The 57671-nt window shown below is 62.4% G+C and carries 49 protein-coding genes (1 of these 49 running past the window's edge); 30 read left to right on the top strand and 19 right to left on the bottom strand.

Going from position 1 to position 57671, the window contains the following annotated elements; all coding sequences use genetic code 11:
• Both AC19YY_RS20575 and AC19YY_RS20570 read right to left on the bottom strand, forming a co-directional pair.
• Positions 1 to 615 carry the 5' portion of an alpha/beta hydrolase family protein gene (locus tag AC19YY_RS20575; RefSeq protein WP_169952457.1) on the bottom strand. 423 nt of this gene lie to the left of the window's left edge, so the window shows 615 of its 1038 coding nt (coding positions 1–615); the start codon lies at positions 613 to 615; its stop codon lies beyond the left edge, outside the window.
• A gap of 181 nt (positions 616 to 796) precedes the next feature.
• Positions 797 to 1408 (bottom strand): FMN-dependent NADH-azoreductase, encoded by a 612-nt coding sequence (locus AC19YY_RS20570; RefSeq protein ID WP_169952460.1) that lies wholly within the window; start codon positions 1406 to 1408, stop codon positions 797 to 799.
• Between the two features lie 126 nt (positions 1409 to 1534).
• Between AC19YY_RS20570 and AC19YY_RS20565 the strand changes: the two genes are divergently transcribed.
• A complete protein-coding gene (locus AC19YY_RS20565; RefSeq protein ID WP_170041490.1) occupies positions 1535 to 2443 on the top strand; it encodes a LysR substrate-binding domain-containing protein in 909 nt (302 codons plus the stop codon).
• Positions 2444 to 2454: 11 nt separating this feature from the next.
• Positions 2455 to 2805, top strand: a complete 351-nt coding sequence (locus AC19YY_RS20560; RefSeq protein ID WP_057440098.1) for an MmcQ/YjbR family DNA-binding protein — start codon at positions 2455 to 2457, stop codon at positions 2803 to 2805.
• Positions 2806 to 2895: 90 nt separating this feature from the next.
• On the opposite strand, the gene AC19YY_RS20555 is transcribed toward AC19YY_RS20560, so the two are convergent.
• Both AC19YY_RS20555 and AC19YY_RS20550 read right to left on the bottom strand, forming a co-directional pair.
• Entirely contained in the window at positions 2896 to 3279 is a 384-nt protein-coding gene (locus AC19YY_RS20555) for a DUF1294 domain-containing protein (protein ID WP_169952859.1), read from the bottom strand.
• Positions 3279 to 4109, bottom strand: a complete 831-nt coding sequence (locus AC19YY_RS20550; RefSeq protein WP_500604760.1) for an undecaprenyl-diphosphate phosphatase — start codon at positions 4107 to 4109, stop codon at positions 3279 to 3281. The genes AC19YY_RS20555 and AC19YY_RS20550 overlap by 1 nt, the downstream gene beginning before the upstream one ends.
• A gap of 250 nt (positions 4110 to 4359) precedes the next feature.
• On the opposite strand from AC19YY_RS20550, the gene AC19YY_RS20545 reads away from it, so the two are divergent.
• The 3 genes from AC19YY_RS20545 to AC19YY_RS20535 all read left to right on the top strand — a co-directional run bounded on the left by AC19YY_RS20545 (position 4360) and on the right by AC19YY_RS20535 (position 7183).
• On the top strand, positions 4360 to 5994 hold the full coding sequence (locus tag AC19YY_RS20545) for a methyl-accepting chemotaxis protein (protein WP_170041491.1): 1635 nt from the start codon (positions 4360 to 4362) through the stop codon (positions 5992 to 5994).
• 104 nt (positions 5995 to 6098) lie between these two features.
• The gene (gene pnuC / locus AC19YY_RS20540; RefSeq protein ID WP_169952469.1) at positions 6099 to 6662 is read left to right on the top strand and encodes a nicotinamide riboside transporter PnuC; all 564 of its coding nucleotides are present in this window, start codon (positions 6099 to 6101) and stop codon (positions 6660 to 6662) included.
• Positions 6659 to 7183: an AAA family ATPase gene (locus AC19YY_RS20535; protein WP_170041626.1), complete on the top strand. Its 525-nt coding sequence runs from the start codon at positions 6659 to 6661 to the stop codon at positions 7181 to 7183. The genes pnuC and AC19YY_RS20535 overlap by 4 nt, the downstream gene beginning before the upstream one ends.
• A 5-nt stretch (positions 7184 to 7188) precedes the next feature.
• Here the strand turns inward: AC19YY_RS20535 and pvdQ are convergent, their stop codons facing one another.
• Positions 7189 to 9477 (bottom strand): bifunctional acylase PvdQ, encoded by a 2289-nt coding sequence (pvdQ, locus tag AC19YY_RS20530; RefSeq protein WP_500604759.1) that lies wholly within the window; start codon positions 9475 to 9477, stop codon positions 7189 to 7191.
• A gap of 252 nt (positions 9478 to 9729) precedes the next feature.
• Here pvdQ and AC19YY_RS20525 point away from each other — a divergent pair, with 252 nt between their 5' ends.
• Positions 9730 to 10110: a fe2+ zn2+ uptake regulation protein gene (locus AC19YY_RS20525; RefSeq protein ID WP_169952473.1), complete on the top strand. Its 381-nt coding sequence runs from the start codon at positions 9730 to 9732 to the stop codon at positions 10108 to 10110.
• Between the two features lies 1 nt (position 10111).
• Here the strand turns inward: AC19YY_RS20525 and AC19YY_RS20520 are convergent, their stop codons facing one another.
• A complete protein-coding gene (locus AC19YY_RS20520) occupies positions 10112 to 10306 on the bottom strand; it encodes a hypothetical protein (RefSeq protein WP_057440092.1) in 195 nt (64 codons plus the stop codon).
• Between the two features lie 266 nt (positions 10307 to 10572).
• On the opposite strand from AC19YY_RS20520, the gene AC19YY_RS20515 reads away from it, so the two are divergent.
• A complete protein-coding gene (locus tag AC19YY_RS20515; RefSeq protein ID WP_500604758.1) occupies positions 10573 to 14106 on the top strand; it encodes a membrane-targeted effector domain-containing toxin in 3534 nt (1177 codons plus the stop codon).
• Positions 14107 to 14172: 66 nt separating this feature from the next.
• Here AC19YY_RS20515 and AC19YY_RS20510 read toward each other — a convergent pair whose 3' ends face one another.
• From AC19YY_RS20510 to AC19YY_RS20490, 5 genes are read right to left on the bottom strand one after another with little or no spacing between them, the layout of a single operon-like run.
• A complete protein-coding gene (locus tag AC19YY_RS20510; protein ID WP_169952477.1) occupies positions 14173 to 14946 on the bottom strand; it encodes an enoyl-CoA hydratase in 774 nt (257 codons plus the stop codon).
• A gap of 14 nt (positions 14947 to 14960) precedes the next feature.
• Positions 14961 to 16088, bottom strand: a complete 1128-nt coding sequence (locus AC19YY_RS20505) for an acyl-CoA dehydrogenase (protein ID WP_432755688.1) — start codon at positions 16086 to 16088, stop codon at positions 14961 to 14963.
• A 9-nt stretch (positions 16089 to 16097) separates the two neighbouring features.
• Positions 16098 to 17291, bottom strand: a complete 1194-nt coding sequence (locus AC19YY_RS20500; protein WP_500604757.1) for an acetyl-CoA C-acyltransferase — start codon at positions 17289 to 17291, stop codon at positions 16098 to 16100.
• 12 nt (positions 17292 to 17303) lie between these two features.
• Complete coding sequence (locus tag AC19YY_RS20495; RefSeq protein ID WP_500604756.1) at positions 17304 to 18071, bottom strand: SDR family NAD(P)-dependent oxidoreductase; 768 nt, start codon at positions 18069 to 18071, stop codon at positions 17304 to 17306.
• Positions 18072 to 18092: 21 nt separating this feature from the next.
• Positions 18093 to 19745, bottom strand: a complete 1653-nt coding sequence (locus AC19YY_RS20490; protein ID WP_500604755.1) for an AMP-binding protein — start codon at positions 19743 to 19745, stop codon at positions 18093 to 18095.
• 255 nt (positions 19746 to 20000) lie between these two features.
• Here AC19YY_RS20490 and AC19YY_RS20485 point away from each other — a divergent pair, with 255 nt between their 5' ends.
• The 4 genes from AC19YY_RS20485 (at position 20001) to AC19YY_RS20470 (ending at position 25340) form a co-directional block, all read left to right on the top strand.
• Complete coding sequence (locus AC19YY_RS20485; protein ID WP_170041497.1) at positions 20001 to 20894, top strand: bestrophin family protein; 894 nt, start codon at positions 20001 to 20003, stop codon at positions 20892 to 20894.
• A 75-nt stretch (positions 20895 to 20969) separates the two neighbouring features.
• Positions 20970 to 22028, top strand: coding sequence for a tetratricopeptide repeat protein (locus AC19YY_RS20480; RefSeq protein WP_169952487.1), 1059 nt, complete (start codon positions 20970 to 20972; stop codon positions 22026 to 22028).
• A 142-nt stretch (positions 22029 to 22170) separates the two neighbouring features.
• The gene (locus AC19YY_RS20475; RefSeq protein ID WP_169952490.1) at positions 22171 to 23673 is read left to right on the top strand and encodes an ATPase domain-containing protein; all 1503 of its coding nucleotides are present in this window, start codon (positions 22171 to 22173) and stop codon (positions 23671 to 23673) included.
• On the top strand, positions 23670 to 25340 hold the full coding sequence (locus AC19YY_RS20470) for a response regulator (RefSeq protein ID WP_169952493.1): 1671 nt from the start codon (positions 23670 to 23672) through the stop codon (positions 25338 to 25340). Before AC19YY_RS20475 ends, AC19YY_RS20470 begins: the two co-directional genes overlap by 4 nt.
• A gap of 73 nt (positions 25341 to 25413) precedes the next feature.
• On the opposite strand, the gene AC19YY_RS20465 is transcribed toward AC19YY_RS20470, so the two are convergent.
• The 5 genes from AC19YY_RS20465 to AC19YY_RS20445 form a co-directional block, all read right to left on the bottom strand.
• Positions 25414 to 25791, bottom strand: a complete 378-nt coding sequence (locus AC19YY_RS20465; protein WP_029290496.1) for a response regulator — start codon at positions 25789 to 25791, stop codon at positions 25414 to 25416.
• Between the two features lie 78 nt (positions 25792 to 25869).
• Positions 25870 to 27063, bottom strand: a complete 1194-nt coding sequence (locus AC19YY_RS20460; RefSeq protein ID WP_169952496.1) for a hybrid sensor histidine kinase/response regulator — start codon at positions 27061 to 27063, stop codon at positions 25870 to 25872.
• Positions 27057 to 27662 carry a chemotaxis protein CheB gene (locus tag AC19YY_RS20455; RefSeq protein WP_169952498.1) on the bottom strand — a complete coding sequence of 202 codons (606 nt, stop codon included), beginning with the start codon at positions 27660 to 27662 and terminating at the stop codon, positions 27057 to 27059. Before AC19YY_RS20455 ends, AC19YY_RS20460 begins: the two co-directional genes overlap by 7 nt.
• Positions 27659 to 28474, bottom strand: coding sequence for a CheR family methyltransferase (locus AC19YY_RS20450; protein WP_170057407.1), 816 nt, complete (start codon positions 28472 to 28474; stop codon positions 27659 to 27661). The genes AC19YY_RS20455 and AC19YY_RS20450 overlap by 4 nt, the downstream gene beginning before the upstream one ends.
• A 15-nt stretch (positions 28475 to 28489) precedes the next feature.
• Positions 28490 to 31990, bottom strand: coding sequence for a response regulator (locus AC19YY_RS20445; protein ID WP_500604754.1), 3501 nt, complete (start codon positions 31988 to 31990; stop codon positions 28490 to 28492).
• A 207-nt stretch (positions 31991 to 32197) separates the two neighbouring features.
• Between AC19YY_RS20445 and AC19YY_RS20440 the strand changes: the two genes are divergently transcribed.
• From AC19YY_RS20440 to AC19YY_RS20365, 16 genes are all read left to right on the top strand, one after another.
• Positions 32198 to 32554 (top strand): response regulator, encoded by a 357-nt coding sequence (locus AC19YY_RS20440; RefSeq protein ID WP_169952505.1) that lies wholly within the window; start codon positions 32198 to 32200, stop codon positions 32552 to 32554.
• A 224-nt stretch (positions 32555 to 32778) separates the two neighbouring features.
• A complete protein-coding gene (locus tag AC19YY_RS20435) occupies positions 32779 to 33540 on the top strand; it encodes a hypothetical protein (protein WP_169952507.1) in 762 nt (253 codons plus the stop codon).
• Positions 33541 to 33549: 9 nt separating this feature from the next.
• Positions 33550 to 35007, top strand: a complete 1458-nt coding sequence (locus AC19YY_RS20430; protein WP_169952509.1) for a DUF1254 domain-containing protein — start codon at positions 33550 to 33552, stop codon at positions 35005 to 35007.
• 25 nt (positions 35008 to 35032) lie between these two features.
• The gene (locus AC19YY_RS20425) at positions 35033 to 36433 is read left to right on the top strand and encodes a DUF1254 domain-containing protein (RefSeq protein ID WP_169952511.1); all 1401 of its coding nucleotides are present in this window, start codon (positions 35033 to 35035) and stop codon (positions 36431 to 36433) included.
• Between the two features lie 45 nt (positions 36434 to 36478).
• Positions 36479 to 37384 (top strand): transporter, encoded by a 906-nt coding sequence (locus AC19YY_RS20420; RefSeq protein WP_169952514.1) that lies wholly within the window; start codon positions 36479 to 36481, stop codon positions 37382 to 37384.
• Between the two features lie 20 nt (positions 37385 to 37404).
• Entirely contained in the window at positions 37405 to 38136 is a 732-nt protein-coding gene (locus AC19YY_RS20415; protein WP_169952516.1) for a DUF2092 domain-containing protein, read from the top strand.
• The gene (locus AC19YY_RS20410) at positions 38133 to 38642 is read left to right on the top strand and encodes a hypothetical protein (protein WP_500604753.1); all 510 of its coding nucleotides are present in this window, start codon (positions 38133 to 38135) and stop codon (positions 38640 to 38642) included. The genes AC19YY_RS20415 and AC19YY_RS20410 overlap by 4 nt, the downstream gene beginning before the upstream one ends.
• A gap of 24 nt (positions 38643 to 38666) precedes the next feature.
• Positions 38667 to 39641: an AAA family ATPase gene (locus AC19YY_RS20405; protein ID WP_169952518.1), complete on the top strand. Its 975-nt coding sequence runs from the start codon at positions 38667 to 38669 to the stop codon at positions 39639 to 39641.
• Positions 39638 to 40561, top strand: a complete 924-nt coding sequence (locus tag AC19YY_RS20400; protein ID WP_169952519.1) for a DUF58 domain-containing protein — start codon at positions 39638 to 39640, stop codon at positions 40559 to 40561. Before AC19YY_RS20405 ends, AC19YY_RS20400 begins: the two co-directional genes overlap by 4 nt.
• The gene (locus tag AC19YY_RS20395; protein ID WP_169952520.1) at positions 40558 to 41028 is read left to right on the top strand and encodes a DUF4381 domain-containing protein; all 471 of its coding nucleotides are present in this window, start codon (positions 40558 to 40560) and stop codon (positions 41026 to 41028) included. The genes AC19YY_RS20400 and AC19YY_RS20395 overlap by 4 nt, the downstream gene beginning before the upstream one ends.
• Positions 41015 to 42016: a vWA domain-containing protein gene (locus AC19YY_RS20390; RefSeq protein ID WP_169952521.1), complete on the top strand. Its 1002-nt coding sequence runs from the start codon at positions 41015 to 41017 to the stop codon at positions 42014 to 42016. Before AC19YY_RS20395 ends, AC19YY_RS20390 begins: the two co-directional genes overlap by 14 nt.
• Positions 41997 to 43508: a vWA domain-containing protein gene (locus AC19YY_RS20385; RefSeq protein ID WP_500604752.1), complete on the top strand. Its 1512-nt coding sequence runs from the start codon at positions 41997 to 41999 to the stop codon at positions 43506 to 43508. The genes AC19YY_RS20390 and AC19YY_RS20385 overlap by 20 nt, the downstream gene beginning before the upstream one ends.
• Positions 43501 to 44556 (top strand): hypothetical protein, encoded by a 1056-nt coding sequence (locus tag AC19YY_RS20380; protein WP_500604751.1) that lies wholly within the window; start codon positions 43501 to 43503, stop codon positions 44554 to 44556. The genes AC19YY_RS20385 and AC19YY_RS20380 overlap by 8 nt, the downstream gene beginning before the upstream one ends.
• Entirely contained in the window at positions 44553 to 45554 is a 1002-nt protein-coding gene (locus tag AC19YY_RS20375; RefSeq protein WP_500604750.1) for an HAD family hydrolase, read from the top strand. Before AC19YY_RS20380 ends, AC19YY_RS20375 begins: the two co-directional genes overlap by 4 nt.
• 75 nt (positions 45555 to 45629) lie before the next feature.
• Positions 45630 to 47216 (top strand): arylsulfatase, encoded by a 1587-nt coding sequence (locus AC19YY_RS20370; protein WP_169952525.1) that lies wholly within the window; start codon positions 45630 to 45632, stop codon positions 47214 to 47216.
• A gap of 180 nt (positions 47217 to 47396) precedes the next feature.
• On the top strand, positions 47397 to 49886 hold the full coding sequence (locus AC19YY_RS20365) for a spermidine synthase (RefSeq protein ID WP_500604749.1): 2490 nt from the start codon (positions 47397 to 47399) through the stop codon (positions 49884 to 49886).
• A gap of 206 nt (positions 49887 to 50092) precedes the next feature.
• On the opposite strand, the gene AC19YY_RS20360 is transcribed toward AC19YY_RS20365, so the two are convergent.
• Positions 50093 to 50764 (bottom strand): DUF3313 domain-containing protein, encoded by a 672-nt coding sequence (locus AC19YY_RS20360; protein WP_500604748.1) that lies wholly within the window; start codon positions 50762 to 50764, stop codon positions 50093 to 50095.
• Between the two features lie 193 nt (positions 50765 to 50957).
• Here AC19YY_RS20360 and AC19YY_RS20355 point away from each other — a divergent pair, with 193 nt between their 5' ends.
• Positions 50958 to 53258: a tetratricopeptide repeat protein gene (locus tag AC19YY_RS20355; RefSeq protein ID WP_500604747.1), complete on the top strand. Its 2301-nt coding sequence runs from the start codon at positions 50958 to 50960 to the stop codon at positions 53256 to 53258.
• Here the strand turns inward: AC19YY_RS20355 and AC19YY_RS20350 are convergent.
• Positions 53230 to 53757, bottom strand: coding sequence for a DUF934 domain-containing protein (locus AC19YY_RS20350; protein WP_500604746.1), 528 nt, complete (start codon positions 53755 to 53757; stop codon positions 53230 to 53232). The two genes, AC19YY_RS20355 and AC19YY_RS20350, sit on opposite strands and share 29 nt — an antisense overlap.
• Positions 53754 to 55424: a nitrite reductase NirA gene (nirA, locus tag AC19YY_RS20345; RefSeq protein WP_500604745.1), complete on the bottom strand. Its 1671-nt coding sequence runs from the start codon at positions 55422 to 55424 to the stop codon at positions 53754 to 53756. Before nirA ends, AC19YY_RS20350 begins: the two co-directional genes overlap by 4 nt.
• Positions 55425 to 55663: 239 nt before the next feature.
• Between nirA and ccoN the strand changes: the two genes are divergently transcribed.
• Positions 55664 to 57091 carry a cytochrome-c oxidase, cbb3-type subunit I gene (gene ccoN, locus AC19YY_RS20340; protein ID WP_500604744.1) on the top strand — a complete coding sequence of 476 codons (1428 nt, stop codon included), beginning with the start codon at positions 55664 to 55666 and terminating at the stop codon, positions 57089 to 57091.
• Complete coding sequence (locus AC19YY_RS20335) at positions 57091 to 57312, top strand: cbb3-type cytochrome c oxidase subunit 3 (protein WP_169952532.1); 222 nt, start codon at positions 57091 to 57093, stop codon at positions 57310 to 57312. Before ccoN ends, AC19YY_RS20335 begins: the two co-directional genes overlap by 1 nt.
• Positions 57313 to 57671 lie beyond the last annotated feature (359 nt).

Below are 57671 nucleotides of genomic sequence, written 5' to 3'. Positions count from 1 at the left end.
CTTGGTCGTGCAAGCGTCACGGTCTTCGGGGCGTTCCATGCAATAGCGGCGCAAACGCTCGAAATCCGGCTTGGCCCCGGCCAGGATCAGCGCCGTCTCGCCGCCTGCCGAATAGCCGATCACGCCCACCTGGTCGACATTGACGAACGGCGACAGCATTGGGTCGCCCAAGGTGGCGCTAATCGCTGCCGAAATCTGGATCGGGCGGCCATACAGGTTGCTCAAGGTGCCCAGGCGGCTGTGGTCCTTGTAGTTGTCGCCAGGATGCAGCACCGCCACCACCACAAATCCCTTGCGCGCCAGCGACGTCGCCAAATCGTGCAAGGCCAGGGGTGTGCCGGTGTTGCCATGGGACAACATCAGCAGCGGGAAACGGCCAATGGCGACCTTGGCATCCTCGGTGGCGGCGACGCGATAGGCGCCCACCTGGCTGATATGTTCGCGGCCGGTGGACGGATAAAAGGCGATGGCTTTCATCGGCTGCGAATCCAGCGGGTCGAGAAAGCTCATGCGGTGATAGCCCACGCTCCAATGGGGGTGCGGGGCCACGGCGGCGTGCACTGGAACGAGGCCGCCGAACAGGGAAACCAGCAAGACTGCACAAAGACGCATCATGGGGATGTCCACCTGTGCTGCGTGACGCCTGCGAGTGGGCGGTATGGCCCTGTGTTGCATAACCTGCGCCAGATTCGCCCACCCAAAACAAAAAACTCCGTAATCCGCTGGTTTTCAGGCCAGCAGAATACAGAGTTTAGGCGCCTCGAATCAGATTGATAGCGAGCCGCGGTGAAATCTCCTACGCAGCGACGAACAGTTGCTCGCTGATCTGCGCATTGGCGTCGTTCAGCGCCTTGCTGCGTGCTTCGTCACCATAGGCCAGGCCGTGGGCACGTACGAACTCAACGTCGGTAATGCCGAAGAAGCCCAGCAGCACCTTCAAGTAGTCCTCGTGCGCCACACCGGTCGGCTGACCCACATGCAGGCCACCGGCGGTGGAGACCACGATGACTTTCTTGTTGCCGCACAAGCCTTGCGGGCCGGCTTCGGTGTAGCGGAACGTCTGGCCGGCAACAGCAATGCGGTCGATCCAGGCCTTGAGTTGGGTGGGGATGGTGAAGTTGTACATCGGCGCGGCGATGACCACCGCGTCGGCCGCCAGGAACTCGGCCAGGGTCGAGGCGCTCAGGTCGGCTTCGTGCTTCTGCACCGCATCACGCAGTTCGGCAGCGGTGCCCAGGGCGCCCAGGGTGATCCCGGAAAAATGGTTGATCCCTTCGCTGGCCAAGTCGCGGTAGGTGACTTCCACACCCGGCTCGGCCGCTTGCCAGGCCTTGACCACTTCGCGGCTCAACTGACGGGATACCGAGTTGTCGCCGAGGATGCTGGAATCGATATGCAAGAGTTTCATGTGGGATCTCCAAGTGAGGACCGCCACCGGGCGATCTGATGGAGAGAATCCTACAGATCAATCCAATAGCCGATTAGCCGGTTAAAATGCGATAGTTCGTCCCACTGACAGGACAATAGGCCCAACATGCAAGACCTCAATGACCTCTACTATTTCGCCAAGGTGGTGGAAGCCGGTGGCTTCGCGGCCGCTGGCCGGCTGCTGGGGATCCCCAAGTCGCGGCTGTCACGGCGCATTGCCGAACTGGAGGAACGCCTCGGCGCCCGCCTGTTGCAGCGCACCACCCGGCAACTGACCCTGACCGCCGTCGGCGAACGCTACCTGGGGCATTGCCAGGCGATGCTGCTGGAAGCGGAAATGGCCGACGAAGCCGTGGCCAACATGTCCAGCGAGCCCCGTGGCCGCCTGCGCGTCAGTTGCCCGGTGGGCCTGGCCCACGAAATCCTGCCGACGGTGGTGGCGCAATTTCTCGCAGCCCACCCGCTGGTGCAATTGGAGATGATGCTGATCAATCGCCGCGTCGACCTGGTAGCCGAGGGCGTGGACGTGGCCCTGCGCGTGCGCGAACTGGGGGACGAAGACCCGCTGCTGGTGACCCGCCGCCTGCGTCAGGCGCAGACGGCCATGGTCGCCAGCCCCGAGTTTGTGCGTGGCCATCAGATCAACACCCCGGCCGACCTCAAGCACCTGCCGGTATTGGGCGCCCTGGAAGCCGACCGCATGGTCCACCTGCGCATGCTCGACCCTGCCGGCAATGCCACCGACCTGGCCATGGAAGCACGCCTGGGCATCGACGACTTCCTGGTGCGCAAGGCCAGCGCCCTCGCCGGCCTGGGCTTCACCGTGCTGCCGATGATGTATTGCGAGCAGGAGTTGGAAACCGGCCAACTGGTGCAATTGCTACCCGAATGGTCACTGCCTGGCGGCTGGCTGCAAGCGGTGTACCCGCACCGACGCGGCGTATCCCCAGCGGTGCGCGCCTGGATCGACTTTTTGGCCCACGCCTTCAACAATTGCGGAGATCGCCTGCTATGAACACCCGGATCATGACCGAAGACGACGTCGCCCAGTTCTGCCTGGGCCTGCCCGGTGCGCGCGAGGATTACAAATGGGGTGGAGTGCGGGTGTTCTCGATTGCCGGCAACAAGATGTTCGCGTTGCAGAACCTGCGGGGTGACTCCCTGGCGTTCAAGGTCGACAAGGAGCTGTTCCTCGGCCACGTGGACCGCCCGGGCATCCACCCGGCGCCGTACCTGGCACGCGCGCAGTGGATCATCATGCAACTGCCCTACCCGCTGGGCGGCGAGGAGTTGCGCGGTTTGCTGCAGCGCTCCCACCAGTTGGTGGTGAGCAAACTGCCCAAGCGTACGCAGATCGGCCTGAGGCTGGACGAGTAAGCCAGTCCAGGTCGTCTTGCACACAACTTGATCATCGAGACATGCACATACCCCTGTGGGAGCGCAGCTTCGCTCCCAAGCCCCACACAGCTAGAAGACCGCCAGCAGCGTGCCACCCAGAAACAACTGATCGATCCAGAACACCTGGTGCAGCACCACGATCAACCAGAACACCACCTGATACGACACCTTGCGCGTCTTGTGGCGAAACACCTGCTGTGCCACCAACGCACCGGGCCAGCCACCGGCCAGCTCCATCGCGTGCAGGATCTTTTCCGGGGTGCGCCAGCTGTCGCTCTGGGCCTTGCGCTTGTCGCTCCAGTACAAGCAAAACGTCACCACACTGACCAGCCCATAGGCCGCCAGCGGGATCAGCGACACCCCGCGATACGCCAGCAGTGCCGCGCCAAACAACGGCACGGCACACAACAGCACAAACACCAGGGCCTTGAAGCGCGGATGCTGGATGGTCATCACGCCTTGGCCGCCGCCCAGTCAATCCAGCCGAACTGCCAGGTGGCCAGGATCAGCAAGCCGAACCCAATGCGGTACCAGGCAAACACTGCGTAGCTGTGGCTGGCGATGAACTTGAGCAGACCGCGCACCGCAATCATCGCGAAGATGAACGAGACCACAAAGCCGAGCGCGAACACCGGCAGGTCCGCAGGCTGGAACAGCTCACGGTACTTGTAGCCCGAATACACCGCCGCGCCGACCATGGTTGGCATTGCCAGGAAGAACGAGAACTCGGTCGCCGTCTTGCGCGACAGGCCGAACAGCAGGCCGCCGATGATGGTCGAACCGGAACGCGACGTGCCCGGAATCATCGCCAGGCACTGGGCAAAGCCGACTTTCAAGGCGTCTTTCCAGGTGATGTCATCGACGGTTTCGGCATGGATGACATGCTCGCGGCGCTCGGCCCACAACATGATCACCCCACCGATCACCAGCGCAGTGGCCACGGTGATCGGGTTGAACAGGTATTCGTGGATCAGGTCGGCAAAAATCACCCCCAGCACCACCGCCGGAAGGAAGGCGATCAGCAGGTTGATGGTAAAGCGCTGGGCGTTGCGCTGGGTCGGCAGGCCGGTCACCACGTCAAGGATCTTGCGCCGGAACTCCCAGACCACCGCCAGGATGGCGCCCAGTTGAATGATGATGTTGAACGCCATGGCGCGTTCGCCACCGAAGTCGAGCAAATCGGCGACGATAATCTGGTGCCCGGTACTGGAGATCGGCAAGAACTCCGTCAGCCCTTCGACAATGCCAAGTATCAGTGCCTGAAAGGCGGTCCAAAGATCCATTATTCCCCCAAAAGGTCATGCGACGGCATGCCTCGTTGATATTTTCTAGGTGTTCACTAACGATGAGCACGCTGCAAGGCCGCGCGCAGGATCAAGGCTGAACTGCAAAAATTCTGTGAAAAATCAGGCAGCACTCAGGTTTTTTGATTCCGGGCCGAAAGCCTATCAGACAAGCCCGGATTTCGCTTCGCGTTATCACTGGCTGATCAACGCAGCACCGAAAATTATAAGAACGCGGAGTGACAAGACTATGAATAGTTTGCGCAATATGTCGATCAGCCGGCGCCTCTGGATGATCCTGATAGTCGCCGTGTTGATGTTGCTGACCCTGGGTTTGCTGATGCTCAAGCAGATCCACGACGACCTCTACCAGGCCAAGAGCCAGCAGACCCAGCATGTGGTACAGACCGCCAGCGGGATTCTGAATTTTTATCACAGCCTCGAAACCACCGGCGTACTGACCCGCGAAGCCGCGCAGAAGCAAGCCCTGAGCGTGGTGCGTGGGCTGCGCTATGACCAGGATGACTATTTCTGGATCAATGACCTGACGCCGGTGATGATCATGCACCCGGCCAACCCCAAGCTTGACGGCCAGAACCTCTCGGCCATCCGTGATCCGGACGGCTTTGCGGTGTTCAACGAATTCGTCACCCTGGCCAAGGCCAAGGGCGCCGGCATGGTCGATTACCGTTGGCCGAAACCTGGCGCGGCTGAGCCCGTGGCCAAGACCTCTTATATCCAGTTGTTCGAACCCTGGGGCTGGATCATCGGCTCCGGCGTCTATGTAGATGATGTGCAGGCACAGTTCCGTGGCCAGGTGTGGGAAGCCTCGCTGATCGGCCTGGGCATTGCGCTGATCATGGCCCTGCTGGTGGTGCTGATTGCCCGCAGCATCGTGCGCCCGCTGCAAGAAGCGGTGCATGCCATGGCCAACATCGCCAGCGGTGAAAGCGACCTGACCCGCAGCCTCGACACCCATGGCCAGGACGAGGTCACGCAACTGTCGCGGCACTTCAACACCTTCACTGCCAAGCTGCGCCAGGTGGTCAGCCAGTTGCAGGTGTGCGCCAATGCCCTGGGCCAGTCGTCCGCCGAACTGGGCAGCAACGCCAGCCAGGCCCATGACCGCAGCCAGCAGCAGTCCCAGCAGATGGAGTTGGTGGCCACCGCTATTAACGAAGTGACCTACGGCGTGCAGGACGTGGCCAAGAATGCCGAACACGCCGCCAGCGAAATGCGCGATGCCCAGACCCAGGCCGAACAGGGCCAGGTCAATATCGACGGCAGCCTGCAACAGATCGACGCGCTGTCCGGCACCATCAGCCAGGCGGTGGAAGTGATCCGCACCCTGTCCACCGAAAGCACGCAGATTGGCGGGGTGCTGGAGGTGATTCGCTCGATTGCCGACCAGACCAACCTGCTGGCCCTCAACGCCGCCATCGAAGCCGCCCGCGCTGGCGAACAGGGCCGTGGTTTTGCGGTGGTTGCCGATGAGGTGCGCCTGCTGGCCCAGCGTACGCAAAAGTCCACCGCCGAAATCCAGAGCATGATCGAACGCCTGCAAGGGCATTCCGAAGCAGCAGTCAAGGTGATCAGCGACAGCCACCAGGCCTCGCAACTGACCATCGAACAAGCCGGCCAGGCGGGCGCCAGCCTGAATGCCATCGGCCAGGCCCTGCGCAACCTCAACGGCCTCAACGCCTCGATTGCCAGCGCAACCCTGCAACAGGCCCATGTGGTGGAAGACATCAACCAGAACGTGACCCAGGCTGCCGGCCTGTCCCACAGCACTGCGCTGGCGGCCCAGCAGTCGAGTGTGGCCAGCGTGCACCTGAAGGACTTGAGCGAAGAGCTCAACGGCCTGCTGCGCCAGTTCAAGGTCTAACGCCCACTGTGTAGGGGCTGGTTTGCCAGCGCCTACAGGGGTTCTGCATTTGCCTGGGAGGTTGGGTACAATCGCCCTCCTCTTCGACTCTTCCAAGGAATCCCATGTCCGGGCTTGAACTGTTTGCCGCCGCGCTGGGGGTGATTGCCGTCTGGCTGACGGTCAAGCAGAACCCATGGTGCTGGCCGATCGGCCTGGTCATGGTGCTGCTGTACACCTGGGTGTTCTTCGAAGTGAAGCTGTATTCGGACATGCTGCTGCAAGTGGTCTACGCCGGCCTGCAAGTCTACGGTTGGTGGCAGTGGACCCGCGCCGGCGAGGTCAAGCAAGGGCGCCAGGTCACCCGTCTTGGCGGCCAGGCCATCCTCCTGAGCCTGACCATTGGCGCCGTGGGCAGCCTGCTGCTGGGCGCCGCCATGGCCCACTGGACCGATGCCGCGCAACCCTGGCTGGATGCCGCCCTGACCGGTTTCAGCCTGGTGGCGCAGATGTGGATGGCGCAAAAACGCGTGCAATGCTGGGCGCTGTGGATTGTGGTCGATGTGATTTTTGTCGGCCTGTTTGTCTACAAAGGGCTGTACCTGACAGCCGCGCTCTACGCCTTGTTCACCGTGATTGCCGTGCAAGGCTGGCGCGAATGGCGCGCCGACCCGGCGTTGCGCACATGAAGGTGCTGGTGATGGCAGGCCCCGAGTCCAGCGGTAAGAGCTGGCTGGCCGAGCAGCTGCAAGCGCATTTCGGCGCGGTGCTGGTGGGCGAATATGTGCGCTATTTCATCGACCATTACCAGCGTGACACGACCCTGGCCGACATCCCGGACATCGCCCGTGGCCAACTGGCCTGGGAAGATGCCGGCCGCGCCCGGCAGCCGCAACTGTTGATCCTCGACACCCACTTGCTGACCAACAAGCTCTGGAGCCTGACCCTGTTTGGCGATGCCCCGGCATGGCTCGATGAGGCGCTGCTGGCCCGCCACTACGACCTGCACCTGCTGCTGTCGCCCGAAGGCATTGGCTGGACCGCCGATGGCCAGCGCTGCCAGCCAGACCTGGCAGACCGCCAGGCCTTCTTCCAGGCCAGCCGCGACTGGCTGGAGCAGCATCACCAGCCCTTCAAGGTGATTGGCGGGGATTGGCAGGCGCGGCATGACCAGGCCTTTGCCGCCGTGACGCGCCTGCTCGCCGACTAAATCCCCTACTCGTGGATCACCTGCCGTTGATACTGCGGATCAGCCTTGATCTGCTGCTCGGTAAACGGCAACGGGCTGAGCTTTTTCGCGGAGAACGCCTGGGTCTGATCCTTGAAGTGGGGCGACGCCGGATCGCTGGACAGCGAGAACGCCAACACGCCTTCGGCCTTGGGCCCCTGGTCGTCGAAAGTGACAATCTGCAAGTAACTGCTGCCGCTGACCACCTCGCGCTTGCCATCTGCCCTCGGCACGCTTTGCATGGCGTTGTAGATGCCCAGCTCCTGCGGCCCACCATGCATCGGCGTGCTGCCGGAAACCTGGATATCGCCCCAGCGCGCGCCCTCCTGCAAGCCCGACTCGCTCACTTGGGCGATTGACGCCAGCATCGCCTCACGCAATGCCTTGGCCACCTGCGGCTGTTCGAGGAGCAAGCCGCGTGGGGTGGTTTGCGCGTGATCCGGGTCGAACGCAACGCGCCACACATCCGGCACTTGCTGCATGTGCTCCATGACCTGGATGAAATGCACCAGGCCCAGGCCGCTGTCGAGATTGGCTTTCTGGTCCCAGTCCTTGAGGCGGGTGCACAGGGGTTTCAGGGGTTCATCCGTCTGTTGCGCGCAGAACTTGAGCAAATCCGGCATCACCTGGCCGGCCAGGTACACCTGGTTGTCCAGCACCATATGTTGCAGGTCAGCGATGGTGATCGGCTGTTTGTCCAGGTCCTGCAAGCGCTGCAAGGCAAAACGCGAACGGGCGCCCAGGGCTATGTGATCCTGGCTGATCACCGGCGAGAAGCCGGCCAGCGGCGCCTTGGGGTTGGCCATCCAGGCCGAATCATTGGAGTGCTGTACGTAATCCCGGCGTTCCAGCTGCGGCAGTTGATCAGCGGCGAAGATCCCCGGCTGCGCCGCGCGCGGGTCGATATCCCAGGCGCAGGCACTGTGGGCACCGTCGAGCATGATCATTTGCAGGCCAGCACGCGGGTCGCTGCATTGCTCAAGTTTTTTTGCACTGACGTTCGGTACCACCGACAGATTCATATACAGGCTCTGCCCCTGATCGTCCGCTGCCAGGGTGTTGACCCAGGGAATGCCTTGCAGGCGGTGTACCGAGGCTTGCAAGTCCTTGAGGCTGCGGGCCTGGTTCATCGCGTACCACTGTTGCAGTACGCGGTCATTACCCAGGTTGGCATCACGCAGGCTGAAAGCGTATTGCCCGTTCCAGTCGAGCTTGCCCGGCCATTGCACCACCGGCCCGAACTGCGAACTGTAGACCGTTTGGGTGTGGGGCTCGGCGCCCTTGACCTGCACGGTCACCTGGGTTTTCTGCAGGGGGATCGACTTGCCGTCAAGCAAGTAGCGGGTTGGGTCCTTCGGGTCCAGGGTCAGGCGATACAGGGTGAAATGTTTGGATGTGTCCACCGTATGGGTCCAGGCCACATGCTGGTTGAAGCCGATATTGACCACCGGCAGGCCCGGCAAGGCGGCGCCCATTACATCCAACTGGCCAGGGATGGTCAGGTGCATCTGATAAAAGCGCATGCCGCCGATCCATGGAAAGTGCGGATTGGCCAATAACATGCCGCGCCCATTGAACGAGCGCTCGCCTCCCACCGCCACGGCGTTGCTGCCGCGATCCAGGGCAAAACGCTGCTGCTTCAAGGTGGCGACCTCAAACGCTCGCACATTGCCCTGCACCGCCACGCCTGGCTGGGGCGGTGTCGCCCCCGCCAAGGCCTCGGCAAATTGCCCCACCCCACCTTCCACCAACAACCTGCGGGTCAGCTTGACCAGGTCATTGGTAGTGATTGGCCGCACCCAGGCGCCCTGGCACTGCATCGGCCGGTCCTTTGTCCCGCGTTCTTGCAGGTAACGGTTGTACCCCGCCACATAACCTGCAAGACGCTGCTGCATCTGCGGGGTCTGAGCCTTCCAGAATGCCGTCACTGCTTCGGGCGTATTGAGCCAAGTAAAAAACACATCGCTGGTCAGGTTGTTGCGCTCTTCCAGGGTCGCCTGCTCGGCACCGAAGTAGCGAGCGCGCTGGCCATTGACCGTCACCACTTCGTTGGCCAACAGGCACAGGTTGTCCTGCGCGTAGGCATAGCCGATGCCATACCCCAGGCCTCGCTCATCGTTGGCGCGGATATGCGGGATACCAAACCCGGTGCGGCGGATATCGGCGCTCAGCGCACCCGCCTGCACGTCGCTCACCTGGCGGGCCGTCGCACACAGGCTCACCCCCAGCAACACACCCGCCACGCAAACCCTGGACAACCCGTTGGAAATAATCACGCAGACCCCATCATCAAGCCAAATTGAACGCCCAAGGCGGGGCCGACTCGCCAATGCCAGCCCATGGATAGAGACGTAGAAATCCGCAGAAATTTAGGCCGCGCGCGGCTTATTTACCGGCGCCAGGAATGTGACAGACGTGATACTGACAAAATTTATACAGGTTGGACTTCATGATTTGCGCGACTCATACGTCTTATTAACTAAGAGCACCATCATTTTCCTGATCAGGCTCTGATAAGGAGTTTTTGCATGTACAACCCGCAACTGCCCACGGACGGACATTTTATGGCACACGACGCCGCTTTCGGCGCGGATACCCAAGCCTTCGCCAAGGCAACCGAGCATCAAGGCAACCAACGCATCCGGCATCTGCTCAAGTGTTTTGGGTTGCGCACCAGCCTGATCCGGCTGAAAGTCATCGACGCCCTGCTCACGGCAGCCGACAACGGCCGCTCGCTGGGGGTACGGGGCGTGCACAGCCATTTGCTGGAACTGGGCATCCCGTTATCGTTTCTCAGTGTGCGCGAGGTGCTCAAGCGCCTGTGCAGCGAGGGCTTGATCACCCTCAACAGCGATAAAAGCTACAGCCTCCATGAAGAGGCTGTGAAGGTCCTGGATTCCGGTGCCTGACTTACAGGTTGGGCTTGACCTTGCGGCGCATGATGCCGTTGATCACCACCACAATCACTGCCACGGCAATGGCGATGTACTGGAACGTCTTCTCACTGATGGCGCCGATGTTCTGCAAATAGGACAGGCCAAACATCGTGCCGAGGACGACCAGGGAAATTAGAATCGAGTAAATCAAGCGTTGCTTCTGGGTCATGACGGGTTCCTGAAACCTGAAAGTTGTATCCACTGTTTATCGCAAGCCATGCCAAGGGCATACCCTATTTCGGGGATGACTCAGGGTGGGCGTGAATTCATGTTACAGGCGATCAGCCACTTTGGCTTGTCTTGCACCCGATCACCTGCCAGTTATCTCTGTTGACAATTCACCGTGGGATAAATCGGACCAGCTTCGCCACTTAGCCTGGGAAAACTGAAGGCCTGAATGCTTTCAGAAGTGTCGTCCCACACAGGTGAACCGCGATGCCCCCAATTGCAGTAATACCTTTCACTCCAGGTTTTGCGACAAACGGAATATCCCCTTCCCCCAGGGCGCTCCAGGCAGCGGTTGAGCCATCAACCGTCGTGCACAACACACCACCTACCCAGGCAGAAACCCGCAGCCCCGACCTGAAGCGGGCCCTTGGGGACCAGCGTAACTGGCAATCCCTGACGCAGCTTCTTGACCAGGCGGCCCAAGGCCTGGCACCCGAAGCCGACGCGCAAGCCGTGGCGTCAGCGTTGGCCGGGGTGACGTTTACCCCTGACGTCGACTCTTCGTATGTTCAGCAACAACCTTCCCGGGATACAACCACCGTCGACCTTGAACGGTTCTTGATAAAGAGCGACGTCAGACTGCCGCGTACCCGAACCGAATTGTCGGACCTGGCTAAAGCTATGACAATTCAGGCGTTGCAGCCGCCATACGGCAATTACGGTGGTGGACTGTCCTGGCCTTTACCCCTGAGCGTTTCGCAACAGCAGTCTGTCCTTACGCTCTTCACGACCAACTCGGCAGGCTTATCAGACCTCCCCTTGATAGACCATCGCGCCGGGCCGCTGGGTTATCTTGCCGACGCCGTGCCGTTGTCCGGGGCCGAACTCCAGGACCCCGGCCAGGCGCTGGAAAAACTTATCCAGTCACCCCGCGGGCAAGCGCTGGGGCAGGCAATCCAAACTCATCTTAACGGTGTCCAGACACCAAGCAGCACCCGCGACTACGTGTTGACAGCAATCAACCTGGGGCTCGATTCAGAATCCATCAGCCACCCCCAGAGAAATACAGTCGCAGGCTTTGACCTCGCCCAGGAGCAACATTGGGGCAAGTCGCCCTCCTCTATTGTCAACGCCCTGCGCAACCATCTGGTCACGACCGGCAAGGCCACCATGGCGACCGCTCAACTGGGAGCGCATCTGTTGCTGGCGCGTCTTGCACCTCAGTTCCTGGTCAAGGATATCCCTGACAAAGTGACCTATGGCAGCCATTCCTGGGCCAGCTTTCACCTGGCGGTGGCAAAGATAGAAGCCAGCACACCAGGCGTTACGCCACAGATGAGTTACGCCCAGGTCATGAGCGTCGCCGATGCCAGCGATGCATCTGTTTACGATGCAACCCAAACGGCTGTGTTAATTGACTGGGCGGTTGCCAACGGCGTTCTCGATAAAAAAGATGACAGCCTTTACAGCAGCGCTGAAATCGAACGCGCCCGCAGCGACTTCAACCAGCAACTGGATGAGCGGGCAACTGCTTCGAGCCAGCTGCGCACGCCCATACCCGACCTGAAGCAAATCGCGCTGGCCAAGCTTGAGCAACAATTTGGCAAAGGCATTCCCTTCGAAGAAAAATGTATCAAGGCTGATTATTACTTTCGCAGCGCCAAGATTCATCAGGGCACCTACTCGATGCTGGACATCGCGATGATGGACCATCACGACGTTCCCAAATGGAAAACGACGGACAGTCGCATCCCGATCGACAGCCTTAACGCGCGCGAGAAAGTCAACGTATTCGACAGTTTCAAAACAGCATTCGACGACACTATCAGAATACAAAAACAAGGCATTAAAACCGCGATAAAACACATGATTGCCCAGTTACCGTTAGCCGATCGTAAAAACCTTGAGTCGGGGGAGATCCACTTCTATCAAGAAAGGACGTATACCATCGCGACGGATTTTTTTTCGCCGCCCGCCCTCACTTCAAAAAGCAAAAAAATGCTGATCAAAGTCGGACGCGATAACCCTCCAATCGTGTATGAAGTTGATCTGGCAAAAGGTGCTATCGCCCGGGGAAAACTGTCGCTGACAGAGTTCCGTAACGCCAACAGGCTCCATAGAACAGAGGAGTTCAACGTCGGCGATGCCGAACGCCCAGCGCGGTTGGACGCAACTCCCGGCAGTGCGTTGCCGCCACAGAGTTTTTCCAGCGTCAGGACGCAGGATATCGCTGATGCGTTTGTCGAGGCCTTTGACCTGGATAACGCAGACGTGCTCAAACAGGCGCGGGGGGTCACCACCTTTGACGAGGAGCAAGCCTCGCGAGACAAGGTCAATGAATTGCTGTTGAACCTGATTCCGCTGAGATCGGCCATTGTCAACTTTCAACAGGGCAACTACGCCGACGGCGTGATGGATTTGGGGCTGGACCTGCTGGGTTTTCTGACCGCAGGCGCGGCAACGTCTGCCAGGGCAGGGAAAGTGGTATCGACGGCAACGTCCAGCACGACCAAGGCACTGGGACTGGCAAGAGCGATTGGCGTTAGCGCTATCGAGGCCCTGAACCCTCTGAGCGGCGTAGGAGACTTGCTGATGGGCACAGCGCGACTCGCCAAAACGGGCGCCAAGGGAGCAGCCCATAAGATACAAGCGCTGCGGGGCAGCGCAGACAGCTATGACTTGGTGGCCGCCAGCCAAAAATACGACGCTGCAGCAACAGGCACATTCAAGTACGCCGACCAATCCGGCGACACGCTCGCGGTGCAGCAACAGGGCAAATGGTACGCCTACGATGACGGTACCCAACAGGCCTATGGCAGCCCTCTTGAAGATTTCACCCCCTTGAACACGTTGATGCCAGTCAATCGTGATTGGCTCACCCTGCATCATCCACACTCTCGGCGCTACAACCCGCTGCAACGAATCTGGCGCAAGGTCTACCCAGCAGCCCCACCGCCACCGCCAAAAGCACTACCCAGCGGGGATTACGCACTCAGCATGAAGGGAAAATGGCAGGGTGAGCACTTCTCAAGCCAAAATGCGTTAGTCGATACCGCGTTGAAATTTGAGAGCGATATGCATGCCTACTTCAACTCGGCAAATGCAGGCAACATCCCACCACGGCCTGCGATTCCATCTATCCCCACCCCCGTTCCATCATCAGAGGTAATCACCAAAGGATTACAAGCATCCGATGGCCTGGTGTTTGGAGAGAACCATGGAGAAAGGGCCAGCTTCCAACTCCTCTACGACAACATGGATTTATTCGTTCGGCAAAAAGTAAAAAGGGTCTATATCGAAGGCGTGGCGGATTACCCTTCAGGCATCAGGGACGACGGAATCGGCTGGCTTGGGGACACAAACCAGAAACGCACCCAACCGAACTTTGAAGAGCTTAAACGCAAGTTCGAAGAAAATGGCATAGAGGTGCTTCCTCTGGACCATGTCTATTTAACACAACGATATAACCCAACACTCTCCACAAAAGAATACAGCGTTGCTGATGCCAAGGAGCGGCTCGAACGATTCAACTATTACGCCGCACAAACCATCAAGGCAACCAGCGGCGGCGAAAAGTGGATCGCCTTGGTCGGCCGGTTCCATACAAATACCCAGTTGGGGGTGCCCGGCATGGCTGAATTGACTGGAGGCCTGAGCATCGGCATTTTTCCAAAAAAAATGACCGGTCCCAGCGATGGATTGACCAATACGTTTGTTGTGCCACCGGGCCACGTACCGGGTCCGACGACTCCGATGGGAGACCTGACAATCTCGTTTCAGGTCAGGCACCCCCAGCCTTGATCAGCATATAGATATGAAACACAGGTCCTACGCCGGACCTGTATTTCAGATGATTCTACCCACGCATTACTTGTCCTTGAACTCTGGAGTGCGCTTGGCCACGAACGCGGCCATGCCTTCCTTCTGATCCTGAGTGGCAAAGGCTGCGTGGAACACCCGGCGCTCAAAACGCACACCTTCCGAAAGGCTGACTTCAAAAGCGCGGTTCACGCTTTCCTTGACCATCATGCTGATCGGTACCGATTTGCTGGCGATCAGCGCCGCAACCTTGAGCGCCTCGTCCAGCAGTTCGTCCGCCGGCACAATCCGCGCGACGATGCCGCAACGCTCGGCCTCCACCGCATCGATAAAACGCCCGGTCAGGCACATTTCCATGGCCTTGGCCTTGCCCACCGCACGGGTCAGGCGCTGGGTGCCGCCCATGCCCGGCAGGACGCCGAGGTTGACTTCCGGCTGGCCGAACTTGGCCGTATCGCCAGCCAGGATAAAGTCGCACATCAACGCCAGTTCGCAGCCGCCACCCAGGGCAAAACCGTTGACCGCCGCGATGATCGGCTTGCGGCGGTTGGCCACACGGTCGCTGTCGCTGAACAGGTCGTCGAGGTAGATCTGCGGGTAGGTCAGCTCGGCCATTTCCTTGATATCGGCGCCAGCGGCAAAGGCTTTCTTGGAGCCGGTCAACACGATGCAGCCGATCTCGGGATTGGCTTCCAGGCTGTCCAGGGCCTGGTTCACTTCGCTGACCAATTGCGCGTTCAAGGCATTCAGCGCTTGCGGGCGATTGAGGGTAATCAGCCCGACACGGCCTTGAACGTCGAGCAAAATGGTTTCGTAACTCATCGATCCGTTCCTCTTCAAAGATTGCGCGAAATGACCATGCGCTGAATATCACTGGTGCCTTCATAAATCTGGCAGACCCGCACATCACGGTAGATCCGCTCCAGCGGGAAGTCGCTCAGGTAACCGTATCCGCCCAGGGTTTGCAAGGCGGCAGAACAGACTTTCTCAGCCATTTCCGAGGCAAACAGCTTGGCCATGGACGCCTCCACCAGCGCAGGCTTGCCGCTGTCGCGCAGGGCGGCGGCGTAGTGCACCATCTGCCGGGCCACGGCAATCTGGGTGGCCATGTCCGCCAGGCGAAACGCCACGGCCTGGTGCTCGATCAGCGGCTTGCCGAAGCTTTCCCGCTCGCGGGCGTAATCACGGGCCGCTTCAAACGCGGCGCGGGCCATGCCCACCGATTGCGAGGCAATGCCCACGCGACCGCCCTCAAGGTTAGCCAGGGCGATTTTGTAGCCTTCGCCCTCCTCGCCCAGACGGTTGGCGACCGGCACCTTCACATCCTCAAACAGAATCTGGCAGGTGTCGGATGCATGCTGGCCAAGCTTGTCCTCGACCCGCGCGACGGTGTAGCCAGGCGAGTCGGTGGGCACGATAAACGCGCTGATCCCACGCTTGCCGGCCGCAGGATCGGTCACGGCAAACACAATCACCACCCCGGCGTTCTGCCCGGAGGTGATGAACTGTTTGCAGCCATTGAGCACGTAGTGCTCGCCCTCCAGGCGCGCGCGGGTCTTCAGGCTGCTGGCATCGGACCCGGCCTGGGGCTCGGTCAGGGCAAACGCACCGAGCATCGCGCCGCTGGCCAGGGGCTTGAGGAATTGTTCTTTCTGCTGGTCATTGCCGAACTTGAGGATGGGCACGCAGCCCACCGAATTGTGCACGCTCATGATGGTCGAGCAGGCGCCATCACCGGCCGCAACCTCTTCCAGGGCCATGGCATACGCCAGGTACCCAGTGTCGCAGCCGCCCCACTGTTCCGGCACGAGCATGCCGAAAAAGCCCAGCTCGGCCATCTCAGCGATAGCCTCCCTGGGGAAGCGATGCTCGCGGTCCCACTCGGCAGCGAACGGTTTGAGCCGCTCCTGGGCGAATTGCCGGGCCGCGTCGCTGATTTGCAGTTGTTCGTCATTGGGCAACATATAGCTTCCTTAATCCAGGCACTCGACGGCCATGGCCGTGGCTTCACCGCCGCCGATGCAGATGGCGGCAACGCCGCGCTTGAGGCCCCGCTGGCGCAGCGCCGAAAGCAGGGTCACGAGGATCCGCGCACCGGATGCGCCAATCGGATGCCCCAGAGCGCACGCGCCACCGTGGACGTTGACCTTGTCGTGGGGGATTTCCAGCTTGCTCATGGTCACCAGGCTGACAACGGCAAAGGCCTCGTTGATCTCGAACAGGTCGACGTCACCCAGGCTCCAGCCGGTCTTGCTCATCAGCTTGCGAATCGCCCCCACCGGTGCCACCGGAAACAGCCCCGGCTCATCGGCAAAGGCCGCGTGGCCGTGGATCACTGCCAGGGGCTTGAGCCCGCGCTTTTGCGCTTCGGACTGGCGCATCAAAAGCAAAGCCGCCGCACCGTCGGAGATCGAGCTGGAGTTGGCCGCCGTCACCGTGCCGCCTTCGCGGAACGCCGGCTTCAAGGTGGCGATCTTATCCAGGCGCGCCTTGGGCGGCTGCTCGTCGTCAGTGATGGTCTTTTGTTCCTTGCCCACGGTGACCTGCACCGGGACGATCTCGGCGCTGAAGCGCCCGGCACTGATCGCCTGCTGCGCGCGGGTCAGCGAGGCAATGGCAAAGGCATCCTGGGCTTCGCGAGTAAAGCCATTGGCTTCGGCACAATCCTCGGCAAAGGTGCCCATCAGGCGGCCCTTGTCATAAGCGTCTTCGAGGCCATCGAGGAACATATGGTCCAGGACCCGGCCATGGCCCATGCGGTAGCCGCTGCGCGCACGGTCCAGCAGGTAAGGTGCGTTGGACATGCTCTCCATGCCGCCTGCAATCACCACCTGCACGCTGCCGGCCAGCAGCGAGTCATGGGCGAGAATCGTCGCTTGCATGCCCGAACCGCACATCTTGTTGAGGGTGGTACAACGTGTCGATTTATCCAGGCCGGCCCCCAGCGCTGCCTGGCGTGCCGGCGCCTGACCGAGACCTGCGGGCAGCACGCAACCGAACAGCACTTCATCCACGGCGTCGTGGGCGATACCGGCGCGCTCGACGGCGGCGCGAATCGCGGCGGCGCCCAGTTGCGACGCGGTCAGGCCCTTGAGTTCGCCCTGGAAGCCGCCCATGGGTGTACGTACGGCGCTGACAATAACAATCGGGTCGTGGAGCTGAGTCATGACAAATCCTCCTTACTTGGCCGCCATGCGCAAGGCACCGTCAAGACGGATCACCTCGCCATTGAGCATGCTGTTTTCAATGATGTGCCGGACCAGCGCGGCGTACTCGGCCGGCTTGCCCAGGCGTGGCGGGAACGGCACACCGGCGGCCAGGGCATCGCGAACTTCCGGGGTCATGCCGGCCATCATCGGCGTTTCAAAGATGCCCGGGGCGATGGTCATCACGCGGATGCCGAAGCGCGCCAGTTCACGGGCGGCCGGCAGGGTCAGGCTGGCAATCGCGCCCTTGGACGCCGCATACGCAGCCTGGCCGATCTGCCCGTCGAAGGCCGCCACCGAAGCAGTGTTGATGATCACGCCGCGTTCGCCGTCGGCGTCGGCCGGGGTTTCGGCAATCGCCGCTGCCGCCAGGCGCAGAAGATTGAAACTGCCGACCAGGTTGACGTTGATCACCTGGGCAAAGCTGGCCAACCCATGCGGGCCGTTCTTGCCGAGGATTTTCTCGCCACGCACCACGCCTGCGCAGTTGATCAGCCCATGCAGGCCGCCAAACGCTGCAACCGTTGCTTGTACTGCCGCTTCGGCGGCGGCTTCCTGGCTGATATCCGCCACCACGCTGCGCGCCTGCGAGCCCAGCTTTGCAGCCTGGGCCGCCACGGCGTCGGCGTTCAGGTCCACCAGCATCACCTTGGCGCCCGCCGCCACCAGCATCTGGGCAGTGGCCGCGCCGAGGCCCGAAGCGCCACCGCTGACCATAAATACCTTGTTCTCAATCTGCATCATTGTTTCCTTGAAGAGGGATCAAGCCGTGGTCGCTGCCTGGACCTTGGCGATTTCCTGGTTACGCAAAATAAACCGTTGCAGCTTGCCGCTCGGGGTCTTGGGCAGGTCGCTGACAAATTCGATTTCCCGTGGGTAGGCGTGGGCCGCCAGGCGCTTGCGCACATGCTGGCGCAGTTCCTCGGCCAACTCGGCGTCGGCGCGGTACTGGCTGTTGATCACCACGAAGGCCTTGACCAGTTCGGTGCGCTCGGCGTCCGGCTTGCCGACCACCGCGGCTTCGATCACCGCCGGGTGCTCGACCAAGGCGCTTTCCACATCGAACGGCCCCACGCGGTAGCCGGAAGTGGTGATCACATCGTCACTGCGCCCGACAAAACTGATGCTGCCATCGGGGTTCAACTCCACGGTGTCGCCGCTCAAGTAGTACTTGCCGACGAAGGCCTTGGTCTTGACCCCGTCGTAGCCTTCGAACCAGCACATGGGTGACTGCTCGCGGTCGATGGCGAGGATGCCCGGCTGGCCGGCGGGCAATTCCTGGTGGTTGTCGTCCAGCACCACGATGCGGTGCCCCGGCGAGGCAAAGCCGGCCGAGCCGACATGCACCGGGTGTTCCAGGCCGTGGTGGTTGCACAGGACCATGCCCAGTTCGGTCTGGCCGTAGTGGTCGTGGATAGTCACACCCAGGTTATCGGCAAACCAGCGGATCACTTCCGGGTTCAACGGCTCGCCAGCGCTGCTGACGATGCGCAACCGGCCCTTGATCGAGCGCGCGAACTGCTCGCCACCGGCGATCAGCAGGCGGTAGGCCGTGGGCGAGCCGGTCAGGTTGGTGATCCCGTATTTGTTGATGACCCGGCAGGTGCTTTCCAGGGTGAACGGGCCATCGTAGAAGGTGATCGGATGCCCCATGGACAGCGGCCCGGTCACGCCGAAGTAGATGCCATAGGCCCAGCCCGGATCGGCGACGTTCCAGAACGCATCTTCGGTGCGCAGGTCCACGGCGTCACGGGTGTAGCTCTGGAACGCGACCAGGGCCTTGAGCGGCACGGCCAGGGCCTTCGACGGGCCGGTGGTGCCAGAGGTGAACATCAGCAGGAACGGATCGTCTGCGCCCAGCAACACCGGTTCGCACACATTCGAATAGTTGGGCAACTCGGCCCAGAAACTGAAATCGCCGCGCACAATGCCTTCGCCCTTGGCGCCGGCCACGGTGACGATGGTCGGGCAGTCGGTGACTTCGGCCAGCTTGCTGCGGTTGACCGCGTCGGTCACCACCAGCGCCGCGCCGGAGCTGTTCAAACGGTGTTCGATGGCCTTGGGGCCGAACGCGGTGAACAGCGGCTGGTAGACCGCGCCGATGCGCCAGGTGGCAAGCACCGTCACCAGCAATTCAGCAGTGCGCGGCAACAGGCCGGCCACCTTGTCGCCACGCTTGACGCCCTGGGCCAGGAGGAAGTTGGCCAAACGCGCGGCCTGATCCTGCAACTCGCTGAAGGTGACGGTGGCGCTGCGACCATCCTTGCCCTCCCAGAACAAGGCAATGCGCCCCGGCAGCACGTGCCGGTCACAGCATTCGACGCAGGCATTGAGCCCTTGCAGGTGGCCGGCCAGTGCGGCCTCGACGGTTTGCTGGTAGTTGAACTGGGTGGTCGCAGCCAAATAATCGCGCATCGTGGCAAATCCCTGTGTCTTTTGTTGTTTTGGGGGGCGTGCTTTTGCGGGGTGAAGCTGCGCAAATAGTGGCGCCAGAGCGGCGCATGGACAATGGTCAAAGCTTTCAATGTGGCTGACTGGTTTGGCCAATGGCGCCGTGGAACAAACCGTTGCGTCATAGAGGCCAACAATCAGCCGGTCAACCCAAGCGATTGGACGCCCCGCCCACCAGCTTCTAATCTGAGGGCCTGCGCCACCGAAGAAGCCCCCTCGATGATTGTTCGCCCCAAACCCAACCTGTTCGGCATCCTGTTCTCCCTCAAGGGCTCGATTGCCAAGCGCATTGCCCTGCGCAGCCTGCTGGTCACGCTGCTGGCCTCGGTGATCGTGTTGGTGGAAACCCTGCACCCAGCCTATTTCTCCAAGGTCAACGCCACGCCGTTCACCCTGCTGGGGCTGTCGCTGTCGATCTTCATGAGTTTTCGCAACAACGCCTGCTACGACCGCTGGTGGGAAGGCCGCAAGCAATTGGGGCAGATGGTCATTGAAATCCGCTCGCTGATCCGTGAGAGCCAGGTTTTTACCCTGCCCGGCGAGCGCGAAGGCCTGTTGCGCGGCCTGTGCGGCTTTGCCCACGGCCTGGTGGCGCGCCTGCGCCTGGAAGACGAAGCCAGTGCCATCAAGCCGTGGATCAACGTGGAACCCCGCCACCCGAACCCGCCCGACCGCATCCTGCAAACCCTCGGGGCCCACTGCTCGGACGCCGCGCAACAGGGGCGGATCAGCGACTGGCGCTACACCCAGCTGGAAACCCGCCTGGTCGGCCTGAGCCAGGTACAGGCTGCCTGCGAGCGGATCAAGAGCACGCCGCTGCCCTTCCCCTACACCTTGCTGCTGCACCGCACCATCTATCTGTTCTGCATCCTCCTGCCGTTTGCCATGGCCGAGCCCCTGGGCTGGCTAACGCCGATTTTCACCGCCATTGTCAGCTACACCTTCTTTGGCCTGGATGAGATCGGCGACGATCTCGAAGACCCTTTTGGCTTCGATGAAAACGACCTGCCGTGCAATGCCATCGTGCGTACCCTGGAGCGGGAGATCCTCGCGGCTCTCGGCGAAACCACCCTGCCGGCGCCCCTGGAGCCCGTGGACTACGTGCTGACGTGACACAGGTTTGACACTCGTCGGTGTCTGACCGAAGCTGACCACTTTGCACTAGCTGCCCAGCTTTCGGACGCCTGCATGTCAAAGTCACGCCGTTACGCGATCATCGGCCTGAGCGCCCTGTTGTTTGTCGCACTGATCTTTTGGTATTTCTCCCGCACCCCCAGCGTGTCCGTCCCGCCGGCTGTTGCCCACGGTTACTCCAAGGCCCTGAAACAGGCACATAACGGCGAGCCTGGCGCCGCGCGCGTGTTGTATCAGCAACTGGGCCGGCCGGACCTCTCCGACATCCGCCGCGCCGCCCTGCACGGAGAATTGCACAACTACCCAAGCCCCCAGGCCTTGAAGCTGGCGGACAAGGACCTGAGCCACGAATCCCCCCTGGTGCGCCAGGCGGCCATCGCCAGCATCGTCGGCCTGGTGCCCAGCGGCCAGCGCACCCTGTTGCTCGGCCCATTGCTCGATGATGACGAACAAAGCGTACGGTTTGCCGCCGCCAATGCCCTGCTGGGCCTGTCGCCCGACACCCTGGGCCTGTACTTCGGCCCCTTGCAGCTGGTGCTGGATGAATATGTGAAGTACCTCAAGACCCAGCCTGAAAGCCCCGAAGGCTGGATCCAGCTGGCACGCCTGTACATTCACAGCGCCCTGCTGCCCGAGGCGCAACATGCGCTGGAACAGGCATTGCGCCTGGATCCGCAGAACCTGCCGGCAGTGGTCGCGCGCATCGAGCTGCTGGACAGACAGGGCAAGGTCGATGACTCGCGCCAGGTGCTCGCCACCCAGTTGCAAGCCCACCCCGAGTCAGCCTACCTGCAACATGCCCTGGGCATGTGGCTGCTGCACCATGGCGAGCGCGAGTACGCGCTGCTGGGCCTGTCCAAGGCGGTGGAGCTGGAACCCGACAACCAGGATTACCGCTACGACCTGGCCACCACCCTGCACGACCAGGAGGAACTGGAAGCCGCCCAGCGCCAGTTGGAAGAAATCGTCCAGCGCCACCCGGCCAACCGCAAGGCGCGGGTGCTGTTGATCAACTATTGGAAAGAAAGCGGCCAGTTGCAGAACGTGCAGGTGCTGTTGGCCCAGCTGGAGCAGCAAAACCCGGACGATCCGGCCCTGCAACAAGGCCTGTGACGCGCGCCAGGCATTGAAATCTGTGGACTGCCTTGCACAAAAACAAGAAAACGTTGAACCGCCCCACAGCCCAACGGTCAAGTGAATATGGCGCGCCTTGACCGGCGCGCCCCTCAACTTATACGTGACCCGAGGGCACTTCTTGTCTACATCCAAAGAGCTGTTCACAGCAAAGGCGGCCACCGGCATCGAAGGTCTTGATGACATTCTTGCCGGGGGGCTATCGCGTAGCCATCTGTTCCTGCTCGAAGGTGAGCCCGGCACCGGCAAGACCACCGTGGCCCTGCAGTTTCTCCAGGCCGGCGCCAAGGCCGGGGAACGATCGCTGTATATCACCCTGTCGGAAACCGAGCGCGAGCTGCGCCAGGGCGCCAAGTCCCACGGCTGGGACCTGGATGAGCACATCCATATCTTTGAACTGACCCCACCTGAAAGCCTGCTCAATGCCGAGCATCAGCAAAGCCTGCTGTACTCCTCCGACCTTGAGCTGGGCGAGGCCACCCGGCAGATCTTCGAGGTGGTAGAACGGGTCAAGCCCACCCGCGTGGTGATCGACAGCCTCTCGGAAATCCGCCTGCTGGCCCAAAGCTCGTTGCGCTATCGAAGGCAGATCCTGGCGATCAAGCACTACTTTGTGCGCTACGAAGCGACCGTGCTGCTGCTGGACGACCTGACCACCGAATCCCTGGATAAAACCGTACACAGCGTGGCCCACGGAGTGATCCGCCTGGAAGAACTGACCCCCAACTACGGCGCGGAACGACGCCGGGTACGGGTGGTGAAGTACCGTGGCCAGAAGTACCGGGGGGGCTTTCACGACTTCACCATTATGGAAGATGGCGTGCATGTGTTCCCCCGCCTGGTGGCGGCCGAGCACCGCAGCGGTTACAGCCGTCAGACCCTGACCAGCGGCATTCGCGAGATGGATGCGCTGCTCGGCGGCGGGATCGAGACCGGCTCCAGCACCCTGATCCTCGGCCCTGCCGGTACCGGCAAATCCTTGATCTCGATGATCTTCGCTGCCGCAGCAGTGGCCCGTGGCGAAAAGGCCGCGCTGTTTATCTTCGATGAAGAGCTGGGCCTGCTGTTCGACCGCATGAAAAACATGGGCATTGACCTGGCCGCCCTGCAAGCCACCGGCAACCTGCTGATCGAGCAGGTGGATGCCGCCGAGCTGTCGCCCGGCGAGTTTTCCCACCGGGTGCGGCGTTGCGTGGATGAGCGCCAGATCAAGACCGTGGTCATCGACAGCATCAACGGTTACCAGGCAGCGATGCCTGAGGAAAACGCCCTGGTGCTGCACATGCACGAGCTGTTGCTGTACCTCAACCGCCGTGGCGCAGCGACCTTCATGACCGTGGCCCAGCACGGCCTGGTCGGCGACATGCAAGCGCCGGTGGATATCACCTACCTGGCAGACACGGTGATCCTGTTGCGCTACTTCGAAGCACTGGGCAAGGTACGACGGGCAATTTCCATCATCAAGAAACGCACCGGCAGCCATGAATCGACCATCCGCGAATACCGCATCGCCAGCCGTGGCATGACCATCGGCGAACCCCTCGAAGCCTTCCAGGGCGTGCTGCGCGGAGTGCCCACCTACATGGGTGCCGGCAAGCCGCTGCTCAAGGATGAGAGCTTGTGAGTAGCCTGCCGGCCGTTTCCGAGCGCGCGATCATTCTCGCGCCCTTGGGACGGGACAGCTCGCTGGCGCTGATGATGCTCAACGAGGCAGGTTTCAGCGGTATCGCCGCCCCCAACCTGCCCATGCTCTGCGACGAACTGGAACAGGGCGCGGGCCTGCTGATCATCGCCGCCGAAGCCTTGCACGGGGTCGGGCTGGAACCGCTGCTGGACTATCTGCACCAGCAGCCAGCCTGGTCGGACCTGCCCATCGTCCTGATGACCCACCATGGCGGCACCGAACAGAACGCCTCATCCCACTTGAGCGCCAGGCTGGGCAACATCACCTTGCTGGAGCGGCCGTTTCACCCGGTGACGCTGATCAGCCTGGTGACCACCGCCCTGCGCGGGCGCCGACGGCAATACGAAGCCCGCGACCGCCTGATCGACCTGAGCCAGAGCGAACTGCGCCTGCAACGCACTCTCGAAACCCTCGAACAGCAAGTCGAAGAACGCACTGCGCAACTGCGCAGTAACGAAGAAGCCTTGCGCCAGTCACAAAAAATGGAAGCCGTGGGCCAGTTGACCGGCGGTATCGCCCACGACTTCAACAACATGCTTACCGGGATTATCGGCAGCCTCGAACTGCTGCGCCGGCGCCTGGCCCGGGGCCGCCTGGACGACCTCGACAGCCTGATCGACCTGGGCGTGACCTCGGCCAACCGCGCCGCCGGCCTGACCCACCGCCTGCTGGCGTTTTCCCGCCGCCAGTCGCTGGACTCCAAGCCGGTGGAGATCAACCAGTTGGTGACGTCCATGGGCGAATTGCTGCAACGCAGCCTCAACGAAAGCATCGTGCTGGAGATGCAATTGAGCGGGCAGCTGTGGACCGCCGAAGCCGACCCCAATCAGCTGGAAAGCGCCCTGCTCAACCTGGCGCTCAATGCCCGCGACGCCATGCCTGACGGCGGTCGACTGGTGGTCGAAACGCGCAATCGCCACCTCGATAACGTGTTCACCGCCGCCTACGGCACCCTGACCCCGGGCGACTACGTGGAGCTGAACGTCAGCGACACCGGCTGCGGCATGCCGGAAAACGTGATCAGCCGCGCCTTCGACCCGTTCTTCACCACCAAACCCATCGGCCAGGGCACCGGCCTGGGCCTGTCGATGATCTACGGGTTCGCCCGCCAGTCCCGTGGCCATGTGATCATCCACAGTGAGGTCGGCAAAGGCACCACGGTGAGCCTGTTCCTGCCCAGGTTTGTCGGTGAAGTCACTGCCGATTCCCCGCAGGACCCGGCATTGCTGCCGTTTGCCAACGCCGGCGAGTGTGTGCTGATTGTCGAGGATGACCCGGCGGTACGGGTGTTGGTGAGCCAGGTACTGAGTGAGCTGGGCTATGCCTTTGTCGAGGCGGGAGATGCCGACAGTGCGCTACCGATTATCGAATCCAGCCAGCGCATTGACCTGATGATCAGCGATGTGGGCTTGCCGGGCATGAACGGCCGCCAATTGGCGGAGATCGGCCGGCAGATCCGTCCGGACCTGAGGGTGTTGTTCATTACCGGCTATGCCGAGCACGCGGCGGTGCGCGGCGGGTTCCTGGACCCGGGCATGCAGTTGATCACCAAGCCCTTTACCTTCGACCTGTTGACGGCGAAGGTGCGGGAGATGATTCAGGCCTGACATGCGGGGGCATTTGCAAAAAACGCTCCCGCGTCGCTGCACGGTCAGGACCTGCCAGCACGCGCCTGAAGCTTCAGGCCAGCAGCCGCTGGATATGCTCATGCAGCGTATCCAGATCAAACGGCTTGGCCAGGATCGGCGCGTTACGGGTGATCGGGCTGTTGCAGTCGAGGATCTCCTGCGGGTAACCGCTGATAAAGATCACCTTCAATTCCGGCCGCAGCTTGATCGCAGGCTCAGCGATCTGCACCCCGGAAATCCCGCCAGGCAGTCGATAGTCAGTCACCATCAGGTCCAGGTGCGGCTTGGAAGCGAGGATTTCGAAAGCCTGCTCGCCGTCGATGGCCTTGAGAACCCGGTACCCAAGGCCCGCGAGGTACTCGCCCAGCACGAACATGATCGACTCGTCATCCTCGACGATCAGTACAACATCTTGCGCATCTTCACTCATGGGAAGCCTTTGTCCGGTCAATTGCTGCTGATACGACCATAGGGTCACGCAGAGGTTGCGTCGGGGTGACGATTGATTTCACGCCCCGGCCCCCAGGGGCAGGCACACACGGAACAATGCGCCCTCTCCTATCTGGCTCTCGACTTCAATCGTGCCGCCGTGGGCCGCAACGATCTGTTCGGAGATAAACAGCCCAAGGCCAAGCCCGGCCACCGCATGGTTGGCCGATACGCGCTCGAACTGCTGGAAAATCCGCTTCTGGTTGTCTTCGCTGATACCGATCCCGCGGTCCCGGACTTCCACCCTGGCCTCGCCATGTTCGGCATACACCCTTACCGCCACCGGGCTCTTGGCGCCGTAGCGCAGGGCGTTGGTCAACAGGTTGGACACCACCTGCTCGATGCGAAACTCATCCCACTTGCCCTCCACCGGCTGCGGCGCATCCAGTTGCACCGACGACTCGGCCGCCGCCACTTGCGGGGCAAAGTTCTCCAGCAGGTTACGCACCAACTGCGCCAGGTCGAACTGCCCCGGGCGGATCGACAGCTTGCCGGTGCGGATCCGCGACACATCGAGCATGTCTTCGATCAAGCGGATCAGGCTCTGGATCTGCCGTTCATCGCGATCGACCATGGCGTGCATCTTGTCCAGGGTAAAGGCAGCGGCGTTGTCCCGAGCCAGGTGCATCTTGCGCAACTGGGTCTCCAGGATCAGGCCGTTGAGGGGCGTACGCACCTCATGGGCGACGATGGACATGAAGTCATCGCGCATGCGCACCGCCTGCTCCAGCTCGGCCTGGGTCGCCTGCAGGCGGTTGAGCAACAACTCCTGCTCGCGCCGGCTTTGCTCCAGGGCTTCGACCTGCTGCTTCATGGCCTTGCTCTGGCGGTGCAGGTCGACGAATACATTGACCTTGCTCTTGACCGCGTGGATGTCCAGGGGCTTGTGCAGGAAATCCACCGCGCCACTCTCGTAGCCCTTGAAGGCGTAATTGAGCTCACGACCGGCGGCACTTACAAACACGATGGGAATGTTCTTGGTCTTTTCGGTGCCACGCATCATCTCGGCCAGTTCGAAGCCGTTCATGCCGGGCATCTGCACGTCGAGAATAGCCATGGCGAACTCATGCTCGAGCAGCAGCGACAAGGCTTCGTCCGCGCTCAATGCCTTGTAGACCTGGCGGTCCTCGCGCTTGATCAGTGCCTCAAGGGCCAGCAGGTTTTCCGGCAGATCGTCGACGATCAGCAGTTTGGCCTGGATAGTACTTAACATGGGGAAGATTCCAGGGAAGCCAGCAAAGCGCCAATCCGGCTCAAGGTAAGAATTTGGTCAGGTGCATGCAATGCCAGTGCCGCCTTGGGCATCACCGCCACCCGGGCCTCGGCAGGGTCCTGGACCACGGTGGTGCCGCCACGCAGCTTGACGTGGGCCAGGCCACGCGCGCCGTCCTGGTTGGCGCCGGTCAAAAGGATCGCCAGCAGATGCGGGCCATAGGCATCGGCGGCCGACTCGAACAGATAGTCAATGGCCGGGCGCGAGTGATGCACGCGCTCTTCCTGGCTCAAGGACAGGCTGCGGTCCTGCTCCACCGACAGGTGGTAGCCGGGGCCGGCAAAATACAGGGTGCCGGGCTGGATCATCTCCTTGTCCCGCGCCTCCACCACATGCATTGCCACGCGCCGGTCAAACACCTCGGCCAACTGGCTGCGCCGCTCATCCGGCAGGTGCAGTACGGCAATGATCGGCAGGTCGAACCCAGGCGCCAAGGCCCCGAAAATACTCAGCAACGCCTCGACCCCACCGGCGGATGCGCCAACGACAATGGCTTGGACACCCGACACACGGGCCGGGCTGGCAGTTGCTTGGTTCATGATTTGCGGTAGATCCGTTCTTGCTTGACCAAGGGTTCGAATTGCTTGCTGTAGGCGGAGAAATCCAGGGTTTCCTTACTGCCCAGCACCAGGAAGCCGCGATGACACAGCGACTCATGAAACAACCCAAACGCCCGATCCTGCAATTTTTTATTGAAATAAATCAGTACGTTACGACATGAAATTAATTGAGTTTCCGAAAATACGCTATCGGTCGCCAGGCTGTGGTCGGCGAACGTTACGTTCTCGCGCAGGGTCTTGTCGAAGATCGCGTAATCGTAGGCTGCCGTGTAGTAGTCGGCAAACGAACGCTGCCCTCCGGCCTGCTGGTAGTTGTGGGTGTAGGCACGCACGTTTTCCAGGGAAAAGATCCCCTGCTTGGCCTTCTCCAGCGAAGTGGGGTTGATATCGGTGGCGTAAATGATAGTGCGTTCCAGCAAGCCTTCCTCGCGCAGCAGGATGGCCATCGAATACACCTCCTCCCCGGTGCTGCAGCCGGCGATCCAGATCTTGATCGACGGGTAGGTCTTGAGCAGCGGCACCACTTCCTGGCGAATCGCCAAAAAGTGCGATGGGTCGCGAAACATCTCGCTGACCGGGATGGTCAGGAACTGCAGCAACTGCATGAACGCCGTGGGATCGTGTAGCACCCGCTCCTGCAAGGCCGAGATGGTCTTGCAGTCGAACTGGCGCAAGGCGTGGGCCACACGGCGCTTGACCGAAGCCCCGGAATAGTCGCGAAAGTCATAGCTGTACTTGAGGTAAATCGCCTCGATCAGCAAGCGCAGTTCAATATCAGTACTTCGATCCACTTAGTGTATTTCCACTTAAATGCGTTCCATCTTGGGCAACCACACCCGGATCAGCGAAAACAGCCGGTCCAGGTCAATTGGCTTGGCCAGGTAATCGTTGGAGCCCGCCGCGAGGCAGCGCTCCTGATCGTCCTTCATGGCCTTGGCCGTCACTGCGATGATCGGCAACTTGCGCCAGCGCGGGTCCTGGCGGATCAAGGCGGTGGCCTCGTAGCCGTCCATCTCCGGCATCATCACGTCCATCAACACCAGGTCGATATCCTCGACCTCATTGAGCCTCTCGATCGCCTCACGGCCGTTGCGGCCAATGACCACAATCGCGCCCTTGTGCTCCAGGGCGCTGGTGAGGGCGAAGATATTGCGCACATCATCATCCACCAGCAGCACCTTGCGCCCCTCGAAGACCTTGTCGCGGCTGCGGGCGGTCTTGAGCATCTTCTGTCGTTCCTGGGACAGCTGGGATTCGACTTTGTGCAGAAAGAGTGTCACTTCATCCAGCAACCGTTCCGGCGAACGGGCGCCCTTGATGATGATCGAGCGTGAATACTTGCGCAGTTCTGCCTCTTCGTCGCGGGTCAGGTTGCGCCCGGTGTACACAATCACCGGCGGGAACGAGCAGATATCCTCGGTGGCCATGCGCTTGAGCAACTCGTTGCCGAGCATGTCCGGCAGCTTGAGGTCGATGATCATGCAGTCGTACACCGTGCTGCGCAGCAGGTCCAAGGCCTCCTGGGCGAAGCCAACGGCGGTGATTTCGATGTCGTCATCACCGATCAGGCGCGCGATGCTGTCGCGCTGCAAATCATCGTCTTCCACCAGCAGGATGCGCTTGACCTTCTGCGTCAGCTTGGCCTCCAGGCGCGCAAATACGTCCTTGAGCTCTTCGCGGGTGGTGGGCTTGACCGCATAGCCGATGGCGCCCATGTGCATGGCGGCTTCCACGCGATCCTCCACGGAAATCACATGCACCGGGATATGCCGGGTCTCGGCGTGTTCCTTGAGGCGTTGCAGCACGGTGAGCCCGGAGTGGTCGGGCAGGCGCATGTCCAAGAGGATCGCGTCGGGCAGGTACTGTTGGGCGAGGTTATAGCCCTCGTCCGCACCATGGGCCACCAGGCAGTGGTAACCCAGCTCATGGGCCAGGTCGAAGAGGATGCGCGCAAAGTTCGGCTCATCTTCCACCACCAGGATGCAACGGGTAACGAACGGTGCCTGCTCGCGGTCGTCGGCAAAGCGCGGGATCAACGCTTCATCCGCCACCGGCAACGGTGAAACCCGTACCGGCGCCACAGGGGCCGGGGCGGCCACCATGGCCCGCGGCTGCTCGATAGGCGGCGCGTCTTCGTCGCGCTCCACGTACTGCTCTGGCAGCACCAGGGTAAAAATGCTGCCCTGGCCCGGCTCGCTGGTGACGTTGATGTAGCCGCCGAGCAAGGTCGCCAGGTCGCGGGAAATCGACAGCCCCAGGCCGGTGCCGCCATAGCGGCGGTTGGTGGTGCCGTCGGCCTGGCGGAAGGCTTCGAAGATGCTTTGCTGCTGGTCGGGCGCGATGCCAATGCCGGAATCGCGCACGGTAAAGGCAATGCCCTCCCCCGGCTGGCGGGAAATGGTCAGGCTGACCTGGCCCTTCTCGGTGAACTTGACCGCGTTGGACAGCAGGTTCTTGAGGATCTGTTCCAGGCGCTGGCGGTCGGTGAACAGCATCAGCGGCGCGCCGGCCTGCACTTCCACCTGGAAACCCAGCTTGCGGTCGCGGGCCATAGGCTCGAACATCCCGCGCAGGCCCTCGACCAGGCGTGCCACGCTGGTGTTCTCGGGACGCATATCGAGCTTGCCGGCCTCGACCTTGGCAATGTCCAGGATGTCATTGATCAGGTTAAGCAGGTCGTTGCCCGCCGAGTAAATCGACTCGGCAAACTTGACCTGTTCGGCACTGAGGTTTTCCTCGGAGTTTTCCGCCAGCAGCTTGGCCAGGATCAGCGAACTGTTGAGCGGCGTGCGCAGTTCATGGGACATGTTGGCGAGGAACTCGGACTTGTACTTGCTGGAGCGCTGCAACTCGTCGGCGCGGTCCTCCAGCTCGACCTGCACGCGATTGAGCTCGACGTTCTTGCGGTCCATGGCGTCGCGCTGGTCGGCAAGGATCTGGGTCTGCTCGGCCAATTGCTCGTTGGTCTGCTCCAGCTCCGCCTGCTGGGTTTCCAGGTGCGCCTGGGATTCCTTGAGAATGCGCGACTGCTCTTCGAGTTCCTCGTTGGCGGTCTTGAGCTCTTCTTGCTGCACTTGCAACTCTTCGTTGAGCTGCTGGGTCTCGGCCAGCACTTCCTGCAAGCGCTGGCGATAGCGCGCCGCCTCGATGGAGGTGCCGATATTGCCCGCGATCAGCTCCAGCAGCTCCACATCGCGGTCGTCCAGGGGGCGCAAGAAGCCCAGCTCGATCACCCCATTGACCCGGTCATCATCACTGGTCGGCACCACCAGCACGCTACGCGGCGCGCCATCACCCAGGCCCGAGCTGACCTTGAAGTAATCCACCGGCACATCGTCCAGGCGAATCACACGGTGCTGCTGTGCGGCCTGGCCGACGATCCCCTCATCGCGGTAGATCGCCTGCTCCTGCTGCTCCTGCTCCCGGGAGAAGCCATACGCGGCCACGCGCTTGAGGCCACCGTGTTCTTCGCGCACATACAGCGCAGCCACCACCGAGCCCATGTACTGGGCACAGAATTGCAAAATATTGCGCCCCAGCAGGTTCAGGGTCAGTTGGCCAAGCACCTGTTCGGCCAGCTCGGTCTGCCCGTTGCGCAGCCAGGCCTGCTGTTCCAGGCGCTTGGCGATCTTCATCTGCGAGGCCAGGTTGGCGCTGTAGCTGTCGGAAAGCACCATCAGATTCTTTCTGCCGACGTAGGCCAGGAAACCACTCAGGCCCAGCACAAACAGCAGGTAGAAGGTCACGCTCAGGACTGTGGTGCGCGTCACGTCCTCATTGCGGTCGATGCGAAACTGCTGCTCCATGGCAACCGCGGCGTCGTATTCCTTGCGAATTTCGTCGGTCAGGCGCTTACCCCTCCCGGCTTTCACCGCGCCACGGTAATCACCGTTCTGCCGTTGCAGGTCAATCATCGTCTGGGCGTAGTTGTTCCACTCCAGTTGCAGCGACTCCAGGCGCTTGAGTCGGTCCACTTGCTGGGGGTTATCCGCCACCAGGGCCTGCAAATTGCGCAGGTCGGAAATGATCCGTGGCTTGGCCACTTCGTAGGGGTCGAGAAAATGCTCATCCCCGGTAATCAGGAAACCGCGCATGCCGGTTTCCTGGTCGACGGTCAGTTTCGCGGTTTCATTGAGGTTATTGATCACCCGATCGGTGTGCTCCACCCACTGGATCACCGACAGCAGGTAGGTGATCAGGCACACGAAAAACACCGCGCTGAGCACACCCACGCCCAATGGCAAGGCCACGTTACGGCTCAGGAGTTTGCGGAAACTGTTTTCATCGACGGACGATGCGGGAGTCATGGGCGTGCCTTGGCCAAGAGCGGAAAAACCGGGAGTTTGCCCCAAAATCGTCGGTAAGGGCTACGTTTATGACGTATTTCAACGACACACTCAGGACATTGCGCCGGATTATCGGCACAATACCCACCCCGCTTGGGGAACTTGCCGGGATCGACGCAACTCACTAGAGGATGGTCTCGTTAACACCATCATCTGGGAACCCTCATTATGTCCGCTGCCTCCACCATCCTTGTCGTCGAAGACGATGCCATCGTGCGCATGTTGATCGTCGATGTGCTCGAAGAACTGGAGTTCAAGGTGCTCGAGGCTGAACACGCCGAAGCCGCCCTGGTATTCATAGAAGACAACATCCATGTGATCGACCTGATGATGACCGACTGGGGCCTGCCGGGCATGAATGGCAAGGAGCTGGCGCAGCGAACACGCACATTGCGCCCAAGCCTGCCCATCCTGCTTGCCAGTGGCTATGCCGAAAACATTGAGCTGCCCGCAGGTGTGCAGATGATTGCCAAGCCATTCTCCATCGATCAACTGCGCGATAAAGTCAAAAGCATGCTGGGTTGACTCACCCCCCCTGTATCCCCGCAAACAAACCGTGATTGCCCCCACACAAAGTCATTAATTCGTTCGAGTGACTAGCGAGTCTGAATTTAACTGCTAGCTTCAAACGACATGTCCTACCAGGTTTTCGAATAAGGACTACCGGCAGCCCTACGAAAGCGCTATCGGGTCAGTGACCAAGGAACTGGGGAATCATCATGTTCACAGCACCGCGACTTCCAGCATGTATGTTGGCCGCTTTACTGTTGCCCGCGTGTTCTGCCCAGGCCGATAACGCCGAAACCGCCAACAAGAGCAACAACCCGCTCAACATGGCACCCGGCGCCAACTTGCAGGACTACTACACCCCCAGGCTGTACGACACCAATGCCCATACCAATGACGTGTTGCTGCGCGGCACCCTGCCCATTGCCCCCTCGGACTTTATCGGCGTGCCCCAACTGCTGCGCGCCACCCTGCCCCTGAGCACTCGCCCCGATCCCCATAGCGGCTACAGCACCGGCATCGGTGACCTGAACCTGTTCGATATCTTCCTGCTCAAGACCGAAGGTGTGCAGTTGGGCATCGGCCCGCAGCTCACCGCGCCGACTGCCGAGCACGATGAACTGGGCACCGGCAAATGGCAGGCCGGCCTGGCAGCCGTGGCCATCGACGCCTCGCCCCGTGGCCTGCTGGGCGCGCTGGTGCAGTACCAGAGCTCGTTCGCCGGCGACCGCGACCGGGCCCACGTGGAAAGCGCGACCTTCCAGCCCTTCATCATCCATAACCTGCCCAAGGGCTGGTACCTGCGCTCCACGGGCACCTGGACCTTCGACCTGAAGAACGACACCCACTACATCCCCATCGGCTTTGGTGCGGGCAAGGCCTGGAAAGCCGGCAGCAATATTCTCAACGCCTACGTCGAGCCGCAGTGGACGGTGGCGCGCAAGGGCGATGGCCTGCCGCAGTTCACCCTGTTCGCCGGGATCAACGTGACTTTCGGGAAATAAGGACGATTTATGCAGGCCCTGATGCGCAATGCCGGCTTCACCCTCCTGGCTCTGTCCGCCAGTTGTGGCGTGGGCGTGCACGCCCAGACCCTCGACACCCGCATCGGCCCGATCACCATGGAGGGCGAATTGCCCGCCCACAGTGAAATCGCCAAGCTGTACGGCGAGCTGGATTTCCAACAGGCCACCCAGAGTTTTCTCTGGGCTCTGCCGCTGGTGTCCTACGCCCAATGGCAGGACGAATTCAGTACCAAGCTCGGCGCGCGCAGTGGCGACCTGATGGTGCTCACCACCTACGAAGACAAGCTCGGGGTGATCACGGCCAATGCCACCACCCCGTATATCCTGGGGTTTGTCGACCTCAACGAGACCGGCCCGCTGGTGATCGAGTTGCCACCGGGGCCTACCGCCGGCGGCATTGGCGACTTCTGGCAGCGCGCAATCATCGATATGGGCCAGACCGGCCCGGACCAAGGCAAGGGCGGCAAGTACCTGGTGCTGCCACCGGGCCACGAACCGCCCGCCGATGCGGGCAAGTATTACCTGGCCAAGTCGCAAACGATGAACGTGCTGGTGGGCTTTCGCGTGCTCGACCCCGACCCGGCCAAGGGCAAGGCCCTGGTCGAGCAATTTCGCATGTACCCCTACGCCCAGCGCGCCAACCCTGGCAAAACGCGCTTGCTGTCACCCGCTGGCAAGCCGTGGTCCGGCACCCAGCCGCGCGGCATGGCGTACTGGGAGCGCCTGCACGGGATCATCCAGAAGGAGCCAGTCAACGAGCGCGACCGTTTCTACATGGCCATGCTCGCCAGCCTGGGCATTGAGAAAGACCGGCCGTTCAACCCCAACGAGCACCAGCGCCAGGCCCTGGAGCAAGGTGCGCAGATGGGCGAGTTGATCGCCAAGGCCAACGCCTTCGCCAAGCGCTTCCCCCAGGCCCAGTACTGGCCGGACCGCCAGTGGGATACGGTGCTGAACATCGCCGCCCCCTCCCAGCGCGTGACCTTCTACGACCAATTATGGGAGCGCAGCGCCTGGTTCTATGAAGCGGTGACCAACACCAAGGGCATGGTCTCCAAGACTCCGGGCCTGGGCCAGACCTATCTCGGCGCCTACACCGACCAGAAGGGCCAATGGCTCGATGGCGCCAAGCACTACAAACTGCACGTGGGCGCCAACCCACCGGCCAAGCAGTTCTGGTCGATGACGGTGTACGACATCGACAGCCGCTGCCTGATCGACAACCCGCAACGCAAGGCCGACCTGTCTTCTCGCCAGGACCTGAAGAAAAATCCCGACGGTTCGGTGGATTTGTACTTTGGCCCCACCGCGCCAAAAGACTTCGAGAACAACTGGGTGCAAACTCTGCCGGGCAAACACTGGTTCAGCTACTTCCGCTTGTATGCCCCTACCGAGGCCTACTTCGACAAGCGCTGGAAGCTCGACGACATCACCCCTGTTCCCTGACGGTTTGAAGGAAGGACGCACCAACATGATTGGAAAACCGACGCGCCTGCTGCTGGCGAGCCTCTCGATACTGCTGAGTACCGGCGCCTGGGCGGACTTTACCGCCTCCCCCGGCGAAGCCCGGGCCATTGCCAAGGAAGCGTACCTGTATGGCTTCCCGGTAGTGGAAATGTACAAGACCCTCTACACCCAGGCGGTGGACAAGGGCGGCGCCAACTTCAAGGCGCCGTTCAACCACATCGGCAACACCGCCAAGGTTTTCACCCCCAAGGACACGGCCTTCGTCACCCCCAATTCGGACACCCCCTACTCCTTTGTCTGGCTGGACCTGCGCCGCGAGCCGATGGTGCTGACCCTGCCGAAAATCGAGGACAACCGCTATTACTCCGTGCAGTTGATCGACCTCTATACGCAGAACTTCGCCTACCTGGGCACCCGCAGCACCGGCAACAATGGCGGGCACTACATGGTCGCCGGGCCCGACTGGAAGGGCCAGCAACCGGTGGATGTGGACCGTGTGGTCTACAGCGAAAGCAATATCGCCTACGCCCTGTATCGCACCCAGTTGTTCGATGACAAGGACCTGGCCAAGGTCAAGCAGATCCAGGCCGGCTACAAGGTCCAGCCCCTGAGCGGCTACGTCAAACAGGCAGCGCCGGCCAAGGTGGCGAAGATCGAGTGGCCCAAACCGGTCGCCGAGATGAGCGACAGCCCGCAGTTGTTCCGCTACCTGAACTTCATGCTGGCCTTCGCCGCGCCCCAGGACAGTGAAAAAGAGCTGCTGGCGCGTTTTGCCAAGATCGGGATCGCCCCTGGCGCGCCGTTCAAGGTTGCCCAGTTGAGCGCCGAACAACGCAAGGCCCTGGAAGACGGGATCGCCGATGGCAAGGCCGAGTTCGCCACCTTCAAGAAAGACAAGGTCGACACCCATCAAGTGGCCAGCGGTGACCTGTTCGGCAGCCGCGACCACCTGCAAAACAATTACCTGTACCGCTACGCCGGTGCCGACATGGGGATTTTCGGCAACTCCACCGATGAGGCCGCCTACATGGGCTACTTCGTCGACAGCGAGGGCAAGCCGGCCAACGGCGCCAAGCACAGCTACACCCTGCACTTTGCCAAGGGCCAACTGCCGCCCGCCGACGCGTTCTGGTCACTGACCATGTACAACGGCAAAAACAAGCTGTTGGTGGCAAACCACAAGAAACGCTACCTGATCAACTCGCGGATGTTGCCCCAGCTCAAGCTCGATGCCGATGGCGGCCTGACGCTCAAGGTCCAGCATCACGAACCGCCCAAAGCCGAACAAAGCAACTGGCTGCCAGCACCACCCGGTCCGTTCTACGCCGTACTGCGCATTTACCTGCCCAAGCCTGAGGTGGGTAACGGCCAGTGGAAACTACCGGCGCTGACCCCGGTGAAATAACCGCCCCGACACCCCTGACATCAGGCCCAGACAAGGAGTAGCGCCATGGTTTCACGCAGTCGACTGAGTGCATTCGCCGCCGCCACGCTGGCGCTGGTGCCAGGGATAAGTGTTGCGGACAATGCCAGGGATTGGCAGAACACCCCTACCGATCTGAATATGCTGTTCGGCTACTACAACCGGGTGGACACCAACACCCCCATCGACACCACGCTGCCCATCGATGGCCTGTCGCTCAACGCCGATGTGTATCTGTTGCGCTACGCGCGCTCGTTTGGCATCGACGGGCGTAACAGTGCCATCCAGTTTATCCAGCCCTATGCCGATGTTTCGGCGTCCTTCGATAACGCGCGCTTCTTCGATGGCACCAAGCACAACGGCGGCATGGGCGATGCCCAGGTGGTGTTCGCCCATAACATCTTCGGCGGCCCGGCCCTCACGGCGGCGGAGTTCGCCAGCTGGAAACCCGAGACCTTCCTGACCGGTGCCCTGTGGGTCACCGTGCCCACCGGTGACTATGACAAGGACCGCGTGATCAACATCGGCGCCAACCGCTGGGTGGTCAAGCCAGAACTGGGCTTCGGCACGCCGTTGGGCCCCACTTGGCTTGAGATCAATACCTGGGTCTCGCTGTTTGGCGACAACGACGAGTACCACGGCGACAGCAAGCTGGAGCAAAAGCCGCTGTACGCCATCGAGGGTCACTACAGCTACACCATCAATCGCGCGCTCTGGGCCTCGCTGGATGCCACCTACAGCCGGGGTGGTGAAAGCAAGATCGACGGCATCTGGCAGGACAACAAGCAGGAAAACGGCCTGTTGGGGGCAAGCCTGGGCTTTATGCTCACGCCGCAATTCGGCGGGTTGCTGGCCTATTCCGACACCATTGCCGAGCGACGCGGCTCGCCCGACGTGAACACCTGGACCTTGCGCATGCAATACGTCTGGTAATCGCATTCGTGAGGTACGCCATGTCGCGCTTTCATCGTATGTTGCTGGGCCTGCTGCTTGTCAGCGGCGGTGCCGTGGCCGGCGAACTGGAGCCCAAGGCCCTGGCCGCCCTGGAGCAGATGGGCAGCTATCTGCGCAGCGTGCAGCAGTTACGGCTCGATACCGACAGCCGCACCGACCAGGTCCTGGAGAGCGGCCAGGTCATCGAGTTCAATCACCAGACTCACCTGCAGGCCAGGCAGCCCGACAAGCTGCGGGTGCAGGTGGAACGCAATGGCGAGCGCCGCAGCCTGTTCTATAACGGCCAGCGCTTCACCCTCTACGACAGCCGCAGCGGCTACTTCACCGAGCAGGCCGCTCCCACGGATATCGCCAGCCTGCTCGCCCAATTAAGTGAACGGTACGGCATCGAACTGCCCCTGGCCGACCTGTTCCGTTGGGACGCCACTACCGCCAAGGCCGCCGGTCTGAGCGACGCACTATGGATCGACAGCCAGACCCTCAATGGCCAGGTATGCGATCACTACGCCTACCGCCAACCGGACATCGACTGGCAACTGTGGGTGCGCCAGGGCCCGCAGCCACTGCCGTGCCGCCTGGTGATCAGCCGCCGCGACAGCGCCGGGCAGCCGCGCCACAGCGTCGACTATCGCTGGCAGCTGGACGCCCCGAGCAACGACCGCGACTTTGAATTCACCCCGCCAGCCGGTGCCCGGGCAATCCCCCTGGCCCCCGCAGGAGCACAACCATGAAGCCCGTGGCGGCGGTGCTCACTGCCAGCTTGCTGCTGACCCTGTTCAACCCGCTGACCGCCCACGCCTGGCAGATGCGCGGCGGTGGTGGCGCACGGACCTTCGTCGTGCCCCATGGCGGTGGCGGTTTCCATCCACCGCCGCCGCACCCGATGCCGGCGCCCCGGCCCATGCCGCCTCATCCCGAGCCACACCCGCAGCCGGGGCCGCATCCGTATCCCGGGCCGGGACCAGGGCCTGGGCCGCATCCTTACCCGATGCCACCGCCGCCACCACCGCCACCACCGCCGCCGGATGATTGGTATCACCCCTGGGCCACGGCCGCCGTGATCGGCGCCACCACCGCGACGATCCTGGCCATCGGCACGCGGGTCAACACGGTGCCGGTCGATTGCGTGTCGGTCATCGCCAATGGCGTGGCCTACCAGCATTGCGGGCCGACCTGGTACCAACCGCAGTACGTCGGCAGTTCCGTGCAGTACATCGTGGTCGCCGCACCCTGGTGATCCAATGTTTCAAGGATGATTGTGATGACAGCGCTCAACGATCTTAACGCCCTGCAAGCCAGCATCGCCGAAAGCGTGCTGGGCCAGGACCAGGTTATCCGGCAGATCCTCCTGGGCCTGCTGGCCAACGGTCACCTGCTGCTGGAAAGCCTGCCGGGGCTGGCCAAGACCCGCACGGTCAAGGCCCTGGCCAGGCACCTCGACGCGCAAATGAGCCGGATCCAGTTCACCCCCGACCTGCTGCCTTCGGACATCACCGGCGCCGAGGTGCTGCACCAGGTGGACGGGCAGAACCAGATCCGTTTCCAGCCCGGCCCCTTGTTCGGCAACCTGATCCTGGCTGATGAAATCAACCGCGCCCCGGCCAAGGTCCAGGCCGCCCTGCTCGAAGCCATGGAAGAGCGGCAAATCACCGTGGCCGGCGCCAGCCACGCGCTGCCCGAACTGTTTATCGTGGTCGCCACTCAGAACCCCATCGAACAGGAAGGCACCTACCCACTGCCGGAAGCGCAGATGGACCGCTTTTTGCTGAAAATCCTCCTCGACTACCCCAGCGCCGACGATGAAAGCCAGGTGCTGCGCTTGCTGCGGGCCGAAGAACAGGCAGGCGACGCCCCTGTCACTCAGGGCTTCAACCTGGCACAAGAGGTGATCTTCGCCGCCCGCCGGGAAGTCAGCGCCGTGCAGGTCGCGCCGGCCATCGACCGCTACCTGATCGACCTGATCAACGCCACCCGCCATCCCGGCGACTACGACCCGGACCTGGCACGCTGGATCAGCCTCGGCGCCAGCCCCCGTGGCGGCATCGGCCTGGACCGCTGCGCACGCGCCGATGCCTGGTTGCAGGGCCAGGCATTCGTCACTCCGGCCAACGTGCAAGCGGTGGTGCATCCAGTACTGCGCCATCGCCTGCAACTGAGCTACGACGCGGTGGCCGATGGAGTCAGTGCCGATCAGGTGCTCGACCGCCTGCTGGCCAAAGTGGCGATCCCGGCATGAACGCCGACGGTCAGGTCTACGTGTCCCTCGGGCAGTTGATGGCCCTGCAGTTCCAGGCACGGGGCTTGAGTTTTGTGGCGCGCCAGCCCCAGGGCAGCATCCTGGCGGGCAACCATGCGTCACGCCTGCGCGGGCGCGGCCTGAACTTCGATGAACTGCGGCGCTACCAGCCCGGTGACGACCTGCGCCACCTCGACTGGCGCGCCTCGCTGCGCACCGGCAAGCCGGTGGTGCGCGCCTTTACCGAAGAGCGCGACCGCCCGGCCTTGATCGTGGTCGACCAGCGCATGTCGATGTTCTTTGGCTCGGTGCGCAGCTTCAAATCAGCCGTCGCCGCCGAACTGGCGGCGCTCGCCGCGTGGATGGTATTCAACGCAGGCGACCGGGTCGGCGGCGTGGTGTTCAACGATGAGCGCATCGACGCCGTGGCCCCGTTGCGCAGCCGCAAGCGGGTCGAGGCCCTGTGCAGCCGTATCGTGCAGCACAACCAGGCGCTCAATGCGCGCAATCCGGACCATGAGGGCGACGGGCAACTGGACAAGGTCTTGCAGCATTGCCTGGCGCTGGCCGGGCATGACCATTTGATCTGCATCGTCAGCGACTTTGCCGGCGCCGGGCCGCGCACCCTGCAACTGCTGCGTCAGCTGTCGGCCCATAACGATGTGCTCGCCTTGCAGGTCTACGATCCCCTGGCCCTCAACGTGCCCAAAAGTGGCCAACTGCGCGTGACCCAGGGCCAGTTGCAGGTGGAATTGGCCGTGCAACAACAGCAGGTGCGCCAACCCCTGGGGGATTTTCTCGGCGGCCGCCTCAAGGATGTCGCCAACCTGTTGCGGCGCAGCCAGGTGCCCGTGCTGATGTTCAGCAGCGCCCTGCCCGCCGCCGAGCAATTGCGCGACGAACTGGGCAGGCGCCGTTGAACGCCCAGGTGCCGAGCATCGAACAGCTGCAAGAGCTGGGCTTACCCGCGCCCGTCAGCTACTGGCCGCAGACCTGGGGTTGGTGGCTGCTGCTCGGCCTGCTGATCCTCGGCCTGCTGGTGTGGGCGGCCAGGGCCTGGCTTGCGTGGCGCCGCAATGCCTATCGCCGTGAGGCCCTGGCCCGCCTGGATGCGCTGGAGGATCTACGGGAACTGCCGGTGTTACTCAAGCGCGTGGCGCTGTCGATGCCCCTGGCCCCCGAAGAGCTGCAACGCGTGCCGACCTTGAGTGGCGCCGACTGGCAAGCCTTCCTGCAACGCCATGGCGCTGGGCAGGTGCCGGCAGACCTCAGCCGGCAACTGGCCGAACTGGCTTACGCGCCGCCCGAGGCGCTGGGCGCCGAACAGCGTGCACGCCTGCTGGCCCAGTGCCGAACCTGGGTGGAGGGGCATCATGTGGCAGCTTGATTACCCCTGGTTGTTGCTCCTGCTGCCAGCGCCCTGGCTGGCCTGGCGTTACCTGCCCGCCTACCACGAGGCGCGCAGCGCGGTGCGGGTGCCGTTTTTCGCCGGGATGAGCCGCGCGGTGGGGCAAGCCCCGGCAGCCAGCGGCAGCCGCAGCAATCGCGGGCAATTGCTGCTCAACCTGCTGGTCTGGGCCCTTCTGGTGCTGGCCGTGGCGCGCCCGGTCTGGGTAGAAAAACCTATCGAACGCCAACAGCCGGTGCGCGACCTGATGCTGGCCATCGATATTTCCCAGTCCATGCAGACCCAGGACTTCACCGACGCCAGCGGCCAGAAGATTGACCGCCTGGCCGCAGTCAAACAGGTGGTGCAGGGGTTTATCCAGCGGCGCAAGGATGACCGCCTGGGCCTGATCCTGTTTGGCAGCGGCGCCTACCCCCAGGCACCGCTGACCCTGGACCATGCCAGCCTGGCGCTGCTGCTCGATGACAGCGGCATCGGCATGGCCGGGCCCAACACGGCCATTGGCGATGCCATCGGCCTGAGCCTGAAGCTGCTGGACGCGGCCCACGAGCAGGAGAAAGTGCTGATCCTGCTCACCGACGGCAACGACACCAGCAGCGCAATCACCCCGGACCACGCCGCCAGCATGGCTGCGGCCAAAGGCGTGGTAATCCATACCATCGGCATTGGCGACCCCGGCGCGTCGGGCGAGGCCAAGGTCAACCTGGGCGCCTTGCAACAGATTGCCGACGCCACCGGCGGGCGCTATTTCCGTGCAGAAAACCGCGACACCCTGGACCAGATCTACAGCACCCTCGACCAGCTCACCCCCCATCAGGTCCAGACCCTCAGCCACCAACCCAAGCGCGATCTGTTCTGGCTGCCCCTGGGCGCAGCCTTGAGTGTGTTCGCCGTATACCACCTGATCGCTGCAGCATGGCCGTACCGCACCAGACGGGAGGTGCCGGATGGCGTTCAACCTCAGTGACTTGCACTTCCTGCGCCCCGCCTGGCTGCTACTGGCCTTGATCGGCGTGCTGCTGCCCCTGCTCTGGCGGCGTAACCGCGACCTGCAACGCCGCCTGCGCGGCAATATCGCCCCGCACCTGTTGCCGCACCTGTTGCTCACGCCCAGCGATCCCCATCGCCTGCGCCCGGTGCACCTGGCCAGTGCGTTGCTGGTGCTCGGCGCCCTCGCCGCTGCCGGGCCGACCTGGGAGCAGGACCGACCGGCCTTCCTGGAGAATCGCGCACCGTTGATCATTGCCCTCGACCTGTCCCCGTCCATGGACAACATCGACGTGCCGCCCACCCGCCTGGAAGCGGCCAAACACAAGGTGCATGACCTGGTTGCGCGGCGCAAAGGCGCAAGAACCGCACTGATCGTCTACGCCGGCAGCGCGCACCTGGTGTTGCCGCCCACCGATGACCCGGCGCTGCTGGACAGCTTTATCCAGGCCCTCGCCAGCGACCTGATCACACGGCCGGGCAAGGACGTGGCTGCGGTCATCGAGCAAGCCAGGCGCCTGCTCGACGCAGAAAAGTCCCCCGGCACCCTGCTGCTGCTCAGCGACGGGGCCGACGTCGCCCAACTGCCGCGGCTCAAGCCCCTGTTGGCCGACAGCCCGCTGCAAGTGTTGGTCCTGGCGGTGGGCAGCAACCCCGGCAGTTTCGACGCCCCGGCCTTGAAGCAACTGGCCGCCGCCACCGATGCGCCGCTGGGCAGCTTGACCCTCAATGACGACGACCTGGACTGGGTGGAGCTGCACGCGCAGCAGCACTTCCAGGCGGCCGATGAACAACAGCGCGCCCTGCAATGGAAAGACGAAGGCTACTGGCTGTGTTGGCCGCTGTTGCTGGTGGCACTGTTCGGCGTGCGCCGGGGCTGGAGCCTGAATTGGGCCGCCGTGGTGATGCTGGGCCTGTTCCTGCAACCCGCGCCGGCCCAGGCCAACGGGCTGGCCGATGCTTTTCTGACAGCCGATCAACAAGGGCGCTGGGCCTTCGAGCACCATCACTACCCCGCCGCCGCCCGCCTGTTTGTCGACCCCTACTGGAAAGGCATCGCGGCCTATAACGCCGCCGACTACGATCTGGCCCAGGCCACCTTCGCCCAACTCGACAGCGCGCAGGCGGCGTTCTACCTGGGCAATATCCATGTGCGCCGCTTCAAGTTCGACCAGGCCATCAGCGCCTACCAGCAAGCCTTGCAGCGCCAGCCACAGTTCCCCGAGGCCAGTGCCAACCTGGCATTGGCCATGGCCCTGAAAAAAGACACCGAAAGCGCCGCCGACAACGCCCCCGAGGTCAAGCCCGACGCGATCAAGTTCGACAAGACGCCCGGCAAGGGCCAAACCAAGGCGGTGCAGACCGAACAAGCCAGCAGTGACGCCCTGTGGTTGCAGAACCTGACCACCTCGCCGGCCAACTTCCTGCGGCGCAAATTCAGCCTGCAAGACCAGGGCGGCGCCCATGAATAAGCCTGCCCTGCTCGGCCTGCTGTTCTGCACACAGCTCATGGCCGGCGAGCCGCAACTCAAGGTGCACGTGCAACTGCTGCCCGGCCCGGCAGTGATGGTGGGCGAGCAAGCGCAGTTGCAGGTGGACGTGCTGACCGACACCTGGTTCACCACTGCCGCCAGCCTGCCCGCCCTGCAATTGCCGGGCGCCCGGGTCGAGGCACCGGGGGGCGAGGCCGAGCACCTGACCCAGGTGATCGACGGCCAGAACTTCTATGGCATGCGCTATCGCTACCGCATCACTCCCAACGTGGCACAGCAGTTCAACGTGCCGTCCCTGGCCGTCAGCGCCCAACCCGGTCAGGCCAGCGCCCCTCTGACTGCGCACAGCGCGCCACTGGCGTTCAAGGCCACGCGGCCACCCGGATTCAACCCCGGCGAGAACCTGCTGGTGGCCGAAGGGGTGCGCCTGAGCCAACACCTCAGCACCTCGGCCACACCGCTGAAGGTGGGCGACAGCCTGACCCGCACCCTCACCCTGCAAGCCGACAACACCCCGGCGCTGTCCTTGCCGGCGCCGCCTCAAGCCTCGATCGAAGGCCTGCGCGCTTACCCGCAGGCGCCGTTGATCAGCAATCTGGACGACGGGCGCGGTACTGTCAGCGGCGGCCAACGCGTGGACCGTTGGGTATACCGGGTCGAACAGGGCGGCCATTACCAGTTACCGGCCATCAGCGTGAAATGGTGGGACAGCCGCAACCATCGCCTGCAAGTGGCGCAGTTGCCCGCCATCAGCGTCGAAGCCCTGGCTGGCAGCGACTACCGCCCGACCTTTTCGATCGCCCAGGACCTCAAGGACCTGGGCCAACACACGCGCTGGCAACTGTCGCGCCACGGCCTGGCCTGGAGCGCGGCGCTGGTGCTGCTGCTATTGGCCGGCTACCTCGGCCACTCGCTCTGGCCACGGCTGCCAGCACTGTGGCGCCGCGCCTGGACAACATTGCGCCGGGTCTGCCGTCGACTACGCTTGCTACCACTGAACCCCCGTCGCGAAAAGGATTTCCCATGACGTCTCTGCGCCGCTCCCTGCCCCTGCTGCTGTGCCTGAGCTTTCCCGCATTGGCCAGCGACCCGCTGCCATCATGGAATGAAGGACCGAGCAAACAGCACATCATCGAATTCGTCCAGGCCGTGACCGCCGAAGGTTCGACGGACTACGTCAAGCCCGCCGAGCGCATCGCCGTGTTCGACAACGACGGTACCCTGTGGACCGAGCAGCCGGCGTACTTCCAGGTGCTGTTCGCGTTCGATGAAATCAAGCGCCTGGCGCCCCAGCACCCGGACTGGAAAACCACCCAACCGTTCAAGGCCGTGCTGGAAAACGACCACCAGGCCCTGGCCCAGAGCGGCATGGACGGCCTGCTGAAAATCATCGGTGCGACCCATACCGGGATCAGCACCGAGACCTTTATCGCCAATGCCAAGGCCTGGCTGACCCAGGCCCGCCATCCGAAAACCGGCAAGCCCTACACCGAGATGATCTACCAGCCGATGCTGGAAATGCTCGACTACCTGCGCAGCCAGCAATTTAAGACCTACATCGTGTCCGGCGGCGACACCGCCTTCATGCGCGCCTTTGCCGACGTGGTCTATGGCGTACCGCCGGAACAGGTGATCGGCAGCAGCTTCGTCACGCAGTTCCAGATCAACGACGGCAAGCCGCATATCCTGCGTACCGCCAAGCTGGCCCATAACGACGATGGCCCGGGTAAGCCGGAAAGCATCGATGCGGTGATTGGCCGGCGACCGATCCTCGCCTTCGGCAACTCCGACGGCGACTTGCAGATGCTGCAATGGACGGCGGCAGGCGCGGGGAAACGTTTCATGGGGCTGGTGCACCACACCGACGCTGCGCGGGAGTGGGCGTATGACCGCAACTCTTCGGTGGGGCGCCTGGACAAGGCCCTGGACGAGGCCAATACAAAGGGTTGGACCGTGGTCGATATGGCCGCCGACTGGCGGCGTATCTACCCGTTCGAGCCGGTTGTGCAAAAGCAGCTGCAATAAGCAAAGACGTCGCGATGGACTGTAGTAAACGTTGGTCGCAGCAGTGCGACTCAAGCCGATAAAGGAGCAGGTCTCATGACTCGCATATGCAAGTGGCTACCGAAACTGGCCCTGGTGGCGGTTTCAGTGATGGGGGTCGGGGCGACAGCCCTGGCCGCCGAAAAGCCGAATATCCTGGTGATATTCGGCGATGACATCGGGCAAACCAATATCAGCGCCTATTCCATGGGCGTCGTGGGCTACAAGACCCCGAACATCGACCGTATCGCCAAGGAAGGCATGATGTTCACCGACTATTACGCGGAGAACAGTTGCACCGCCGGGCGCTCGTCCTTTATTACCGGCCAGACGCCGTTGCGCACTGGCTTGTCCAAGGTCGGCATTCCCGGTGCACCGGTGGGCCTGCAAAAGCGCGATATCACCATCGCCCAGGCGCTCAAGTCCCAGGGCTACGCCACCGGGCAATTCGGCAAGAACCACTTGGGCGACCGCGATGAGTACCTGCCCACCAACCATGGTTTCGATGAGTTCTTCGGCAACCTGTACCACCTCAATGCCGAAGAAGAGCCGGAACGCCCTTACTGGCCCAAGGACGACGCGGCCTTCGTCAAGGCCAACACTCCACGTGGGGTGATTCACAGCTTTGCCGACGGCAAGATCGAAGACACCGGCGCCTTGACCACCAAGCGCATGGAAACCATCGACGACGAAACCACCGCCGCCGCCCAGGCGTTCATCAAGAAACAGGCCGAGGCCGACAAGCCGTTCTTTGTCTGGATGAACACCACGCGCATGCACGTGTTCACCCACGTGCGCGACTCGATGAAGGGCCAGAGCGGCATGCCCGGCAACGAGTACGCCGATGGCATGCTGGAGCACGACGGTGACGTCGGCAAACTCCTGCAGACCCTCGACGACCTGAAAATCGCCGACAACACCATCGTGGTCTACACCACCGATAACGGGCCCAACCAGTTCTCCTGGCCGGACGCGGCAACCACGCCGTTTCGCAACGAGAAGAACTCCAACTGGGAAGGCGCCTACCGGGTGCCGGCGATCATTCGCTGGCCGGGCAAGATCAAGGGCGGCGAAGTCTCCAACGAAATGCTCTCGGGCATGGACTGGTTCCCGACCCTGCTCGCGGCGGCCGGCGATACCGAGGTCAAGGACAAGCTGCTCAAAGGCTGGGCCCCGGTCGCGGGCGGCGCCAACTTCAAAGTGCACCTGGACGGCTTCAACCAACTGCCGTACCTGACCGGCCAGCAACCTAAAGGCGCACGCAACGAGTTCTACTACTTCAACGACGACGGGGTGCTGGTATCGATGCGCTTCGACAACTGGAAAGTGGTGTTCTGCGAACAACGCCAGCCTGGCGGTTTCCGGGTCTGGAGCGAGCCGTTCGTGTGCCTGCGGGTGCCGAAGATCCTCAACTTGCGCATGGACCCGTACGAGCGGGCGGACGTGGTGTCTGACCAGTATTACGACTGGAGCACCAAGAACGTGTACCTGGCGGGCGTCGCGGTGACCAAATCGGCGGCCTTCCTCGAAACCTTCATCGAGTACCCACCCAGCCAGAAACCGGCGAGCTTCAGCATCGACCAGATTCGCGCGGCGGTGGATGCGAAAATCGCCGAGAAAATGAAGGCAGCGCCGGCGCAGTAAAAGGTCGGAGCGGGCTTGTGTGGGAGCGGGCTTGCCCGCGATAGCGGTGGATCAGTCACCTAATGCATTGATTGACACTGCACTATCGCGGGCAAGCCCGCTCCCACACTAAACCCGGTTTGCACCGGGCATCTTCGCCAGTTTTGAAATATTTGTTCCCTTTGAACAAGGCAATCTGCAATGTCTTCACGCACTGCCAGCCAACCCCTGGCCCGTCTCCAGACCTCCACCCTGCTGATCCCCGCCCTGCTGCTGTTCATCTCCGGCAGCGCCGCTCTGGTGTTCCAGGTGCTCTGGATCAAGCAGCTGTCACTGGTGGTTGGGGTCGAGGTCTATGCCATCACCACCGGGATCAGTGCCTTCTTTGCCGGGCTGGCCCTGGGTAGCTGGCTGTTTGGCCGCTGGGCCGATCGGCTCGCACGGCCGCTGGTGCTTTACGCCGCTCTGGAAATTCTCGTCGCCGTGCTCGGAGTCAGCGCCACGCTGGCCCTGGGCATGGCCGCCAGCCCGTTTGCCTGGCTGGAACAGCGCATCGGCCTGTTGGCCTGGGTCCTGCCTTTCGCCCTGGTGGGCCTGCCTGCGCTGTTGATGGGCGGCACGCTGCCGGTGCTGGTGCGCGCCCTCAACGTCGATGCCAAGGACCTGGGCCAGGCCGGTGGCCGGCTGTATGCGGCCAACACCGCCGGGGCCATCGTTGGCACCTTGCTCACGGCCTTTGTGCTGATCGCCACCTTTGGCGTGCGCGGCAGTGCCCTGGTGGCCGCCTTGCTCAACCTGCTCGCCGCCGTCGGCGCCTTGTTGTACGTGCGCCATCGCGCAACGTCGGTCAATGCCCCGTCCAAGACCCAACCGGCGCGCCTGGCGCTGGTGCTGTATGCCATCGCCGGCGGCGTGGCCCTGGGTTATGAAGTGGTCTGGTCGCAGTCCATCGTGCAATTCATGAGTACCCGCACCTATGCCTTTGCCGTGGTGCTGGCCACCTACCTGGCCGGGCTGTTTATCGGCAGCCAACTGATGGCGCGCCGGGTCGCACGCATTCGCGATCCGTGGGGCGTCTTCGGTCTGCTGATTGCCGGTGCCGGGTTGGTGGCCCTGCTGGAAATCGCCTTGCTGGGCCGTTGGCTGGTGCTCCTGCAAACCCAGGCTGAAGCGCTGGTACTGAGCTTCGGCGGCAGCGAATTGCCAGGCATGAGCGCACGCTTTGCAATGGCCGCCTTGTGCATTGTGTTTGTGCCCACCTTGTTGCTCGGCGCGGCGTTTCCCCTGGCGCTGCGCCTGAGTGTGGGCGGCGCGCAGGTAGGCCGGGACGTGGGCGCGGTGGTGGCGTTCAACACCCTGGGCGGGATTGTCGGGGTGATGCTCTGCGGCTTTGTGCTGATCCCCTGGCTCGGCCTGGTGCGCACCCTGGGCCTGCTGGCGGTGATTGCCGGCGTGGTGGGCTACATCGCGGTGCGCCGTGGCCATGGGGTGAAAAAAGGTCGCCGCCAGGCCGTGGCGGCCATCGGCCTGTTGTCATTGGCCGTGGCCCTGCTGACCCCGATGGACCGCCTGGCCAACCTGCTGCCCGGCGCACGCAATGCCAGCCTGGCGTTTTACCAGGAAGGCCGTGGCGCGACCGTCGCGGTGGTCACCCAGGGCAAGGGCACGCGGGCCTTTCAGCGCCTGTACATCCAGGGCGTGTCCAACACCGGCGACGCCATGCCGTCCCTGCGCTATATGCGCATCCAGGCCCTGCTGCCGTTGCTGATCCATAACGCCGAGCCCCGTGCGGCGCTGGTGATCGGCTTTGGCACCGGCATCACTGCCGGCGCACTGTTGCGTTATCCGGGGCTGGAGCAACGGGTCGTCGCAGAACTGCTGCCTGCTGTGGTGCAAGCGGCGCCGCTGTTCAAGGGCAACTACAACGCTGCCAGCGATTCCGGCGTGCAGGTGCGCTTGCGCGACGGTCGCCAGGAACTGCTGCGCAGCCCCCAGGCCTATGACTTGATCACCCTGGAACCACCACCGCCCTCCGCCGCCGGCGTGGTCAACCTGTACTCGCGCGACTTCTACCAACTGGCCGCGCGGCGCCTGGAAAAACACGGCCTGCTGGCCCAGTGGCTACCGCTGCCGACGCAGAACATCGAAGACTCGCAATCATTGGTGCGCAGCTTCCTCGACGTGTTCCCCTACGCCACGCTGTGGACCAGCGAGTTCCACGAGATGCTGTTGGTGGGCTCCATGGAGCCAATCGAGCTGGACGCCGCGCGTATTCGCCAGCGCTTCGAGCAAGCCCCGGTGCGCAGCGCCCTGGCCGAGGTTGGCATTGATTCGGCCGCGACCCTGCTGGCGACCTGGGTTACCGATCGCAACGGGCTGGAGCGCTTTGCCGGGCAGGCCCTGGCCGTCACCGATGACCAGCCGCGTATCGAATATGCACCGTGGGTGCGCAGCCAGGAGATCAAGCGGGTGTTGCCGGCCTTGCTCGACTTGCGAGTGCCTGCGCCCTTGCTGAATGCCGATGGGGTATTGCTGCGCACCCTGGATGCCGAACAACAACGCCTGATGCAGTTCTACCGCGCCAGCCTGCACGCCTATGACGGTGATCGTGCGGCCTGGGGCCGGGATATCCGCCAGGTGTTGCAGGAGGATGGGGCCAATCCGTATTACCGGTGGTTTGTCGGGGATTGATGGGTGGGGCTGGCTTGCCGCCCATGAGCATGAGTATCTACACAACTGTGTAGTGGTTCTTGGGCTTGTGCACATATCCATTGCTGCGATAACGGCCACTCATGGCCGTGTCGCGGCTACCCCGGTATCCATGCCGGGGCGCCCAAGATCAGGATCAAAAGCAGAGCTGGAGCGCGAAGCCCCATCCCCTGTAGGCGTTGGGTGGGTTACTTGGCCTTGAGCTTGAGGTAGGACTGGTGCAGATCCGCCGCCCAGCCATCCATCACCGCCTTCACATCCGCCGCTTTCATCACCTGGGTATCGTTGTCCAAAGGCTTGCCCGTGCCTTTGCGCACGACCTGGGCGATCACCCGGCCACTGTCGCCATCGAGAAACTGCGCCTCGGTGCCCAGGGTGGTTTCCTGGTCACGAATCCCGGTGCCGGTGCTCACCGCTGCTGCCACCAGGGCGACTGGAATGTACTCGTACGGCTTGAGGCCTTCGGTCTTGCGGCTGACCGCTGTGATCGCCGCCCGCACCACAATCACCCCAGGTCCCGGGGCGTTGGCCAATGGCAGGGACTTGACCAGCTCACGCTTGAGCGCCTGGTTGTAGTACTCGTTGATGCTGCGCAAGGTGTCTTCGGGGATTTGCGCGGTGGCCTGGGGCTTGGGGAAAAATTGAGTCGGCTCGATATACACCGAGGTGTAGCGGTTCAGATTGAGCTTGGGATCGACCCAGCGCATCACCTCTGCGCCCGACGGCGACTTGGCTTCGCGCAACTGGCTGTAGTCGGACAGAAATCCCGAATACTCATCCGGCTGCGGGACTTTACTTGCACACCCGGTCACCCCGAGTGAGGCAATACACAGCGTACTGATCATGAGCCCTAGCTTCATGGCGCAACTCCTTGGCGTTTATCGTCGAAACGTGAAGTAACAGGTATAGCCAACTCTGGAAAAATATCCTACTACTGGCACATAAGTGCGGCTTATTTCACACCCCTGATTTGACAGGGCCCTGACCTGCGTCAAAGCTGCACACAGCTTAAGCACGCCATAGAGCGTCAATGCATCGGACATCGGAAGTCGCATGCCCAAGGTCAGCCACCGTGATTCATCCCGTCGTTATCTCTACCCACTGTTGATTGCCGTTTTGCTACTGGCGATGGCCGCGATCTGGCTGTTCCTCCAGGCCAGTACGCCCAAGCTGCCGCTGCCGGCGCCCACACCGGTGGCTGTTGTGGCTAAACCGCCGACGCCGCCTGCGCACATGTTGGACGAGCAGCAATGCCAGGGCTGCCATCAACCCCAGGCCAAGGACTGGCAAGGTTCTCACCATCAACTGGCAATGCAGCAGGCAACCCCCCAGACGGTACCGGCCGATTTCAACAATGCCTCGTTCCAGGGCGAAGGCGAAACCACTCGCTTCCTGCGCCGGGGCGATGAGTTCTGGGTCAACACCCCGGGGGTCGATGGCAAGCCTGCCGACTTCAAGGTCGCCTACACCTTCGGCATCGCCCCTTTGCAGCAGTACCTGATCGAGGTCGGCGACGGACGCTTGCAGGCCTTGGGCGTGGCCTGGGATACCGAAAAAAACCGCTGGTTCCACCTCTATCCCGGCCAGGGCGTGAACTTCAAGAACCCGTTGCACTGGAGCAAGCCGAGTCAAAACGCCAACTTCATGTGCGTGGAATGCCACACCACCGGCTACCAGCGCAATTTCGATGCGCCCAACAACCGCTTCGACAGCCAGTGGAACAGCCTCGGAGTCGGCTGCCAGGCCTGCCATGGCCCGGCCTCGAACCATGCGCAATGGGCAGCGAAGAAAGGCGACCTGTTGCATGCAGGCTTTGCCGTGGACTTGAAGGACAAGGACGCCACCGTCGAGCTTGAAACCTGCGCCCGCTGCCATGCACGCCGCGCCCCACTGGGTGATGGCTATACCGTGGGCAAGCGCCTGATGGATGATTACCTGCCCAGCGTGCTGACCCGCGAGTTGTATGCCCTGGACGGCAAGATCAAGGACGAAGTGTTTGAGCACGGCTCCTTCGCCCAGAGCAAGATGGCCGACAAGGGCGTGCGCTGCACCGACTGCCATAACCCCCATAGCAACCAGTTGAAGGCCCCCGGCAACGGTGTGTGCCTGCAATGTCACAACACGGCGGGCAAGACTGCGGTTGCCTCGGTAGATGGTCGCGGGTTACAGGCCAGGAATTACGAAGCGCCGGAACACACGCGCCATGTCGCCGGGCAGCCCGGCTCGTTTTGCGTCGATTGTCATATGCCCGGCAAGTTCTACATGGGCAACGACTTTCGCCATGACCACAGCTTCAGCATCCCCAACCCCGAGCGCGCCGCCAGGCTCGGCACCCCGGACGCCTGCCTGAGCTGCCACCAGGGCAAGGCCGGCGACAAGATCAGCGCACAATTCAAACTGTGGGACCACAGCCAGACACTCCAGGCCCCACGCTACGACGAAAGCCTGGCGCTGATTCGCGGCGGCCAGCCGGGTGCGGCACACGCGTTGTATGAGCAATTGGCGCGCAGCAACCTGCCGGCGATCCAACGCGCCACGCTGCTGGCCGAGTTGCCCAACTACCCCAGTGAGCAGGCGTTGAAGCTGGCGACCAAAGACCTGGGCCACCCTGCCCCACAGGTGCGCGAGCGTGCGCTACGGGCGGTCAGCGCCTTGCTGCCGCCTGCCGAGCGCGTGGCGCTGTATCGCCCCTTGCTCAAGGACCCGGTGCGGGCGGTGCGCATTCTCGCCGCGCGGGATCTGCTCAGCGTCGCAGCTCAAGGCCTGGGCCCGGCCTGGGAACAGGCCATCGGTGAATACGAGAACGTGCAACGGAGCCTGCAAGAGCGCGCCGAAGCCAACCTCAACCTGGCCATGCTGTACCAGGCCAGCGGGCGCGCCGGCCTGGTCGAAGCCCAACTGCGCACGGCGCTGCTGCGCGACCCGGACTTCTACCCGGCGCTGGTGACCCTCGCACAGTGGCTGGAGGCCAATGGCCGGGGCGAAGAAGCCCGCCGCCTGGTTGCCGAAAACCTCAAGCAACATCCCGAGGCCGCGCTGCTGCAACATACCCAAGGGTTGATGCTGATTCGCCAGGGCCATACGCCGTCGGCGCTGACGCACTTGCGCGAAGCCGCCCGCCTGGAACCGGGCAACGGGCAGTACAGCTTTGTGCTGGCGGTGGCGTTGCACGACGGTGGTCAGGTCGACAAGGCCTGCCAGCAGTTGGAAGCACTGCTCCAGCGCCAACCGTATAACCGTAACGCGCGGCTGTCGCTGATCCAGTACTACCTGGAGAACAATCAGGAACCCAAGGCGCAAGTGGTGATGCAGGGCTGGAAAAAACTCAATCCTGGCGACCCGGCATTGAAGTAAGCACCTGCCGCCGCCGAAACAGCGGCCGCGGCTCAATCACCGAGCGGCCATAGCTCACGCTCATGCCCGCCAGGCCCTTGAGTGCGTCGACGGCCGACTTGTCCTCGCGCACGGCGAACCCGTCGAAACCACACTGGCGCATATGGCTCAGTTGGTCGCGCAGCACATCCCCCACCGCCCGCAACTCGCCCTGCCAGCCCATGCGCGTGCGCAGCAGATAGGCCTGGCTGTAGGCCCGGCCATCGCGAAAGCTGGGGAAGTCCAGGGCAATCAGCGGCAACACCTCCAGCCACGGCTGCAGGTGTTCGACTTCATCGTCCGGGCCGAGCCACACCGCGTCCTGCGGCGGCTCTGGCGCAATACGCCGGCTCAGCCACAGGGCCAGCGGCAGGATCAACGGGCCAGCGGGCAGCGGTACGGCGGCGTCGCGCACCAGGGTCCAGGGGTCATCCTGCTTGATACGGGCCACGCCCTGTTCCAGGCTCAACAGATTGTTCATACCGGTTGCACCACGCTGCCATACACCCGCTCCTTGAACGGCTCCAGGCCGATGCGTTGCACGGTGTCGATAAAGGGTTCGTCGCTCTCCCGGTAGCGGACGTAGGTGGCGATCAGGCGTGAGATCACATCCGGGATCTGTGCGGCGCTGAACGAAGGGCCAATCACCTTGCCCAGCGCACTGGCCTTGCCCTGGGCGCCGCCCAGGGTGATCTGGTACCACTCGCTGCCATTTTTATCGACGCCCAGGATGCCGATATTGCCGATGTGGTGATGCCCACAGGCATTGATGCAGCCGGAGATATTCAGGCTGATATCGCCCAGGTCATGCAGGTAGTCGAGGTTGTCGAAGCGCTGCTGGATCGCCTGGGCGATGGGGATCGACTTGGCGTTGGCCAGGGCACAGAAGTCGCCGCCGGGGCAGGCGATAATGTCGGTCAGCAAGCCGACATTGGCGCTGCCCAGGCCCTGCTCGCAGGCCAGGGACCACAACGCATGCAGCCACGCCTTGGGCACATCCGGCAGTACGATGTTCTGTTCATGGGCGATGCGGATTTCGCCAAAGCCGAACTGCTCGGCCCACTGCGCCACGGCGTCCATCTGCTCGGCCGTCACGTCGCCCGGCGGCGCGGCAATCCCCGGCTTGGTGGACAGCACCACACTGCTGTAGCCCGGCACTTTGTGGGGCTGCACGTTGCGTGTCACCCAGCGCGCGAACGCCGGGCTGTCAGCCATGTGTGTGCCAAAGTCCAGGTCGGTGTCGGGCAGGGCCTGATAATGCGGTGGTACAAAGGCCGAGGCCACGCGCTGGTACTCATCCTCGGTCAATTGCGCCGGGCCGTCGCGCAGGTGCTGCCACTCCTCCTCCACCTCCCGGGAAAACGCCTCGATGCCCAGGGCCTTGACCAGGATCTTGATCCGCGCCTTGTACTTGTTATCGCGCCGGCCATGGCGGTTGTACACGCGCAGCACCGCCTCGACGTACGACAGCAGGTGCTGCCAGGGCAAACCATCGCGAATCTGCAAGCCGAGGATCGGCGTGCGCCCAAGGCCGCCGCCTACCAGTACGCGCAACAGCATGTGGCCACTGGCGTCCTGGTAAAGATAGAGGCCGATGTCATGCATCATGATCGCCGCCCGATCCTGGCGCGCCGAGCAGATGGCGATCTTGAACTTGCGCGGCAAGAACAGGAATTCGGGGTTGATGGTCGACCATTGCCGCAGGATTTCCGCGAGCGGGCGCGGGTCCAGCAACTCGTCGGCGGCCACCCCGGCAAAGGCTTCGGTGGTGATGTTGCGCACGCAGTTGCCGGAGGTCTGGATCGCATGCATGTCGACTTCGGCCAGGCGCTGGAGGATGTCAGGCACCTGCTGCAACTCGATCCAGTTGAACTGCATGTTCTGGCGCGTGGTGAAGTGGCCGTAGCCGCGATCGTAGTCCCGGGCAATGCTCGCCAGGGTGCGCAACTGCTGCGCACCGAGGGTGCCGTAGGGGATCGCCACCCGCAGCATATAGGCATGTTTTTGCAGGTACAGGCCGTTTTGCAGGCGCAGCGGCAGGAATTCTTCTTCGCTCAGGTCGCCAGCGACAAACCGTTCGACCTGATCACGAAACTGCGCCACACGCTCCAAGACCAGGGCCCGGTCGTACTCATCGTACCGATACATCTCGCTACCTCATCATGGCTGACCGCGCTCGACGGCAGCGGTTTCTATGGGAGCGACTATGCACTTACAGCTCAATGCGTCACAGATTCAGCTAAAAACTAAAAAACCATATCAGCCGTGCAATACCCCATGTTTTAAGGGATAAATTCTGATCCGTATTAATGTAGTTTTTCTGAGCCTGTTTTGTTTTTCATGGATTTCCTACAGTGCCCGGGACTTGAAACCGTGGAAGACTGACCATGAGCACAGCATCAACCGGGCAGGCCTATAACTATAAGGTTGTCCGTCAATTCGTCATCGCCACCGTGGTATGGGGCGTTATCGGCATGGCCATGGGCGTATGGATCGCCTCCCAACTGGTGTGGCCGGACATGAACCTGGACCTGCGCTGGACCACCTTTGGCCGCTTGCGGCCACTGCACACCAGCCTGGTGATTTTCGGCTTTGCCGGCAGCGCGCAATTTGCCGCCAACTACTACGCGGTGCAACGTACCTGCCAGGTGCGCCTGTATAGCGACTGGCTCGCCGCCTTTACGTTCTGGGGTTGGCAGTCGGTGATTGTGATCATGCTGATCACCCTGCCCCTGGGCTACACCACCACCAAGGAATACGCCGAGATCGAATTCTCCGGCGCGGTGTGGATGACCGTGGTGTGGGTGGCCTACGCCATTGTGTTCTTCACCACCGTGGTGCAGCGCAAGACCCAGCACATCTACGTCGGCAACTGGTTCTTCGGCGCGTTTATCGTGGTGATCGCCATGCTGCATGTGGTCAACCACCTGTCGATCCCGGTGGACTGGTTCAAGTCCTACCCGGTGTATTCCGGCGCCACCGACGCCATGGTGCAGTGGTGGTACGGGCACAACGCGGTGGGGTTCTTCCTGACCACCGGGTTCCTGGGAATGATGTATTACTTCGTGCCCAAGCAGGTCGGGCGGCCGGTGTATTCCTATCGCCTGTCCATCGTGCACTTCTGGGCGCTGATCACCCTGTATATCTGGGCGGGGCCCCACCACCTGCACTACACCGCGCTGCCGGACTGGGCGCAGTCGTTGGGCATGGCCATGTCGCTGATCCTGCTGGCACCCAGCTGGGGCGGGATGATCAACGGCATGATGACCCTGTCGGGCGCCTGGCATAAATTGCGCACCGACCCGATCCTGCGCTTTCTGGTGTTGTCGCTGGCGTTCTACGGCATGTCGACCTTTGAGGGGCCGATGATGGCGATCAAGACGGTCAACGCCCTGTCCCACTACACCGACTGGACCATCGGCCACGTTCACGCGGGTGCCCTGGGTTGGGTGGCGATGATCACCTTTGGCTCGCTGTACCACATGATCCCGAAAGTCTTCGGTCGCGAGCAGATGTACAGCGTGCCGCTGATCAACCTGCACTTCTGGCTGGCAACCATCGGCACGGTGCTGTACATCGCCTCGATGTGGGTCAACGGCATCACCCAGGGCCTGATGTGGCGGGCGGTCAACGACGACGGCACCCTCACCTACTCGTTCGTAGAGGCCTTGCAGGCCAGCCACCCGGGGTTTGTGGTGCGGTTTGCCGGTGGGGTGTTCTTCCTTGGCGGCATGTTGCTGATGGCCTACAACACCTGGCGCACCGTACGGGTGGCCGACCTGAAGGTGGCGCACAATGATGCGCAGATCGCCTGATGTGGGAGGTCATTTTCAACCTGGCGGCGGTGATCTGCCTGTATGGCGCCGTGGAGTACTGCCTGCGCGGGCAATCGGGGGAAACCTTGGATGAGGCGAGCTTGATTCCGTTTGCCGACGACCCGGAAGTGGCGCGGCGGGTGGAGCTGGCGACAGGCAAACAGGTCAAGGCGGTGGCACCTGAGGAGGCCAAGCCGGGCTGGGGTAATGTCGAGCTCTAAAGCTCGGTGTTGGGCTTTTTGTGGGAGCGGGCTTGCCTGCGATGGCCATAGGTGTCTACACAACTCGCTCTTTTTTTGTAGTTGGGTGTGAGTACATATCCGTTGCTGCGGTCATGGCCGTGTCGCGGCTACCCCGGCATCCATGCCGGGGTGCCCACTGCGCAATACCTGCCTGCGGCCATCGTGGTTTGAAGGGGCACCTAAGATCAAAAGCCAGATCAAAAGCAGAGCGACAGCAGAACCAGAGCGCGAAGCTGCATTCCCCTGTAGGAGCTGGCTTGCCTGCGATGACGCCCGAAAGAACACATCAGAGTATCTGGTATTCATTCGTCATCGTTAACGACCATCGCAGGCAAGCC

The sequence above is a fragment of the Pseudomonas sp. MF09156 genome, from assembly GCF_059862305.1.
The sequence above is the reverse complement of the archived record's forward strand: the minus strand, read 5'-3'. Positions and strand labels throughout refer to the sequence as shown.

Coding starts and splice junctions, on each gene's coding strand:
- AC19YY_RS20420 (WP_169952514.1), top strand. CDS start 36,479: ATGGTTTCACGCAGTCGACTGAGTGCATTCGCCGCCGCCACGCTGGCG.
- AC19YY_RS20380 (WP_500604751.1), top strand. CDS start 43,501: ATGAATAAGCCTGCCCTGCTCGGCCTGCTGTTCTGCACACAGCTCATG.
- AC19YY_RS20415 (WP_169952516.1), top strand. CDS start 37,405: ATGTCGCGCTTTCATCGTATGTTGCTGGGCCTGCTGCTTGTCAGCGGC.
- AC19YY_RS20555 (WP_169952859.1), bottom strand. CDS start 3,279: ATGACCATCCAGCATCCGCGCTTCAAGGCCCTGGTGTTTGTGCTGTTG.
- AC19YY_RS20520 (WP_057440092.1), bottom strand. CDS start 10,306: ATGACCCAGAAGCAACGCTTGATTTACTCGATTCTAATTTCCCTGGTC.
- AC19YY_RS20400 (WP_169952519.1), top strand. CDS start 39,638: ATGAACGCCGACGGTCAGGTCTACGTGTCCCTCGGGCAGTTGATGGCC.
- AC19YY_RS20455 (WP_169952498.1), bottom strand. CDS start 27,662: ATGAACCAAGCAACTGCCAGCCCGGCCCGTGTGTCGGGTGTCCAAGCC.
- AC19YY_RS20505 (WP_432755688.1), bottom strand. CDS start 16,088: ATGTTGCCCAATGACGAACAACTGCAAATCAGCGACGCGGCCCGGCAA.
- AC19YY_RS20495 (WP_500604756.1), bottom strand. CDS start 18,071: ATGCAGATTGAGAACAAGGTATTTATGGTCAGCGGTGGCGCTTCGGGC.
- AC19YY_RS20500 (WP_500604757.1), bottom strand. CDS start 17,291: ATGACTCAGCTCCACGACCCGATTGTTATTGTCAGCGCCGTACGTACA.
- AC19YY_RS20510 (WP_169952477.1), bottom strand. CDS start 14,946: ATGAGTTACGAAACCATTTTGCTCGACGTTCAAGGCCGTGTCGGGCTG.
- AC19YY_RS20410 (WP_500604753.1), top strand. CDS start 38,133: ATGAAGCCCGTGGCGGCGGTGCTCACTGCCAGCTTGCTGCTGACCCTG.
- AC19YY_RS20565 (WP_170041490.1), top strand. CDS start 1,535: ATGCAAGACCTCAATGACCTCTACTATTTCGCCAAGGTGGTGGAAGCC.
- AC19YY_RS20560 (WP_057440098.1), top strand. CDS start 2,455: ATGACCGAAGACGACGTCGCCCAGTTCTGCCTGGGCCTGCCCGGTGCG.
- AC19YY_RS20370 (WP_169952525.1), top strand. CDS start 45,630: ATGACTCGCATATGCAAGTGGCTACCGAAACTGGCCCTGGTGGCGGTT.
- AC19YY_RS20525 (WP_169952473.1), top strand. CDS start 9,730: ATGTACAACCCGCAACTGCCCACGGACGGACATTTTATGGCACACGAC.
- AC19YY_RS20480 (WP_169952487.1), top strand. CDS start 20,970: ATGTCAAAGTCACGCCGTTACGCGATCATCGGCCTGAGCGCCCTGTTG.
- AC19YY_RS20355 (WP_500604747.1), top strand. CDS start 50,958: ATGCCCAAGGTCAGCCACCGTGATTCATCCCGTCGTTATCTCTACCCA.
- pnuC (WP_169952469.1), top strand. CDS start 6,099: ATGTCCGGGCTTGAACTGTTTGCCGCCGCGCTGGGGGTGATTGCCGTC.
- AC19YY_RS20430 (WP_169952509.1), top strand. CDS start 33,550: ATGCAGGCCCTGATGCGCAATGCCGGCTTCACCCTCCTGGCTCTGTCC.
- AC19YY_RS20375 (WP_500604750.1), top strand. CDS start 44,553: ATGACGTCTCTGCGCCGCTCCCTGCCCCTGCTGCTGTGCCTGAGCTTT.
- AC19YY_RS20445 (WP_500604754.1), bottom strand. CDS start 31,990: ATGACTCCCGCATCGTCCGTCGATGAAAACAGTTTCCGCAAACTCCTG.
- AC19YY_RS20570 (WP_169952460.1), bottom strand. CDS start 1,408: ATGAAACTCTTGCATATCGATTCCAGCATCCTCGGCGACAACTCGGTA.
- AC19YY_RS20550 (WP_500604760.1), bottom strand. CDS start 4,109: ATGGATCTTTGGACCGCCTTTCAGGCACTGATACTTGGCATTGTCGAA.
- AC19YY_RS20440 (WP_169952505.1), top strand. CDS start 32,198: ATGTCCGCTGCCTCCACCATCCTTGTCGTCGAAGACGATGCCATCGTG.
- AC19YY_RS20535 (WP_170041626.1), top strand. CDS start 6,659: ATGAAGGTGCTGGTGATGGCAGGCCCCGAGTCCAGCGGTAAGAGCTGG.
- AC19YY_RS20350 (WP_500604746.1), bottom strand. CDS start 53,757: ATGAACAATCTGTTGAGCCTGGAACAGGGCGTGGCCCGTATCAAGCAG.
- AC19YY_RS20515 (WP_500604758.1), top strand. CDS start 10,573: ATGCCCCCAATTGCAGTAATACCTTTCACTCCAGGTTTTGCGACAAAC.
- AC19YY_RS20360 (WP_500604748.1), bottom strand. CDS start 50,764: ATGAAGCTAGGGCTCATGATCAGTACGCTGTGTATTGCCTCACTCGGG.
- AC19YY_RS20545 (WP_170041491.1), top strand. CDS start 4,360: ATGAATAGTTTGCGCAATATGTCGATCAGCCGGCGCCTCTGGATGATC.
- AC19YY_RS20365 (WP_500604749.1), top strand. CDS start 47,397: ATGTCTTCACGCACTGCCAGCCAACCCCTGGCCCGTCTCCAGACCTCC.
- AC19YY_RS20405 (WP_169952518.1), top strand. CDS start 38,667: ATGACAGCGCTCAACGATCTTAACGCCCTGCAAGCCAGCATCGCCGAA.
- AC19YY_RS20465 (WP_029290496.1), bottom strand. CDS start 25,791: ATGAGTGAAGATGCGCAAGATGTTGTACTGATCGTCGAGGATGACGAG.
- AC19YY_RS20460 (WP_169952496.1), bottom strand. CDS start 27,063: ATGTTAAGTACTATCCAGGCCAAACTGCTGATCGTCGACGATCTGCCG.
- AC19YY_RS20390 (WP_169952521.1), top strand. CDS start 41,015: ATGTGGCAGCTTGATTACCCCTGGTTGTTGCTCCTGCTGCCAGCGCCC.
- nirA (WP_500604745.1), bottom strand. CDS start 55,424: ATGTATCGGTACGATGAGTACGACCGGGCCCTGGTCTTGGAGCGTGTG.
- ccoN (WP_500604744.1), top strand. CDS start 55,664: ATGAGCACAGCATCAACCGGGCAGGCCTATAACTATAAGGTTGTCCGT.
- AC19YY_RS20490 (WP_500604755.1), bottom strand. CDS start 19,745: ATGCGCGATTATTTGGCTGCGACCACCCAGTTCAACTACCAGCAAACC.
- AC19YY_RS20435 (WP_169952507.1), top strand. CDS start 32,779: ATGTTGGCCGCTTTACTGTTGCCCGCGTGTTCTGCCCAGGCCGATAAC.
- AC19YY_RS20385 (WP_500604752.1), top strand. CDS start 41,997: ATGGCGTTCAACCTCAGTGACTTGCACTTCCTGCGCCCCGCCTGGCTG.
- AC19YY_RS20335 (WP_169952532.1), top strand. CDS start 57,091: ATGTGGGAGGTCATTTTCAACCTGGCGGCGGTGATCTGCCTGTATGGC.
- AC19YY_RS20425 (WP_169952511.1), top strand. CDS start 35,033: ATGATTGGAAAACCGACGCGCCTGCTGCTGGCGAGCCTCTCGATACTG.
- AC19YY_RS20485 (WP_170041497.1), top strand. CDS start 20,001: ATGATTGTTCGCCCCAAACCCAACCTGTTCGGCATCCTGTTCTCCCTC.